A 54854-nucleotide genomic window follows, 5' to 3' on the forward strand; every position below is an offset into this window, starting at 1 on the left:
TTCAGCGGCTCCGCGCTCTGCTCCCGGGGGCGGCGCAAAGCGCCTGCCCGGGCTAAAGGTTAAGGGTCGTCTGCGGGCCGGTAGCCCGGACAGATGCGCCGCATCGCCTCCGGGGAAGTTCAGCGGCTCCGCGCTCTGCTCCCGGGGGCGGCGCAAAGCGCCTGCCCGGGCTACAGGTTAAGGGTCGTCTGCGGGCCGGTAGCCCGGACAGATGCGTCAGCATCGCCTCCGGGGAAGCGTGCGCAATGGCGTTAGTTTTTACTCAAATCACTCAGCAGAAAGGCAATACTTTGCCCGGCCACCGTCTGTTCGAGGGCGATTTTGACGATAATCGTCAACGGTACCGAGAGTAGCATACCCACCGGGCCCAGCAGCCAGCCCCAGAAGATCAATGACAGGAAGACCACCAGCGTCGACAGCCCCAGCCCGCGGCCCATAATGCGCGGTTCAAGAATATTGCCGAACACCAGGTTAATCACCAGATAGCCTGCCAGGACCACCAGCGCTTCGTACAGACCGCCAAACACCAGCACCTGCAGGATCGGCGGGATCGCCGCGAGCACCGAACCAATGTTGGGAATGTAGTTGAGCGCAAAGGCCAGCAGTCCCCACATAAAAGCAAAGCGGACGTCCAGCAGCACCAGCATTCCCCAGACCACCAGGCCGGTCACCAGGCTGATGGCGGTTTTTAACACCAGGTAGTGGGAGACGCTATCCAGCGCGCGCTGAATCGCGCCCATTCCCTCCACCGGCCGCGACATCAGCTGCTGCAGCTTCGCGGGAAGCTGCGGCACTTCCAGCAGCATAAAGACCACCGTCAGCAGCAGCAGGAAGATAGAGGACATCGCGTTGGAAAGCTGGGTGAGCAGGCCGGTCACCAGCGTCATCACCGCGTTGGGGTCAATATACTTGTTCAGCTCCACCACCGACACGGTAAAGCCGAAGCGCTGTAGCCAGGGCGCAACGGTCTGCATCGGTTCATAGAGATAATTACGGTACTGCGGCAGGGTGCGCGCAAGCTCGTTAAGCGACGTGCCGAGCGAGGCCAGCAGCACAACGGCCAGCAGGACAATCACGCCGACCAGGAGCGAAATAGCCAGCACCCGCGGTACCCGGCAGCGCACCATGAGCTGAACCAGCGGGTTTATCACCACCGCCAGAAAGATCGCCAGAACAAAAGGAACGATAATATCCGCCGCGAAGCGAATGCCTGTCAGGATGATAACCAGCATGCCGAGCATGATGACTATTTTTAAGCCGTTAAGCGTGATGATGGGTTTGGCCATACCGCTCCCTGCGAGAGAAAAAATGGGGTCTAATGTGAGTCATTGTAGACGTTGGCAAAGTCGGCGTCTCAGCGCGTCGCGTCCGCTAAAATGAAAAAAAACGACCAATTAATCAATAATGGCCGGAACGATATCATAATGGTGATTGCGATCGGAAAAAACTAATCCAAATCAAATACCAGAGGTAAAGAACTGCAAAGACTTTGAGTTAAATGTGGCGTTATGGTACAAATCTGCGTGTGTATAACTACAGAGGACAATTTTGATCCGCAAATGACGAGAAGCAATACCGCGGATAATTGTAATTTTATGGACAATCAGTTCAGGATGTATATTTCTTTTCACCCTGCAGTATCCCTCTCTCACTCCCGCTTTCTCGGCGAGCAGCACTGGCGCTCGGCGCTTTAGTCTTCTTCTCTCTGCCTGAGCTGGCGCGCTGCGCACGGCTAATTTAACGTCAGAATTTTTCCGGTTTACTTCTCTGTAAGCCGCCATGGATTATATTCTCAAGCAGGAGAAGGGATCATGTTTTATTGGATTTTATTAGCTTTAGCTATCGTTGCTGAAATTACCGGCACGTTGTCGATGAAATGGGCAAGCGTAAGCGGCGGCCATACTGGTTTTATTTTAATGCTGGTCATGATCGCGCTTTCTTATATTTTTCTGGCTTTCGCGGTGAAAAAAATCGCCCTCGGCGTGGCCTATGCCCTCTGGGAGGGGATCGGCATTTTACTGATCACTATCTTCAGCGTCCTGCTGTTTGATGAGACGCTGTCGACGATAAAAATCGCCGGCCTGGTGACCCTGGTCGCCGGGATTGTTTTGATTAAATCGGGGACGCAGAAAGCGGTGAAGCCGGGCAAGGAGAAAGCGCATGCAACAGTTTGAGTGGGTCCACGCCGCCTGGCTGGCGCTGGCGATTGCGCTGGAAATTTTGGCCAACGTTTTTCTGAAATTTTCCGACGGCTTTCGACGTAAATTCTACGGCATTATGTCGCTGGCGGCGGTCCTGGGCGCCTTTAGCGCGCTTTCGCAGGCGGTCAAAGGAATTGACCTGTCGGTGGCCTATGCGCTGTGGGGCGGTTTCGGTATCGCGGCGACCATTGCCGCCGGCTGGGTACTGTTTGGCCAGCGGCTGAATCATAAAGGCTGGGCCGGTCTGCTTCTGCTGGTGGTCGGCATGGTGTTAATTAAACTCGCCTGATATGATGCCGCCTGTGAATGCGGGCGGCAAATTCTGCTCTCTGTATTACGCTTAAAAAAGAGCCAGTTCGGCGTATTTTGCTGCCGGCCGATATGAGGGCAGAACATGATTCATTTGCCAGGCTGGCGCAATATTCCCTCCGCCAGAACGCTGTCCATCATGATTGTCCTTGCCGGGATCGGCTTAATCGTGTCCATTGTTTCGCTCCTTTATCTCACCCAACACCTGATCGGCCTGAAAGCAAACGAAATTGATAAGCATCGTTCCGTGCTATCGGTGGATGGGGCGGTGCAGACCTCGGTGAACCGCGTGCTGTCGCTGGTGATGGATAACGCTATCTGGGATGATGCGGTGCATCAGACCTATGCCGACAGGCTCGATCCGCAATGGCTCTACAACTCATGGGGATCGGGTTTTAAAATCAATAATCTCTATGACGGCACTTTCATACTCGACCAGCACTATCGGGTGCTGTGGGGATCGTTTCGCAGTGAGAGCTTTACCGAGCAGGATACCCAATTCCTCGGCAACGGTTTTCGTGCGCTTATCTCGCAGCATGCCGCCGCGCTGCGCAGCGGTAAAAGCGCTTATGCCGGCATCACGCGAACCCGCGCCGGTATTGCGTTTATTGGTATTGGCCTGATTCGCCCGACGGCAGGGCGGCTACAGGTGCATGATGATACGCGTCGCTATCTGGTGATCACCCGCCATATCAACTCGCAAATGCTTGAGCGCCTGGGCGACACGTTTCAGATTCGCAACCTGCACGTCACGCCAGGCGGCGGTGAATACAGTATTCCGCTGCGCACCCAGGCCGGGGAGATCGTGGGTTACCTGAGCTGGCAGCCGGGGCTTCCCGGCGCGGAAGCCGCGCGGGCGGCCTCCGACAGTATGCGGCTGATTGCCGCCGTGGCGGCTGGGCTGATCCTGCTGTTTATTCTCTTCAGCTACCTCGGGCTTTACAAGCTGGCGCGCGGCGAAAAGCTGGCGCGCGACAGTGCCATGACCGACTGGCTGAGCCGCCTGCCAAACCGACGGGCGCTGATCGAACGCCTTAACCAGGTGTGCGAAACCTCCCAACACCAAATGCAAAGCGTGGTATTTATCGATCTCGACGGCTTTAAGGATGTTAATGATAACTACGGCCATGACGTTGGCGATGCGCTGATTATTCATATCGCTAAAGAACTTCGGGAGCGCGTTCCGCCTGAAGGGATGCTGGCGCGTATGGGCGGCGATGAGTTCGCGATGACGGTAAGCGGCGAACAGGCGGTAAATCAGGCGCTGGCTTTTGCCTGGGCGGTACTGGAACTGTTAAAAGCGCCCGTTATCCTCAACGAGCGAAAAATTTATATCAGCGCCAGTATCGGTATCGCCAGCGGCCTCCCGGCAAGCTGCTCCAGCACCGAGCTTTTTCGCCGCGCTGATATTGCCATGTACCATTCGAAGAAAACCGGCAAAGGGCGCACGACCTGGTATGACGAAGCGCTCAGCGACGCGCGGCAGTATCAGCTGAATATCGAAAATGGCATTCGTCAGGGACTGGAGAACGAAGAGTTTGATGTCTGGTATCAGCCGATTGTCAACGCCGATACGCTGGTTATGGAAGGCGTGGAAGCGCTGCTGCGCTGGCCGCGGCGTCCTCAGGGGGCGCTGCCGCCGGATGCGTTTATCGGTATCGCCGAAAGTAGTGGTTTGATCTACGCGCTTGGCCAGTTTGTGCTTGAACGCGCCTGTAGCGAACTGCAGCCACTGGACGATCTGCTGCTGTCGGTGAATATCTCCCCGGCGCAGTTCCGCGATCCGGAGTTTGAGTCGCGGGTGGTGCAGGTGCTGGGCCGCTGTCATTTCCCGGCCCGTCGGTTACAGCTCGAAGTCACGGAGAGCTACGTTCTGGAGAATCCCGAGCGGGCGAAGACGGCCATTGAGAATTTAAGGGCGCTTGGCATCGCGGTGGCGCTCGATGATTTTGGCACCGGCTATTCCAGCATCGGCTATTTACGCAGCTTCAGCTTCGACAGTCTTAAAATCGACAAGTCCCTGGCCGGGCTGGTGGATGTGGATACCCAGGCGGCGGAGCTGGTGCGCGGGACCGTCCGTATTGCCGGAGCGTTAGGCATCACGGTAGTGGCGGAGGGCGTTGAGAATCAGCAACAGCTGGCGCTGCTGCGGCGGGCGGGATGCGACAGATTGCAGGGTTTCTTCTTCAGCGAGCCGATGCCCGTCGCGTCGTTATTGCAGCTGCGCCAGCAGCAAGGCTGACCGCTTACTGGGCAGCCAGCGCTTCAAGCTTATCGCGAAAGCCAGTGACGGAGATGGCGCGGTTGTCCGCCCGCCAGCGATCTTTTGGTCCAGGCGCCGAACTCTGCACCGCAATCACCTGCCAGCCGTCGTCGGTTTTCAGCAGCAGCGGCGAGCCGCTATCCCCCGGCAGCGTATCGCACTGATGAGAGAGCACCGATGTCTGCGCCCAGCCGGTGACTACGCAATCCTGGTGGGTATAGAGATTATCCAGATGATCTTCCGGATAGCCAGCCTGAGTCACTTTTCGTTCTGCGGTTTTTAGCGCGGCGGTCAGATCGGCTTTGCTGCCGCTAAAAATCGGCACCGGCGTAATGCCGGAAGGGGCGTAGCGCAGCACGATAAGGCCAAAATCCCACGGCGCCGCGGCGCTGGGAACTATCCAGCCATCGCCGTCCGCCTTAAGCCGTTTCCCCAGCGAAGGATCTACGCGGCCTTCAATACCGTGAATTTCGTACACCCAGCCGCCTTTACGCGAGATAAAACGCAGCGCGACGGGTTTATCCGGTTTGCCTTTGGGCGGCGTGAGCAGGCAGTGCCCGGCGGTGAGCGCCAGATTGGGGGCGATAAGCGTGGCGGTACAGAGATTACCGCTGGCGGTTTCCAGTTGCCCAATCGCATCCCAGGGATCGTCCGTGGGGTTGCTGACCGGTTTTCGGTCGTCGTGACCAAAAAACAGCGTCTTAATATCTTTTGCACTCATGCCATCATCGTCGGCCTGGACCAGCGCTGGAAACAGGGAAATTGAACACAGTAATAACAGGACGTCTCTACGCATATCACTCTCTGGGGAGATAATTATGTATATTGAAAGTAGCAGCAGATTTAAGTTTATGAAAGTTAAGAATAATTTTAATTAAGCCAGGCGGCAGGCGAAATCAGCAAAAAACGCCAGTCGCTTACGGATGAATGGCGTGAATTCAATATGTTAACGCCATTTTCCTGCGGCGTTATTTCCGCAGAAAAGGGCAGCGGAAGCAACATAAATCGTGTATCCGAACGTACAACAGGCGGGTGCCGAATAAAGGATTTGCGGTTCAGCTTTTTCTCAAGGCAGTTAATGGCGAAAACGGCCAATATCACGCAAAAAAAGAGATATCTTCACAGGAAAATCGGACTTCTTTACCTGTTTATCACTTACTTTCAAAGCGAAACATTTTCTCACCGAAAACGTTGTTATTGCTATCACCTTGTTGAGCAAACAGAGATGTTATCCCGGCGATGATATCTGCAATGTCAAACACCCGATGTACGGGAGGATTTATGTCTAAACAAGGTATTCGCGCATTGGTTTACGTTTCGCTGGTATCAGCAATGATTTGGGGCGCGACGGGCTATCTGCTGGTGACGGCGGTTCACGTTCTTTAATCCGCGGCCTCACCGTGGTGGAACCAGGCAGGTTTAAGCGGCGGGCTGAGCGCGTTTTGCGGCCAGCGCCGCCCGTTCCGGCGTTTGATTGATAGATAAATCCCCGGGCAGGCCGCCGGTGTTCTCGTCAGCAAAATCTTCGTCCCTTACATTTTCTCTTCCGGGCGCTAACGCTGCCGGTAATGTTGCGTGAAGGTGCCGTTGCGCAGCAGGTGACAACAAAGCGTAGCGGGGTGATGGCAGGTTTGGCGACCGCATTAAGCGACCCCAACGATATTCTCTTTTTTTCGCAGTCTATTCATATCGCCGACGGTATCGGCTGCTGTCTGGGGCTGTTGACGGCGGTGTGGGTGCGTATCGACCGGAGCGTGCTTTCGCTTGATATTCTGGCGGTTCGTCGTTGGCTAACGGCGCGTTACGTCAAACGTTTGACGACGGTCTCGGCGACAACCTGTGGCAGCAATAGGTTTAGTAAAGAAAAAAACGGCTGGCGACCAGCGCGCAGATAATCAGCAGGATCAGGATGAGCTCAAAACGATAGCGCCGCAGCATGGTGCTCTCCAGAAAAAAACGGCGCTGAAGCCAGCGCCGATATCATATCACATCGCTTAACCCGGGAGATTAAGCAGCCGGTTGTGCAGCTGGTTTAGCGGTATGATGTTTGGTGGTTTTGTGGTGTTTTTTCGCTGCCTGTGCTTTCTGAGCTACTGGTTTAGCAGCGGCTTTTTTGTGTTTCTTAGCGGCCTGAGCTTTCTGGGTGGCAGCCGGTTTAGCTTCTGCTTTTTTGTGCTTTTTAGCGGCCTGCGCTTTCTGGGTGGCAGCGGGTTTAGCGGCTGCTTTTTTGTGCTTTTTCGCAGCCTGTGCTTTCTGCTCAGCAGCCGGTTTCGCAGCGGCGGTATGGTGTTTCTTGTGGTGGGTCGCTTTAGCGGTGGTGCTGTGAGTTGCAGCAGCCGGCGCCGGAGTCGTGGTGGTGGCAGCATCGGCAGCGAAAGCAACAGAAGACAGACCCATTGCAGCGGCAACGACCAGAGCTAATACTTTTTTCATTCTGATATCCTCGAAAAGGTTTCTTGTTTCAACCCCACTGCGGGGCCGTTGAAAGAACTATATGCCTGTCTTATCGAGGTTTCCGTGAGTGTTTGGTATCGGCGTGTAACCATATGTACAACGCGCTGCTACAACGATGGGACACGGCGTCGGGCGCGGCCCGACGCCGGTGATTTACAGATAACGCGAGGTAAGGTGCTGGCGGAAATAGTCGCTGTTAAGGTCTTCTCCGGTTGCATGCTGAATCAGCTGCGAGGTGGTAAAACGGCTACCGTGCTGCCAGATATTTTGCCGCAGCCAGTCAAACAGGGCGCTGAAGTTACCGTTGGCGATATCGCTTTCCAACTGCGGCAGCGCCCGTCTGGCGGAAGCCATCAGCTGAGCGGCGTACATCGCGCCAAGCGTGTAGGAAGGGAAATAGCCAAAACCGCCGTCGGTCCAGTGGATATCCTGCATACAGCCGTCGCGATAGTTGCCGAGGGTGGAAAGTCCCAGCCAGTGCTGCATTTTTTCATCCCACAGCGCCGGAATATCCTCGACCTCAATATCGCCATCAATCAGCGCGCGTTCAATTTCGTAGCGCAGAATAACGTGTGCCGGATAGCTCACTTCGTCAGCGTCGACGCGGATAAAACCTGGCTTGACGCGCTGATTCCATGCGATGAAGTTTTCGTGGCTAAAGGCCGGCTGTTCACCAAAGTACTGGCGTACCGTTGGCAGCAGGCGCTGCAGGAAGGCGTCGCTACGGCCAAGCTGCATCTCGAAAAACAGGCTTTGCGATTCATGGATCGCCGTGGAGCGGGCGAGGGCAATGGGCTGATCGAGCCAGTTGCGCGGCAGGTTTTGTTCATAGCGCGCGTGGCCGGTTTCGTGAATGACGCCAAACAGCGCGCTGAGCAGGTCGTTTTCGTTGTAGCGCGTGGTGATACGGACGTCCTGGGGCACGCCGCCACAGAACGGGTGGGCGCTGATATCCAGGCGTCCGCCGTCAAAATCAAATCCCAGCACGCGCATCGCCTCCAGCCCCAGCTCGCGCTGGTCGGCAATCGGAAACGGCCCTTGAGGTTCGATGAGCGGCGTTTGCGCCTGCTTCTCAACCACCTTCTCCAGCAGCGAAGGAAGCCAGGATTTCAGGTCCGCGAACAGTACGTCAAGACGGGCGCTGGTCATATCGGGTTCAAAAATATCCAGCAGCGCGTCGTAGCGGGAACCGCCTTTTGCCGCAGCCCGAATCTGCGCCTCTTCGCGACTCAGTTTGACGACGTCACGCAGGTTCTCGGCAAAACCCTGCCAGTCGTTCGCCGGACGCTGGCTACGCCAGGCGTGCTCGCAGCGGCTACCCGCCAGCGATTTCGCTTCCACCAGGCTTTCCGGCAGCAGCGCCGCCTGTTCGTACTGGCGGGTCATTTCGCGCAGGTTGGCCTGTTCCACATCATTTAGCTCTTCCTGAAGCGCATTCTGCAGCCATTCACCCACTTTTTTATCGGTCAGGATCTGATGCTGCAAAACGCCAAGCTCGGCCAGCGCTTCGCCGCGGGCCGCGCTGCCGCCGGGGGGCATCATGGCGAACATATCCCAGCCGGCGATGGCGGAAAGATGCGAGAAGCGGGAGAGTCGCTGGAAGGTTCGGGTAAGCTGATGATAATTTTTATTTTCGGTCATGTTTACACTCTGACGGTGGCAAGTGAACAAAAGCTTTTTCGTGGGCCTACACTATCGCGATCCGCCGGTGGGGTCGAGGGATGCGGGCGCTTTCGACATAAATCACCCCGACGTTAATGGGAAATTGCCCACAGCGTCGGCTTGCCCGCTCGACGCAAGCATCAGCATAATGTAGTGATTAATCGATTGCGTATTTTATGTTTGGCTCGAAATAATCCAGATGTGCGTAAAGTAGCAGACGCTTTCTCTGAACTACGGCTAAACTTAATGCAGGCACAGGCCGCCGATGCGAGGTGGATTATGAATCCGTTTACCTGGCTGTTTATAGCACTGCTTTCCGTCGATGCCGTTAGAGAACTGTTGGGAATGTCGTCGGTACTGGGGATGTGGTGAAGAGCGTGGCCCGTTTCAGGCCACGTTAATCTGCGTTATTTCAGTCGCTTGTGTAAACACGCGCCGGTGAGCAGCGCCGCCAGCAGCATCAGCGCGATAAACCCACCTACGCCGTTCCAGCCGTAGTTATGCCAGAATACGCCGCCTAACGTCCCCGCCATGCTAGAACCCAGATAGTAGCTGAATAAATAGAGCGATGACGCCTGGCCGCGGGCACGACGCGCGCGCGGGCCAATCCAGCTGCTGGCCACCGAGTGGGCCGCGAAGAAACCCGCGGAAAACAGCAGCATGCCGATAAAAATCAGCCACAGCGACGAGAACAGGGTCAGCAGCAGGCCACCGAGCATCACCGCAGTCGAGAACAGCAGCACCGGGCCGCGACCGTAGCGAACGGTCATGGCCCCGGCTTTCGGCGAACTCCAGGTACCGGTCAAATAGGCCACCGATAGCAGGCCAACGACCGTCTGGCTGAGGGACCACGGCGAAAGCATCAGGCGGTAGCCGATATAGTTAAACAGCGTCACGAATGACCCCATTAACAAGAAACCCTCAAGAAACAGCAGCGGCAGCCCGCGATCGCGCCAGTGCAGGCGGAAGTTGATCAGCAGCGATTTTGGCCGCAGCGAGGTTGGACGGAAGTGGCGCGATTCCGGCAGGATGCGCCAGAACATCAGCGCGGCCGCCAGCGCGAAGCCGCTAATGACCGCCAGCGCTATCCGCCAGCCGAAGAAATCGGTAAATACCCCCGTCAGCAGACGGCCGCTCATGCCGCCAATGGAGTTTCCGCTGATATAAAGACCCATTGAGAACGCCACCACGCTGGGGTGAATCTCTTCGCTCAGATAGGTCATGCCGACCGCCGCCACGCCGCTCAGCGACAGGCCGATCAGGGCGCGCATCATCAGGATCCCATGCCAGCTGGACATCATCGTCGACAGCAGTGAGCAGCAGGAGGCCAGCACCAGCGCGGTAACCATCACCTGTTTGCGGCCAATAGCGTCGGACAGCGGACCGGTAAACAGCAGGCCGACCGCCAGCATCGCCGTGGAAATCGACAGCGAGATACTACTGCTGGCCGGCGAGACGCCAAATTCACTGGAGAGCACCGGGAGGATCGGCTGGACGCAATAAAGCAGCGCGAACGTCGCCAGTCCGGCAGAAAAGAGGGCGAGAGTGACGCGAATAAATTGCGGAGTACCGCGTTTGATAAACTGGTTTGGCTGAGGAGCGATGATGTCGCTGACGTCGTTTGCCGGGGCGGTGTCAACGGTAGTTGTACGACTCACGGAAAAATCCTTGCTGATATACAGAGAGTTAAGTGACCGCAATGGCCACTTATTCAGGGTATGAAAATGTAAATATTCTGTCTAATATATTAATAATCTCAAATAAGACGTTTTAAATATGAATATTGAACTGCGCCATCTGCGCTATTTTATTGCCGTGGCGGAAGAGCTCCATTTTGGCCATGCGGCGGCGCGGTTAAATATCTCTCAGCCGCCGCTTAGCCAGCAGATTCAAATCCTTGAACAGCAAATTGGCGCGCGTCTGTTTGCTCGTACTAATCGCAGCGTCAGCCTGACCGAAGCCGGGAGGCAGTTTCTCGCCGATAGCCGGCAGATCCTCTCGCAGGTCGATGATGCTGCCGCGCGCGCGGCTCGGCTTCACCACGGCGAAACCGGCGAGCTGCGCATTGGATTTACCTCATCGGCCCCCTTTATCAAGGCGGTTTCCGACACGCTGTCGACCTTTCGCCGCCGCTATCCCGATGTGCATATTCAGACGCGGGAAACCAACACGCGCGAGCAGATTGTGCCGCTGAACGAGGGCGCGCTGGATCTGGGACTGATGCGTAATACCCAGCTGCCGGATACCCTGGTCTGGGAAAGAGTGCTGCGCGAACCGCTGCTGGCGATGGTGCCCCGCGATCATCCGCTGGCCAGCAAGCCGCGCGTAAGCCTGCGGGAACTGGCGCGGGAGCCGTTCGTGTTTTTCGATCCCCATGTGGGTACCGGGCTGTATGACGACATTCTGGGCTTGATGCGCCGCTACGACCTGACGCCAGCCATCACCCAGGAGGTGGGGGAGGCAATGACGATTATCGGCCTGGTGGCCGCCGGTCTTGGCGTGTCGATTTTACCGGCGTCCTTCAGGCGGGTCCAGCTGTTGGAAATGTGCTGGCTGCCGATCGAAGAGCAGGACGCGGTGTCGGAAATGTGGCTGGTGTGGTCGAAGCATCACGAACAGGGGCAAGCGGCCCGGCGTTTTCGTGAATCGCTGCTTGCCAGCGCCACATGAGACATTTAGGACAAATAACGGCTAAAAATGTGCGGTAAATCACAAGGCTAAGCAAAAATTTGACGAGTACCGTTGAAGTGCTTCACCATAGCCATCAGTTTATTTCGAAGCGCGAAAATAAAGGGAGTCAACGGTGGTAGCGGACAGTCAGCCAGGCCATATCGATCAAATTAAGCAGACCAACGCGGGCGCGGTTTATCGCCTGATTGATCAGCTTGGCCCGGTGTCGCGCATCGACCTCTCGCGCTTCGCGCAGCTGGCCCCTGCCAGCATCACCAAAATCGTCCGCGAAATGCTGGAAGCGCATCTGGTCCAGGAGACGGAAATCCAGGAGCCAGGGAGCCGGGGAAGGCCTGCCGTTGGCTTGATGGTGGAAACCGAAGCCTGGCACTACCTCTCTATCCGCATCAGCCGCGGCGAGATCCACCTCGCGCTACGGGATTTAAGCAGCGCGCTGGTTGTGGAAGAGCAGCTGGAACTGGCGTTACAGCACGTTCAGCCCTTCGCGAGCCGGCTGCTCGATCAGGTTGACCAGTTCTTTATTCGTCACCAAAAGAAGCTGGAGCGTTTAACCGCCATCGCCGTCACCATGCCGGGGATCATCGATACCGAGCACGGTATCATCCACCGGATGCCGTTTTATGAAGACGTTAAGGACATGCCGCTGGGCGAAATCTTAGCCAATCATACCGGCGTATCGGTTTACATTCAGCACGATATCAGCGCCTGGACCATGGCCGAATCGCTGTTTGGCGCCTCCCGGGGAGCGCGAGATGTGATTCAGGTGGTGATTGACCATAACGTTGGCGCGGGCGTGATCACCGACGGTCGTCTGCTGCACGCGGGCAGCAGCAGTCTGGTCGAAATCGGCCACACCCAGGTCGACCCGTATGGTAAACGCTGCTATTGCGGTAACCATGGCTGTCTGGAAACCATTGCCAGCGTGGAGAGCGTGCTGGAACTGGCGCAGATCCGCATGGCGAAGTCGATGAGCTCAATGCTGCATCAGCAGCCGCTGAGCGTTGAATGGCTATGTCAGGCCGCGCTGCAGGGGGATTTACTGGCGCGGGACATTATCAGCGGCGTCGGGAACCACGTTGGACGGATTCTGGCGATTATGGTTAACCTCTTTAACCCGCAGAAAATCCTTATCGGCTCTCCCTTCAATCTCGCCGCGGATATTCTGTTTCCGGCAATATCTGATTGTATTCGACAACAATCGTTACCAGCCTACAGCCGACATATTGCCGTGGAAAGCACCCAGTTTTCTAACCGGGGAACGATGGCTGGCGCGGCCCTGGTAAAGGATGCCCTCTATAACGGATCGCTGCTGATACGACTGTTACAGGGTTAACATTTTTTCATATTCACACCAAAAATTGCGCTATCTCAAGCTGGCTTCCGGCAGCATCGCGTAGACTTTTTCCACAGTTGATTATTTCTCTCCCGTATATTTCATCAACATAACTGTGGGGTTAGTGATGTTTAAGCGTTTCTTCATAACAGGTACTGACACCGCTGTCGGCAAGACGGTGGTTTCCCGTGCGCTGTTGCAGGCACTGGCTGCCAGCGGCAAAAGCGTCGCCGGGTACAAGCCTGTGGCGAAGGGCAGTAAAGAGACGCCGGACGGACTGCGGAACAAAGATGCGCTGGTCTTACAGAGCGTGTCATCGCTGGTGTTACCGTATGAAGCTGTCAATCCCATCGCGTTAAGCGAAGATGAAAGCAGCGTGGCGCACAGTTGCCCGATCAACTACGGACTGCTGTCGGATGGTCTCCAGCGCCTCAGCGGCCAGGTTGAACATGTGGTGGTTGAAGGTACCGGCGGCTGGCGCAGCCTGATGAACGACCTGCGTCCGCTTTCGGAATGGGTGGTGCAGGAACAGCTGCCGGTGTTAATGGTCGTCGGCATTCAGGAAGGCTGTATCAATCATGCTCTGCTGACCGCGCAGGCGATTGCCAACGACGGCCTGCCGCTGATCGGCTGGGTGGCCAACCGGATTAACCCAGGCCTGGCGCATTATGCTGAAATCATCGAGGTGCTGAGCAAAAAGCTGCCGGCGCCGCTGATCGGTGAACTGCCTTACTTACCGCGCGCGGAGCAGCGTGAACTGAGCCAGTATATCGACTTATCGATACTCGGCGAGGTGATGGCGGTAGATAGAATCCCGGCGTAACGTCCGCGACAGCACCGACGCCAGTACGCTGGCAATCAGTAAACCGGGCAGTAAAACGTATTGTCCGGTCATTTCACAAATCATCAGCGTGGACATAATCGGCGCGTGGGTGGTGGCTGCCAGAAACGCCGCCATGCCGGTTAAGCCAACCACTATCGCGATAGCCTGGTAATCAGGTAGCCACAGCCCGGCCAGGCTGGCGAACAGCATGCCGATCCCCAGCCCAACAAACAGCGTTGGTGTAAAAACGCCGCCCGGCGCGCCGGAACCGCTGCTGGCCAGCACGGCGAGCAGCTTGCAGACAAACACCACAATCATGGCGCTGAAGAGCGGCGGCGAAAGAAGATAGCTTTGCACAACGCTATAGCCATTTCCCCAGACGGCCGGCGCGAGCAGCGACAGCAGACCGACGATAAGGCCGCCCAATGCCAGCTGCCACGGAGGCGACAGGCGCAGCCGGACAAAGCACCGGTGGCTATAGCTCATCAGCCAGATAAACAGCGGCCCGCAAAGCCCGGCCAGCAGCGCCATCGCCAGCATCAGCGCATAGTGCGTCGCGCTCAGGGTTTCGTGGAATTCAACGTGATACAGCGGAGCCGAATCGCCGTTCAGCAGATTGGTCAGCAGCAGGGCCACCACCGCGGCAATCACCACCGGGCCAAGCGACGCCAGCATCAGGGTACCGAATAAGATCTCGGCGATAAACAGGCTCCCGGCCAGCGGAGCGTGGTAAGCGCTGGCCATCCCGGCGGCGGCGCCGCAGGCTACCCATAGCTTCCACTCTTCTTTTGGCGTAAAGCGGCGGGCGAACAGCGACGCGGCCAGCGCCGCCAGCAGGATCATCGCCCCCTCGCGACCGATGGCGCTGCCGGTCGTCACCACCAGCAGAGAGGCCAGCGATTTTACCAGGCTGGCTGGCGTATCAAACACGCCGTCGCCGGTCTCGAGCGCTTCCATATAGTCGGTTGGCGCACGGGGCCGCGCAAGGGTGCGGCGCTGCCAGAGCCAGAGCAGGGCGCCAGCCGCAAGGCCGCCAAGCGCGGGCGTCAGCAACCGACGCCATGGTGGCAACGACTCGGCGGCGTTCACCAGGCTTCCGCTGTCATTGCTCAGAAACAGGCTTTCCAGACCGGTCATCGCATGGCGAAACAGGGCAACCGCGAGCGCGGCGAGGACGCCGACCAGCATGGCGATAACCATGCGGCGAAACATAACCTGAACATCAGGATAAGCGTGAAGACGATGCATCAGCGAATTCGGTTAACGGGGAATGGGGCTTATTTTTACCGGGAATAAGCATAGACGCAAAAGCGATAAGTGCGAAAGAGGCTAAAGGTGACGTTGTCACGAAATGCGTTATGCCCGGCGGGCGGGCATAACGTCAGGGCATTAGCGGTAGAGCGGCTTATCCGCGACCGCGCAGGGCAGCCGTGCCTGCCATCGCGTCAGCGTTTCTTGCGCCAGCTGACCAAGAGCCTGATAAAAAGGGTTTCCCGCCCCGGCAATAAACACGCTCAGAAAGCGGCTCGACCACGGGAGAAGATGCCAGGCCAGAAGCTGGTTAAATGCCTCATCCTGACCGGATTCACAAAGCCAGGCCGCCAGCAGTAGCAGCGTACCGAAGTGGTCTTCCGGTTCAGCGCGTTGCTCAGACAAACCGATGCCGTTAGCCCGCATCCACTCGCGCAGCGCCAGCGTAGAGTCGCCAAACAGCACGCTTTCTTTATCCAGCCAGACGGAGCCCCACGGCGGCGCAGGCAGCGCCCACGGGCCGATGAACAGCCGCTGCCAGGCGTCCGCCAGCGGTTCATCGTCTTCGAGAGCGAACTGCGCCGCCAGGCCGTTCGCGACCGGCCTGGGCCACTGACTTTGCCAGCTGCCGTCGCGCAGGGCGGCAACCAGCGGAGCAGCCTGCTCGCTGCCCGGAGCATAAGAGAACAACGCCCCCAGCGTACGGGCGCTGAGTGCGACGGTATCGCGGTCTTGCGATTGCATCATATCTATTCCTTACTGCAGAGGGTGCCGCGGCACCCATTCATTAACCGGCAATCGCCGTACCGACGGTCATATGTAGGCCATAAAACAGGCCGCGACCGATAAACTCGCCGAGTAATACCAGTATCAGTCCGAGCAGCAGGCTGGCGATGCGCGGGTTTTTCTTTCTTGCCAGCGGGCAGATCCAGCAGCCAAGGCCCAGCGCCAAAAATGCTAAACGCAGGATTTGTAGCCAGCCGTAGTTTGGCAGCAGGGCGCTGGCCTGCTGCACGGAACTGCGGATCTCCGCCAGTTCGCTGTTCTGCAAAATGACCACGGCCAGGCTTGCCAGCAGCGCGAGGACGCTCATCGACGCGAAGACCGTGCCGTTAAAAGGCACGTTGGCTACCCGCAGCAGCAGGGCGGCGAAAAGCGGCCCGCACAGCACCATCGTCAGGAAGAAGGCGGCGGTGGTGTAGGCATTATACCAGGTCGGCACGGTATTAATTTGATAGACCAGGGTCATCTCCAGGACGAACAGGCAGCCGAGCAGCATGGTGAGCAGAAGCCAGGCCTTGGCCAGGATTGCCGGCATTTTGCCGAGAAACGTCAGCAGCCACCAGACTCCTCCGACGGCGAAAAACAACGCGCCGCTGGCGATTTCATTACTTAACGCCGATGCGCCGACCCGGGTAAGAGAGTTAAATGCCCGCAGCGGCGAGCCGAGGTGGATAATCGACGCCAGAAAGCCAATCCCCATGACCAGCCAGATAAAAAACATGCAGCGCACCAGGCGCTGCCGGGCTTCGGAGTTATTATTCAGCGAAAGCCAGCCGAGCCCGCTGACGATTATCGCCCCTGCAACGCTTTGCCCCAGCACCGTAAACAGCACCAGCGGCCATTCATGCCATCCATTTCCCATTTTACACCTCCTTCGGATTGGCCAGATAGCCGGTGGTATCACCGCACGGACGCGCGTTGGCGTTCGGTTTGATCGCGATACTCGGCCTGGTGAAGTGCGCGGACGGCAGCGGGGCGACGGCGGCAAGCTGACCGTGCTTTTCGCGCAGTTCTTCGATGGGACCAAAGTCGAGCGCCCGCAGCGGGCAGGACTCGACGCAAATCGGCTTTTTACCCTCGGCGACCCGGTCATAGCAGCCGTCGCATTTGGTCATATGGCCCTTTGCCGCGTTGTACTGCGGCGCGCCGTACGGGCAGGCCATATGGCAGTAGCGACAGCCGATGCATACCTCTTCGTTCACCACCACAAAGCCGTCATCGCGCTTGTGCATGGCGCCGCTGGGGCACACTTTCGTGCAGGCCGGGTCTTCGCAGTGGTTGCAGGCGATGGACAGGTAATAGGCGAAGACGTTTTGCTGCCACACGCCGTTGTCCTTCTGCCAGTCGCCGCCCGCGTATTCGTAGATGCGGCGAAAGCTCACGTCAGGCGTGAGGTTTTTATAATCCTTGCAGGCCAGCTCGCAGGTTTTACAGCCGGTGCAGCGGGCGGAATCGATAAAAAATCCATACTGAGCGCTCATGGTTTACTCCTTAAACCTTCTCGATTTCGACCAGATTGGTGTGCTGCGGATTGCCTTTAGCCAGCGGCGAAGGGCGGTGCGTCGTCAGCGTATTAATACAGGATCCGCGATCGATACGATCGCCATTCATGTTGGCGTCATGCCAGGCGCCCTGGCCCATCGCCGACACGCCGGGCATGATGCGCGGGGTCACCTTAGCCGGAATGTGCAGCTCGCCGCGGGCGTTGAATACGCGCACCATATCGCCGTTCTTAATCCCGCGCTTTTCGGCGTCCAGCGGATTTAGCCACACCTCCTGACGACAGGCCGCCTGCAGGACATCCACGTTGCCGTAGCTGGAGTGGGTACGCGCTTTATAGTGGAAGCCGAACATTTGCAGCGGGAATTTCTCGCGCAGAGGATCGTCCCAGCCTTCGAAAGTAGACGCGTATACCGGTAATGGACTGATGGTTTCGTCTTTTTCCAGCTGCCATTTGGCGGCGATATCCGCCAGACGGCTGGAGTAGATCTCGATTTTACCCGACGGTGTTTTTAGCGGATTGGCGACCGGGTCTTTGCGGAAGTCGCGGTAGGCCACAAAGTGGCCGTTGGGGTCTTTACGCTTGTAAATCCCCATCTTTTTCAGTTCATCGTAGCTCGGGAGCGCCGGGTCTTTCGCCAGCATCTTCGCGTACAAATGCTGCAGCCACTGCTCCTGGGTACGGCCTTCGGTAAACTTCTGGTGGACATCCTCGCCAAGCCGTTTTGCCACTTCGCTGAGGATCCAGTAGATAGGTTTGCGCTCGAATTTAGCGGAGGTAACTGGCTGAATAAAGATGAGATAGCCCATATTGCCGGCGTAGTCGTTGGGAATAATGTCTTCCTGCTCGACGGTCATCAGGTCCGGCAGCAGGATATCGGCGTATTTGGCCGAGGAGGTCATAAAGTTTTCGATAACCACGATCGTCTCGCACTTGCTTTCGTCCTGCAGGATCTCGTGGGTCTTATTGATATCGGAGTGCTGGTTAATGATGGTATTGCCGGCGTAGTTCCAGATGAATTTAATCGGCACGTCCAGCTTCTCTTTCCCTCGAACGCCGTCGCGGGTGGCGGTCATCTCCGGGCCGCGGTCGATGGCGTCGGTCCAGCTAAAGCAGGAGATGGCGGTTTTAACCGGGTTGGTCAGTACCGGCAGGCGTTCAATGGTGATGGTATAGGTGGATTCGCGGGCGCCGCTGTTGCCGCCGTTAATGCCGACGTTGCCGGTCAAAATAGGCAGCATGGCGATCGCCCGGGAGGTCAGCTCGCCGTTAGCCTGGCGCTGCGGACCCCATCCCTGGCAAATGTAAGCCGGCCTGGTGCTGCCAATTTCCCTGGCCAGCTTGATGATGCGGTCGACGGGAATGCCGGTGATCCGCGAGGCCCATTGCGGCGTTTTCGCCACGCCGTCATCGCCCTGTCCGAGAATATACGCTTTGTAATGCCCGTTCTTCGGGGCATCTGCCGGCAGCGTTTTTTCATCGTAGCCGACGCAGTACGTATCAAGGAACGCCTGATCGACCAGATTTTCATTAATCAGCACCCAGGCGATGCCCGCCACCAGCGCGGCGTCGGTGCCGGGGCGAATCGGGATCCACTCATCCTCCCGCCCGGCGGCGGTGTCCGTGTAGCGCGGGTCTATAACGATCATCCGCGCACTGGAGCGCTCGCGCGCCTGTTCTAAATAATAAGTGATACCGCCGCCGCTCATGCGGGTTTCCGCCGGGTTATTGCCGAACATCACCACCAGCTTGCTGTTTTCGATATCGGAGGTGCTGTTGCCGTCGTTGCTGCCGTAGGTGTAGGGCATGGCGCAGGAAATCTGCGCGGTACTGTAGGTCCCGTACTGGTTTAACGAACCGCCGTAGCAGTTCATCAGGCGCATAACCGGTGAGGCGGTGGGCGACGATCGCGTCATATTGCCGCCGACAATCCCGGAGGAGTAGTTAATATAAACCGCTTCGTTGCCATACTCTTTGACGATGCGTTTGAGATTGTCGGCGATCGTATCCAGCGCCTCCTCCCAGCTAATGCGGACAAACTTGCCTTCGCCGCGTTTGCCGACGCGCTTCATCGGGTAGTTGAGGCGGTCAGGGTGGTTAATACGACGACGAATGGAACGGTCGCGCAGGCAGGCGCGCACCTGGTGATCGCCATAAATATCCGCGCCGGTATTGTCGGTTTCGACCCAGACGACTTCATCGTCACGCACGTGTGAACGCAGGGCGCAGCGGCTGCCGCAGTTGACCGAACAGGCGCCCCAGACGATACGCTCCTCGCCGTGAGCGGCGTCTTGCACCGCGGCAGCGGCGTGACTCAGGCTGAAAGGCAGCGATAAACCGCCGGCGGCGAGAGCCAGCGAACCAAGGGCGGTTGATTTGATTAGCGTTCGACGGGTAAGGCCGTCGGTATGTTCCTGGTTAGACATTGCTCACTCCATGATTTTGTTATAATGGCGTAATGCCAACGCCTTCGTAAGGTCGGCGTGGAGAGTGAGGAATGATACTTAAAATGGAGTAGAGAGATCTTATCCCTGGTCAACCGAGGGATAAGACTTCTCCAGACATTCGGCGAGGTTACTGCGCACCGCTGTCGCGGGTATAGATGATTTTAAAGGTGTCGTTGGCGCAGTGGCCGACAACCTGTGCGCCAGGCTGATCGGGCTGGTCGTTCGGGACTATCGTCAGGCTGAAGCCCGATTCCGGGACGCCGTTGTTGATGATTTTCTGCTGAATATCGCTTTTTACCCGCTCGCAGGAATCCGGCGCCGCGAAAGCAGCTGTCGAACCCAGCAGCAGAGCCGCACATAGCCAGGGTGATAGTTTCATCATAAACTCCTTATTAACGTTATCCAGATTTAAGCATAGCAGAAGTGGTGTAAACAATTGTATTTGCTAATATGATTGAACTATGCACAAAAGGAATCGCGCGTGAAAAAACGGTTGTTGCTGTTACTGGCTGTCGGGGCGCTTAGCGCCTGCGATGAAAAGGGCGCGCCGCAGGCCTTCACCCCGGAAATGGCCAGCTTTTCTAACGAATTTGAGTTCGATCCGCTGCGCGGGCCGGTGAAAGCGTTTAGCCAGACGCTGTATGACGAACACGATCAGGTGGTGAAGTGGGTTAAAGGGCGTTTATCCAGCGAAGGGTGCTTTGACCTGCTGGCATTTGAGGATCGGGAGAATAAAACCGGTGCGGCGTTGGTGCTGGACGCTAACTACTACCTGGATGCGCAAAGCCACGAAAAGCGCCTGCGTTTACAAGGCAAATGTCAGCTGGCGGAAATGCCCTCGGCAGGGGTCTCCTGGGAAACCGATGATAACGGGTTTGTCGTCACCGCTCGCGGCAAGGAGAGTACAGCGACGTACCGCTACGATAGAGAAGGCTATCCGCTGGGCAAAACCACCATAGCCAAAGGTGAACAATTTACGGTGGCCTCAACGCCGTCATCCGATCCGCGCAAAAAAATGGACTACACCGCAGTGAGCACCTTCAATGACCGCGCGCTGGGCAACGTAAGCCAGACCTGCGATTACGACAGTCACGACAACCCGGTAAGCTGCGAGCTTAAGGTTGTCGACGACAGCGTGCAGCCTGCGTTAACCCGCCACTACACCATCAAAAGCACTATTGACTATTACTGAGCCGTCGGTTTCAGCAGCGTCTGGCCCTGCGGTTTATGCTCGGCCAGATACTGGTGCTGGAACAGGCACATGCGGATGGTATTGCGGTATTCGCCGTTAATAAAGAATTCATGAATCAGCTCGCCTTCCACCATAAATCCGAGTTTGCGGTAGATGTGGATCGCTTTTTCATTTTCTTTATCGACGATGAGGTAGAGCTTATACAGGTTGAGCACCATAAAGCCGTAATCCATCGCGAGCTTAGCGGCGCGGGTGGCCAGACCTTTCCCCTGATAATCGGGAGAGATAATGATCTGAAACTCGGCGCGGCGGTGCACGTGGTTGATTTCAACCAGCTCAACCAGTCCGGCCTTTTCGCCGTCGCATTCAATGACAAAGCGGCGTTCGCTCTGATCGTGAATGTGTTTGTCGTACAGGTCGGAAAGCTCAACAAAGGCTTCATAGGGCTCTTCAAACCAGTAGCGCATAACGCTGGCGTTGTTGTCGAGCTGGTGGACAAAGCGAAGATCTTCGCGCTCAAGCGGGCGGAGTTTGACGTGATAAGCGTCAGTCATGGGAGTACCTGTGTGTTATAGCGAAGTTTTGGTGATTGTGGCGCCCGTGCGGGCGCCATTCATTACGGGGTAATGGTGCGACCGGTGCGGCGGTCAAGGCAGCGCAGGGTGTTAGGCTCCCAGTACGCGTTGACGTTCGCGCTCTTCTGGCAGTTGTCCTGGGCGTCAAAAGCCACGTCGGCTTTATCCCACTCTTTTTCGGCGCGCTTGTTGACCTTCTGGCGTAAAGTGCGGGTGTCATTCCACTGCTCTTTTTCCATGGCGGCCTGCTGGCGGCTCTGGGCGCTGTCGCCGGATTCGATGACCAGCTTGTCCGTTTTGGCGAATGACGATGCGGTAAAGACCACCGCGCTCAGCGCCAGCAGGGCAGTCAGGCACCAGCGTTTGTTCAGTGTTGTGTTCATCACGATTTCCTTTAAGCGATTCCCTTGGATTGAGTTTACTACATCTCCTTTCGACGGCATACCCGACAAAACAGAGTAAACGACGGCCATTATTGCGTAGAATGCGTTAACGCTTGTTCAACTTACGACGCTTTGCATGTTAAAAACCACGCTGCTTTTCTTTGCTACCGCCCTGTGCGAAATCATTGGCTGCTATTTACCCTGGCTCTGGTTAAAACGCGGGGCGACGCCCTGGCTGCTGATGCCGACGGCCCTGGCGCTGGCGCTTTTTGTCTGGCTTCTGACGCTGCACCCCGAGGCCAGCGGACGGGTTTATGCCGCTTACGGTGGGGTGTACGTGTGTACTGCGCTGCTGTGGCTGCGCTTTATCGATGGCGTCAGACTCAGCCACTATGACTGGGCCGGCGCGCTGGTTGCGCTGTGCGGCATGCTGATTATTGTGGCCGGCTGGGGACGCGCATAGCCTCTTTTACCGAGTGAGCCGGGCCAGGTGATGCTGTCCCGGCCCATCTCTTCCTGCCTTCTCGCTCGCTTTCTCTGTTCACGCCGCTTTTATCCCCGATGAGATACTGTGATCTGCCGCGTCTTTTTCGATCGTTATACTTGTATGGTAGTAGGTCTGGTGGTTTACTTTTACCCACTAACCGCACAGAAGTAAGGAATGAGAAATGAAGATCGTTGCCGCTGAAGTTTTCGTCACCTGTCCGGAGCGCAACTTCGTCACCCTTAAAGTCACCACCGATGACGGGATCGTCGGGTTAGGTGACGCGACGCTAAACGGTCGCGAGCTGTCCGTTGCGTCCTATCTGCGGGATCATCTCTGTCCGCAGCTGATTGGCCGCGACGCGCATCGCATCGAAGATATCTGGCAGTTTTTCTACAAGGGCGCCTACTGGCGTCGTGGTCCGGTCACGATGTCGGCGATTTCCGCTATCGATATGGCGCTCTGGGATATCAAGGCGAAAGCCGCAGGCATGCCGCTCTACCAGCTGCTGGGCGGGGCTTCGCGCGAAGGCGTGATGGTCTACTGCCACACTACGGGTCACTCCATCGATGAAGTGCTGGATGACTACGCGCGCCACAAAGAGATGGGGTTTAAAGCGATTCGCGTGCAGTGCGGCGTGCCGGGGATGAAAACCACCTACGGGATGGCGAAAGGTAAAGGGCAGGCCTACGAACCGGCAACCAAAGGCCAGTGGCCGGAAGAGCAGCTGTGGTCTACCGAGAAGTATCTCGATTTTACGCCACAGCTGTTTGCCGCCGTACGCGAAAAATTTGGCTTTAACGAGCATCTGCTGCACGACATGCATCATCGCCTGACGCCGATTGAAGCGGCGCGTTTTGGTAAGAGTATTGAAGATTACCGCCTGTTCTGGATGGAGGATCCGACCCCAGCGGAGAATCAGGCGTGTTTCCGTTTAATTCGTCAGCATACCGTCACGCCGATTGCCGTCGGAGAGGTGTTCAACAGCATCTGGGATTGTAAACAGCTGATTGAAGAGCAGCTGATTGACTATATCCGCACCACCATTACCCACGCAGGCGGGATTACGGGGATGCGTCGGATCGCCGATTTTGCCTCGCTTTATCAGGTACGCACCGGTTCACACGGGCCGTCCGATCTTTCTCCGGTCTGCATGGCGGCCGCGCTGCACTTCGACCTGTGGGTGCCGAATTTTGGCGTCCAGGAATATATGGGCTATTCCGAACAGATGCTGGAAGTCTTCCCGCACAGCTGGACGTTTGATAACGGCTATATGCATCCGGGTGAAAAACCGGGGCTGGGAATTGAGTTCGATGAAAAACTGGCCGCGAAATACCCCTATGAACCGGCCTATTTGCCTGTAGCGCGTCTGGAAGACGGCACGTTGTGGAACTGGTAAAGAAGGAAGTCAAAATGAAAAGTATCGTGATTCGCCAGCCCAACGAACTGGTGATTGAAGAGCGTCCGATCCCGCAGCCTGCCGCGGGCGAAGTGCGGGTAAAAATTAAGCTGGCGGGGATATGCGGTTCCGATAGCCATATTTATCGCGGCCACAATCCGTTTGCCAAATACCCGCGCGTTATTGGTCATGAATTTTTTGGCGTTATCGACGCCATCGGAGAAGGGGTTACCGACAAAGCCATCGGCCAGCGGGTCAGCGTTGATCCGGTCATCAGCTGCGGCCATTGCTATCCTTGCTCGGTGGGCAAACCAAACGTCTGCACCTCTTTGGTGGTGCTCGGCGTGCATCGGGATGGCGGCTTTAGCGAGTACGCGGTGGTGCCGGCGAAAAATGCCTGGCAGGTTCCGGACAACGTGACGGACAGACATGCGGTGATGATTGAGCCTTTCACTATCGCGGCCAACGTTACCGGGCACGTTTCGCCAACCGACCAGGATATCGCGCTGGTCTACGGCGCCGGGCCAATGGGCCTGACGACCATTCAAGTGCTGAAGCGGGTGTATCGCGTTAAGCAGGTCATCGTGGTCGATCGCATTGATGAACGCCTGGAGATGGCCCAGCGTAACGGCGCGGATTGGGTGATTAACAACAGCGTCGTGCCTCTGGCGGATACGCTGAAGGCGGAGGGGGTACTACCGACGCTGATTATCGATGCGGCCTGTCATCCCTCGATTCTACAAGAGGCGGTCACCCTGGCTTCTCCGGCGGCGAGAATTGTTTTAATGGGATTCTCGACGGAGCCTTCGCAGGTTGCACAGCAGGGTATCACCGGCAAAGAGCTCTCTATTTTCTCGTCGCGTCTTAACGCCAATAAATTCCCGGTGGTCATAAAGTGGCTGGAACAAGGCTTAATTAACCCGGAGGAGCTGATTACTCATCAATTTGCTTATCAACATGTTATCGATGCACTGGAGCTTTTTGAAAATGACAGGAAACGTTGCTGTAAGGTTTTATTAACCTTCAGCCAATAACAACAGGTGCGGACTCTGTATTCTACAATTAGAGATAATCATTATGACTACCGTAAAAAATGAGAGAACCACTTCCGATCTCATTCGTGCAGCCGTATCTGGTTGGTTAGGCACGGCACTGGAGTTTATGGATTTCCAACTCTATTCCCTTGGCGCAGCGCTGGTTTTCCATGAGATTTTTTTCCCGGAGCAATCCGCCGCCATGGCGCTGATTCTGGCAATGGGAACCTACGGCGCGGGCTATATTGCGCGGATCGTCGGCGCCTTTATTTTTGGTAAAATGGGCGACAGTATTGGGCGCAAGAAGGTTCTGTTTATTACCATCACCATGATGGGGATCTGTACCACGCTTATTGGCGTGCTGCCAACCTATGCCCAGGTCGGTATTTTAGCGCCGGTGTTGCTTGTGACTTTACGTATTATTCAGGGGTTGGGCGCCGGGGCTGAAATATCAGGTGCGGGTACCATGCTGGCGGAATATGCGCCGAAAGGTAAGCGTGGAATTATCTCTTCGCTGGTGGCTATGGGCACCAACTGCGGTACGTTAAGCGCCACTGCTATCTGGGCGGTGATGTTCTTCGTGCTGGACCGTGAACAGCTCGTCGCGTGGGGATGGCGTGTGCCGTTCCTGGCAAGCGTAGTGGTGATGATCTTTGCCATCTGGCTGCGTCTCAATCTGAAAGAGAGCCCGGTTTTTGAGAAAGTGAGCGAAGACAGCGTCCTGCAGAAAGAGATAGCAACCCAGGAAGGTACCTTTAGCGCCATGCTGAAAAGTAAGTCCTTCTGGCTGGCGACGGGTCTGCGCTTCGGACAGGCGGGAAATTCAGGATTGTTGCAAACTTTCCTAGCGGGCTATCTGGTACAAACATTACTGTTTGATAAAGCTATCCCTACCGATGCGTTAATGATTAGCTCTGTTATCGGCTTTATTACCATCCCATTTCTTGGGTGGCTGTCAGATAAAGTGGGGCGTCGCTTACCCTATATTATCATTAATATTTCAGCCATTATTCTGGCGTACCCCATGCTGTCGATTATTGTGGATAAGAGCTATAGCGCGAGCACCATCATGGCGTCACTGATCGTCATTCATAATATCGCGGTATTGGGTCTGTTTGCGCTGGAAAACATCACCATGGCGGAAATGTTCGGTTCACGTAATCGCTTTACCCGCATGGCAATTTCAAAAGAGGCGGGGGGATTAGTCGCCGTAGGCTTTGGCCCGGTGCTGGCCGGTATTTTCTGCAATATGACCGGTTCCTGGATGCCCATTGTTGTGATGCTGGTGTGCTACTCCATCATTGGCTTAATTTCCGCCATTCTGATGCCTGAAGTGCGCGACCGCGATCTGAGCTTGCTGAATGACGCCGCAGACTGCGCGCCGCAAAATAAAGCGGTGGGTAACGGGCAATATATTTAAAAAACACAAACTCCGCACCGAATGATGAATCGCCGTAAATAACACTCTGCCGGGCCATTAGCCCGGCATTTTCACTCTTTTATTCCCAGAAATACCGAAAGTATAACTCGTCCGTCTTCTTGTATGGTAGTTGATAAAAGTCAAAGATATCATACCAATTGCATGAGATGGTTTATTTCACCAGCCGGTTCCCACTTACCGTGGGGATCCAGAAATCATAAGTATGAGAGCCACCATGGAACATATGCTATTAACAGCGAACGCCACGCTGCCAGCTTACGATCGCAACCGTCTTATTCCACGCATCGTTCATTTGGGCTTTGGCGCATTTCATCGCGCTCACCAGGCGGTATATGCCGATATTCTGGCGACAGAACACGGCAGCGACTGGGGCTATACCGAAGTGAACCTGATCGGTGGCGAGCAGCAAATCGCCGATCTGCAACAGCAGGATTTACTTTACACCGTCGCCGAAATGTCGGCGGATGCCTGGACCGCCCGCATTGTTGGCGTGGTCAAAGAGGCGATGCATGCCCAGGTCGATGGTCTGGAAAGCGTGCTGGCAAAAATGTGCGAGCCTCAGGTCGCTATTGTGTCATTGACCATTACCGAAAAAGGCTACTGCCACTCGCCGGCCAGCGGTGAACTGCAGTTAGATCACCCGTTGATTGTTGCCGATTTGCAAAACCCTCATCAACCGAAATCCGCGCCGGGCGTGGTGGTAGAAGCGCTGGCACGCCGCAAGGCGGCAGGTCTGCCGGCCTTCAGCGTGATGTCCTGCGACAATATGCCGGAAAACGGTCACGTCATGCGTAATGTCGTCTGCGCCTATGCTCGCGCCGTCGATGCCGAATTAGCCGAGTGGATTGCGCGCAGTGTCACTTTCCCTTCTACCATGGTTGACCGCATCGTACCGGCGGTGACGGCCGAAACGCTGGAGAAAATTGAACAGCTCACCGGCGTTCGCGACCCGGCCGGCGTCGCCTGCGAACCGTTTCGTCAGTGGGTCATTGAAGACAACTTTGTCGCCGGTCGTCCGCAGTGGGAAAAAGCCGGCGCTGAGCTGGTGTCGGACGTGCTGCCCTTTGAAGAGATGAAGCTGCGCATGCTGAACGGCAGCCACTCGTTTCTTGCCTGGCTGGGCTATCTGGCGGGATACCAGCATATTAATGACTGTATGCAGGACGAAAACTACCGTCGCGCCGCGCGTGCGCTGATGCTGGAGGAGCAGGCGCCGACGCTGAACGTGCAGGGTGTGGATCTGGCACGCTATGCCGGTCTGCTGATCGAGCGCTATAGCAACCCGGCGCTGAAGCACCGCACCTGGCAGATAGCGATGGACGGCAGTCAGAAACTGCCGCAGCGGATGCTGGATTCGATTCGCTGGCACCTGGCGCATGGCGGCGACTTTACGCTGTTGGCAATGGGCGTCGCGGCCTGGATGCGCTATGTCAGCGGGGTGGATGACCAGGGGCAGGCGATTGAAATCTCCGATCCTTTACTGCCGGTAATTGCGCAAACCGTACAGAATAGCGCAGACGGCGAAGAACGCGTGCGCGCGCTGCTGGGTATTGAGGCTATTTTCGGTGCCAGCCTGCCCCAGGAGAGCCGTTTCGTGAACGCGGTGGTTCGCGCTTATTTATCCCTGCAGCAGCACGGCGCAAAAGCGACCGTAGCGGCCTGGGCTCAGGCAAACTAATTTATTTCACCCGCGTGCCGCCGGTCCCGGCGGCATTGCCCTCATGCTTTATCCCTGAACGCTTTTCCCGCCAGAAATATATTTCGCGTCAGGCGCAATCTTTGATCCAGATCGTTGAATATACATAACTTTATCTAACAACAGTTAAGTATAAATAATTGATGTTTATTTTAATGAATTAAATATTTATCTGGGTGATTATTCATTCTCCTGGTGAAGTAAATATGGCATGATGAGTTAACTTACTAAGTTTCCTCAGAAAAAAGGAGAACGGACTATGTACAAAAAAATTTTGCTGCCCGTAGACGTTTTTGAAATGGATTTAAGTGACAAAGCGGTTCGCCATGCTGAGTTTTTAGCATCAGCGGATGAAGGGGAGATTACGCTGCTCAACGTTCTGCCGAACAGCAGCAGCTCAATTTTACGCGGTTTTGCGGCCGATATACGTAAGTTTGAGGCCTATATGCGTGAGGAATCGGAGAAAAAGATGAAGACAATATCCCGTCTGTTCTCCATTCCCGCCGAGCGGATTCATTCCAGAGTGGTCTTTGGCAACGTGCGCGATGAAATTCTGGCGGTGAGCGGCAATGAGGATTTTGACGTTATCGTTATTGGTTCCCGCAAGCCGGGTATATCCACTCATCTTCTTGGTTCAAACGCTGAGTCGATTTTACGTCACGCTAAAATACCGGTTCTGGTTGTCAGGTAAGTCAATTTCTCGCGGCAGATAACCTGTTCTGCCGCAACTCGTTTTATTCCTCGCTGAACCAGTCGCTGTTTTCCTGACGAACAAGCAGCACGGACTCGCTAATTTCTTGCAGATGCAGGCGCATGGCTTTTTCAACCGCATCCGGATTGCGGGCGACCAGCGGCTGGAAAATATCATAGTGCTGACGCAGCATCATATCGGGTGGGGTCACATGATCGAGGCTCATATAGCGCACCCGGTCAATGGTGGCTTTAATATTCTCGACGGTATCCCAGGCGAGCTGGCAGTCGGCGATTTGCGAGAGCTTCTGGTGAAATTCGTCATCCAGCTGGAAAAAATCCGTTAACTGCTGCCGCTCCACCGCCGTACGCTGCTGATTGAGATTTTGCTCAAGCTGGTAGAGCTGTTCATCATTCACCATTCCTGCGGCGCGTCGCACCACGGCGCATTCGATGGCCTGGCGGACAAAACAGCCGTTACGCACCTGCGAGAGCGAGATTTTATTCACATAGCTGCCGCGCTGCGGACGGATCTGAATTAAGCCATTTTCAGCCAGTTTGATAAAAGCTTCGCGTACCGGTTGCCGGGAAACGTCAAAGCGCACGGAGACTTCTTTTTCCGAAAGAGGGGTGCCTGGCGGGATCAGACAATGGACGATATCCCGACGCAGGATACGATAAATTTGCTGATTAACGGGCTGTGTCGGATTCAGTTGTGCTTCTGCGGCCATGGATGATTACTTTTATATGAGGTATTTGCGCTATTTTACGCGTTTTTTGTCTTCCAGCCCAGACCCGGCCCGCGGGCCGGGTTACAGAGCTTAGCCCTGGCGGTGCACGTTCAGTCCGGCAAAACTTTGGCTGACCGGCATGATTTCCAGGGTATTAATGTTGACATGTTTTGGCAGGGTTGCGACCCACCAGACCGCTTCGGTGACGTCTTCCGGAGTCAGAGCCTGGGTATTTTCGTAAGCTTTCTCGGCTTTAGCGTCATCACCTTTAAAGCGCACGTTAGAGAATTCGGTGCCACCGACCAGACCGGGCTCAATATCGGTCACGCGAAGGGCGGTACCGTGAAGATCGGTACGAAGATTGAGGCTGAACTGACGCACAAACGCTTTGGTCGCGCCGTAGACGTTACCGCCAGCATAAGGCCAGGCACCGGCGACCGAACCGATATTGATTACGTGGCCGCGATTACGCTCAACCATTCCCGGCAGAACGGCGCGGGTCATATACACCAGCCCTTTGTTATTGGTGTCAATCATGTCTTCCCAGTCTTCAATGTTGGCTTTATGCGCGGGCTCCAGTCCCAGCGCCAGCCCGGCATTATTGACGAGAACATCAATCGCCTGCCAGTCTGCCGGCAGTCCGGCAATCAGCTCTTCAATGGCTGCACGGTTGCGCACGTCCAGCTGGGCGGTATAAAGGTTCTCGCCCAGCTCATCTTTAAGCGTTTTCAGGCGTTCTTCGCGACGCCCGGTGGCAATCACTTTGTGACCGTTAGCGATAAAACGGCGAGTTATGCTTTCACCAAAACCCGCTGTTGCTCCGGTAACCAGGATAATCATCTTACTGTTCCTCAACGATTTTTGTGTCTTCATACCATAGCACGCGATCCCGGCGACGGGTAATGGAAATCACCAGACCTCCCCGCCGAACGCGGCGGTGAACAGAGTAATCATTGCGGTCAATCAATGAGTTGCCTAATCTTACAGAATAATCGTGTTCAGGAGATGAAGATGTCGGAGAACAATCCTTTTTTTAGCGTCAGTCTGCTGCCTTATCAGGCGCCGCGTTTCGATTTGATTGACGTGAGTCATTACCGTCCGGCCTTCGACGAGGGCGTTCGTCGCCAGCGCGCAGAGATTGCCGCTATCGCGAATAACCCGCAGCCGGCTGATTTTGCCAACACGCTGGAAGCCCTGGAGCAGAGCGGCCAGCTGCTGGCTCGGGTAACCAACGTCTTCTTCGCTATGGCGGGCGCGGAGACCAATCCGGCCATTCAGGCGCTTGATGAGCAGTTTTCCTCTGAGCTGGCGGAACTGGCGAATGATATCTGGCTCAACGATGCCCTTTTTCAACGCGTGAAGCAGGTGTGGGAGCGGCGAGAGTCGCTCTCCCTTGAGGCCGAATCCCGACGTCTGCTGGAGGTGACCTGGCAACGCTTTACCCTTGCGGGAGCCACGCTTGCGGACGATCAAAAAGCGGCGCTTCGCGCGCTGAATACCGAAGCGGCAGCGCTGCAAAGCCAGTTTCAGCAGCGCCTGCTGGCGGCGGTAAAATCTGGTGGTCTGGTGGTGGATTACGCTCATCAGCTCGCAGGGCTTAGCGACGATGAGATAAGCGCAGCGGCAGAAGCCGCGCAGGAGAAGGGATTAGGTGGTCGCTGGCTGCTGCCTTTACTCAATACGACCCAGCAGCCCGCGCTGGTTTCGCTGCAGGACCGGCAGACGCGAGAGAATTTGTTTGCAGCAGGCTGGACGCGAAATCAGAAGGGTGATGCGAATGACACTCGCGAGCTGGTACTGCGGCTAGCGGAGCTCGGCGCGCGCAAAGCGCAGCTGCTGGGCGCTGATGACTTCGCCAGCTGGTCAATGGCCGATCAGATGGCGGGCGATCCGGCAGAGGCGTTTGCCTTTATGCGGCGAATCGCCCCAGCGGCGAAGGCGCGGGCCGAGCAGGAGCTGGCGGATATTCAGCAAGTTATTGATAATGAAGGCGGTGATTTCCGCGCGGCGGCGTGGGACTGGCTCTATTACGCCGAGCAGGTGCGCAGGGCGAAATTTGCCATCGATGAAGCGCAGCTCAAGCCCTATTTTGCCCTCGACCGCGTCCTGCGCGACGGCGTGTTCTGGACGGCGACACAGCTGTTCGGTATTCGCTTTGTCGAGCGATTCGATATTCCGGTTTATCATCCGGACGTGCAGGTATGGGAAATTATCGACGCTAACGGAGAGGGAATTGCGCTGTTCTACGGCGACTACTTCTCTCGGGACAGCAAAAGCGGCGGGGCGTGGATGGGCGTATTTGTTGAACAATCCACCCTGCGTGCTCAGCATCCGGTAATTTATAACGTCTGTAACTACCAGAAACCCAAAGCCGGACATAGCGCGCTGCTTTCCTGGGATGAGGTCATCACCTTATTTCACGAATTTGGGCATACCCTGCACGGCCTGTTTGCCAGCCAGAAGTATGCCAGCCTGTCGGGAACCAATACGCCGCGCGATTTTGTTGAGTTTCCTTCACAGATTTATGAACACTGGGCCAGCGAGCCGCAGGTATTTGCCCACTATGCGCGGCATCATCAAACCGGGGAAATCATGCCGGCCGCGCTGCGCGACAGCATGTTCCGCGCGGCGAAGTTTAATAAAGGCTACGACATGAGCGAACTGCTCGCAGCGGCGCTGCTGGATATGCACTGGCATAGCGTGAGGGAGGATAAACTCCCGGACGATGTCGATGCGTTTGAAGCCGCGTCCCTGCGTGCGGAGAATATGGATCTGGCCGCCGTGCCGCCGCGCTATCGCAGCAGCTACTTTTCGCATATTTTCGGCGGCGGATACGCCGCGGGCTATTACGCTTACCTGTGGACCCAAATGCTGGCGGATGACGGCTACCAGTGGTTTGTTGAGCAGGGTGGTTTAAGCCGTGAAAACGGCCAGCGCTTCCGCGAAGCGATTTTGTCTCGCGGCAATAGTACTGATTTAGCAGAACTTTATCGCCAGTGGCGCGGACACGATCCGCAGATTGAGCCGATGCTGGAAAACCGCGGGCTGAGCTAGCCGAGCGTTTTGACGAGTAGAAGAAGACCAGGCGCAGCGCCCGGTTTTTTATCCAATTTTTGCTTCCCCAAAATCTCTGCAAAACGTCTCCGCCCAATTTAGCGCCCTCGGAATGGTTTGTCCTGTTATGGTAATCCCGTGCATCGACGCGCTGGCCACTTTTGCTTAAAAACATGAAGCCCGGCATGAAGTGTTTTTTAGTGAAAAATAATATTAATATATTAAATATAGCTTCCTTGCAATATTAGGAGTTTACTTACATTGTTGCATGGATTTCTTAAATTTAATAAGCGAACTTGCTCTGTGAATGTTCTTCACTCTATCATCTGTCTTATCTCTTGCATATCTTTTATTGAACGGATTAAGTATGGCTAATATATTGCTTCTGGTATTCGCGGTTTTTTTATTGCTGGTTTCACTGATTTCTGGATTTTCGTATTTTAAAGACAGAAAAAAGCAAAAGTTGAGTTTTAAAAGCAAGCGTATGAAATTCAATTAAAATAGAGAGATGTCCTTCTCATAACGATGGAAGAGAATCTGATAAGCTCCTGATTGTTTTCTAACTGGAATTTCTTCATTATTCGCAATTTATGGGAGTATACGGTTCTGTGATCGATGCCCAGGTTTTTTGCTGTTTCATTATTGTTAAGGCCAAGATTTATGGCATTAATGATTTTTAGTTGCGAACGACTCAATGACTGATGCGGGCATTTTAAACAGCGATTCTTCTCTATCGTTATACGTTTCTTATCGCCCGCGATAAATTCATCAAAGAGAATAGACAGGTTTTTTTTGATTGTTTCAAGGCTGTTTTTATGAAATAAAATGACAGCATTTTGAACGCATAAAGGCAGCAGGCAAGGATTAAACGTTATTTCTTTTTTGGTGAAAATTACCACCGCTGGACACTCTGATTTGTATTTTTTCATTTCCTGACATAATAAATACTCGCCAACTTCCATCTCAGTAAAAATTATGTCTGGTTTTGTGAGGTGATCTTGTATGTTGTTTCTTTGGAAACAAAGGTCGCTTATGCCTTTGGTGCTGGAAATTTCTTGGGTAAGTTCCTCTATGGCCTTTTCTAAATAAATGTTTTTGGTAATGATGGCGATTTTTAGCATGATTTTCTTATTTTTAAAAAGACGGAGGAAAAATTTCGACCGCCGTATGATGTTTTATTTAAGTAACGCCTGATGAGATTAGGATATTTCTTATTTAATATAATGGCAATAGGTTTAAAGAAAGAACAGATTTACTTTTTAATAAAAATTCGCAGCTAAATCAGTACTTTGTGTAGGTGATTTGTTTGTTTTTCAGCATTTTTAATCGCACTAAATGCCAAGATTTGTTATGCCACTATTAATTTGCATTCACAGTTTTTATTAATTAATGGCAATCATTCAGAAAATCATTATGAATATAGCATCCAAAGCTAATCTTTAGCGGCGTCCATTGAATCATAGGGCAAGACGCTATTCGTCATTTAACGGCATGCATGCCGTTGATTTGATACTTCCACCGCGTAGCTATCCGGGACGCGTTGAGCAGGGCGGTTTAACCCTCGAACAGGGCCAGCGCTTCCGCGAGGCCATTTTGTCTCGCGGCACGGGTTTTGATTTAACTGCGCTTTATCGCCAGTGGCGCGAGCGCGCTGTTAAGAGTGAGCTGATGCTGGAAAACCGCGGTGCCAGGGCATGGCTAAAATGCATTCGCATTCGATTTGACCTTAGCGATAAACCTTTCTGTAAGGGACAAGCCTTCGATGATTTCCTTATCGACTACGGTAATTCCGTATTGGGCAATTAACTCCAGCAGTCCGTCATAGGTCTGTATGAGCTCCAGAAGGCTGTAGATTGTTTTGCGATCGGAAACGGAGGGCATCTCAGAGTTTGCTGAAGATTGATTAACAATCCACTCAAGATTGGCTTTGATTTTTTCTATATCAAGATAACTATACATATTTCATGGGCTTAAATCCTCATTTCAAGATTTTTTTGAGAAAACGCGTTTCTGACTTCACAGGAAAAAGCTATTGAATAACATCCAAAAACTCTGTTCTGAGAGATGTCGATGATCAAGCCGGATGGGGGCTAGCTGCAGAAGCGGTCATGTCCAAAAGCGCTGCTACTGGCGTATCCCCTAAAGAAGGGCGCGATGTGCGTAGACTTCATTATGGAACGGATCGCCGATATATCAAGAAATCAGCGGATAAAATGTGAATAAGTAAATTTTACTGCGGATAAGGCTGCTCACCTGCAAACCGTATGCAAGAGCTGCAGGTGAGCAATGTGCTATGGAGGCAGTACCATAGCGGCAAAATTTTAGCCTCGCGCTGTGGGCAAAACCAACAAAGCGTTTACCGCCGGGAACATTTTAGGACTTACCTCACTCATCACCGTGCGCAAGACAAATGAAAATAGGGTATCAGCAGGGCTCAATATGATGTCTGCCTGCGGCCTCACCCCTTCGGGGCCAGCGTAAGCGCTGTTCAAGGCACGAGTACCTTGTCCTGCAACTCGAATTATTTAGGGTAATAATAACTTTTTTAACAGCTAATGCGGATTAGCGTATTTTGCGTCATGTTTTTACGGGCATAACGCGCGCGCGACTGGAATAAACCGAGAGGCAGGCGGATATTGGCTGAGGGAGGAGAAAAATTATCTGGTTAATAAAGGACGAAGAGCCCGGCGTCCCATTGCGGATAAAGAACAGAACGGCGGGAATTACCTAACGGCGCTTCGCTTGCACGAGTCCGAAGAAATTGCGCGGCAGGTTGTGACTCTGGTATTGGCAGGCCGGGTAAGGCGTCAATCGCCACCCGGTGAAGATCCGGGGAAGATGTTTAAACAGATTTGTCATCACTCCCAAACCGGGCGCAGAGCCCGGTTTGTTAAGCCGTACGCTTTCACACCTTAAGCAGTTTTACCGTGGCCTCAATGTCTATCTCATCTTCCGAAAAGATGAGGGTGGTTCCCTGGAAGGTGGTAATGGCCAGCTTTTTCACCGAGCGCATTTCGCCAGGCTTAGCGGTGGATTTTGGCCTGATGTTTCCCATCAACAGGCCTACGGAAAGGACCGCATTCTCTTTGTCGATGCGGGCATCGGCGGGCTCTTCCTCGCTGTACACCAGGAAAGATTTGATCGATGTAAGCTTAATCCGCTCGCCTGCAATATAGATATATTTGCTTTCCGGCAGGACTTTTACCGCATAGGCTGACAAACCCTTGTTATTGGTGGTGGGTTCGAAAGTGACTGCTGCATCTTTTTTAATGAGTTCAGGGTTGGCAACCTTAATCACATGAAAATAGCGATTATCGCCGTTTTCATCTTTGATAAATCCAAAACCTTTATCTTTAAACCACGTTGTGATCGTTCCGTTCATCGCCGTTACCGCCTGGTTAATCGTTTATCTACTCAATTTTTGCCGCGCGCAGTGTAAAGCACAACGCCTGCGCAGACCAGGCCTGAATCGCCGGTCTGCGCAGGCCCGCATTGCTTACCACATTAAATCATCGGGAACTTTAAAATCAGCATACGGATCGTCTTCGTCCTGCTCTTCCGCACTTAGCGCGCTGTTTAAGACAATGCTGCTGGCGTCGCGCTGGGCAATTTTATCGGCGACGCTCGCCGGGATAATCGCGTATTTGCTCTCGCCGTCGTTATCGCCGGCCAGACGCGCAATGGCGAGACGGCCGCTAATCAGCTGTGCCTGGGTGAGTTTATCCACGGCGATTTTTTTAATGAAGTTGTTATCCGTGAAGTTAAAATCAATATTGCCTTTTGAAATATCGATTTTATTCATTTCAATAAGCTGCTTAACCTGCGCTTTATACTCTTTCGAGAGCGCCGCCTGCTTTTGCTGCTCGCTAAGCTGCTTATCTCGCTCAAGCTGCGCTTTTTTATTCTCTTCCACTGCTTCTCTGGCTTCGCGAGCCTGAACGCGGGACTTTTTCGCCGTTCTCTGAACTTTGGCCATTTTTTTGCTGGTCACTAACCCGGCTTTAAGCATTTGTTCTTGTAAGGTGAGTTTTGTCATCTTCGTGTCTGAATCCGCTGAATAATGAGTGAGATTATACCTGCAAATGTCCGGGATGTACCAGGCGGTATGATTCGCACAAAGAAATTGCATAAAAAATCACTATTATCGCCATTTATTTGCTATAAATGCATATTTATTGATTTTTTATGAGGTGTAAAGATGATTGTCAGAACCTGGCATGGTTGTGTTCCCGTTGAGTTTGGCGATGCGTTTGCGGTTCATTTGCAGGCGACAGGCGTACAGCATTCCCAGGGCATCAGCGGCAACGCGGGGGCATTTGTCAGACGGGAAACGCAGGGGGAGTGGGAACACTTCTTCCTGGCAACGTACTGGCACAATCTGGATGCGGTCATCGCCTTTGCCGGTGAAGCGTATCATGTCGCAGTGACCTATGCGGATGATGAGGAATTCCACCTGTTGTCCGACCCTTACGTTTTTCAGTTTGACGTAGCTGAAGTCGTGGCGATTTGAGTCAGCGTTAGCATAAGCGCGCCGGAGGCAAAAAATTAAGGCCCGAAGGGCCTTATAATGGGTTATTTCCGTCCCGCCAGTAAACCAATCACCAGCCCGATAGCGCCGGCCGCCAGCAGCCCGGTCAGCGGATTTTCCCTTACGCGCTCGGAGACCTCTGAGACGGCATCCGACGCCTGAGCGGCATACTTACGGGCCGCGCCTTTTAGCTGATGTTTAGGCGAATCAACCGCATCACCAAATTGCTGCTGGGCTTCCCCGGCGAATTCATTGACTTTGTTGCTCACTTTGTCCGCCAGATTCTGCGCGTCGTTTTCATACTCTTGTGATGACATGGGAGTCTCCTTTCGTTTGACTTATTTAAGTCTAGTGGCTAACAAGCGAAGTACAAATGCTCAGCCGTCGGTGAGCCTCACTCCAGGAATTTTCCACAACGTCCGGGATATAAACCAGGTCGCTGTTTCTGCCACAAAAGCGCTACACTCTGGCGAAAAGAAACGTCGCCAGAATGGGGGGATTGCCGTCATTTCAATTGATTAAGGTAATTCCTGGATATAAGATCCGTCGGGCGCGGGGGCAGGAAAGGCGGCAATTCATAAATAAGAACTATTGATGTTCACAATTCCTCTTTTTTCCTTCATCATTTGTCAGCTTTTACTCCTAATAATCAGCGCTTAGCTCAGCATAAGAAAGAAATTTTTTTACTCAAGGCCGGTATGAACTATAAGAAAGTACTGAAGAACACGTTGCTGCTTGCTCCCGTGGCGATCCTGAGTCTGCAAACCCCTGTCTGGGGCGCAGAGGCCACGAAAACGGCGACCTGCCAGAAGGCGTCGCCTGCGGTGGACAAAGAAGGCGTGCCGTTACCGCCCGTTGTTGGTAAAGAGGGCGCTCAGCTGGCCTCCGCTAAAGACAAGTCCGGCCACGGCGGCGCAACGGCCAACTGTCAGCCTGCGGCCATCGAAAATTAATCATTGACCTCAACCCGGGAGGGACATGGTGCACCCGTTAATTAAGGTGATGCTGGTTGGAGGGAAGGGCGACGGCCTGATGGTTAGCGTTGCCGATAACGCGACGGAGATTTCCGTGACGCCTGCGCAGTACGGCGCGAAATCCGGCCAGCCGCTGAGCTACAGAATCGTATCGCAGACCATTGACGATGAACGCTATTTTTTCGGCGTTTTCAACGAGAGCCATGAGGATACGGACAAACTCAAAAGAGTCGCGCTGACCCGCGGCATGAAAAAACTCTTCAGCTAAGCCGGAGCCGGGCGGCAAGCCGTCGTCCGGTCCGCGCCTGTTTTGTTTTCCTTTCGCCTCCGATACAGTAGCGCCAAACGCTTTTATCAGTTTCGGGAATCTATGATTAACCATATCCGGATAAAAAATTTCAGATCGGTCAGGGATATTGAGCTGGAACTCGGTGCGCTGAATATCGTCTTTGGCCCCAACGGCTGCGGTAAATCCAATATCTATAAAGCCATCCACCTGTTAACCGCCTGCGCCGACGGGAAGTTTTCCGGCTATATCAGCGATGAGGGCGGGCTGGAAAACATTATGTGGTCCGGGCCAGGCGCGCCGACCGACCGCTTTCCGCGGCGGCTGCAGATTGGCTGTCTGACCGACGAGTTTGACTACCAGCTGCAGGTGGGTTTTCCGGAAAAGCTGCCTTATCCTACCCAGTTTCAGCTGGATCCGATCGTTAAAGAGGAGTCGATCTGGCTGGCGGGATTTTCCCGACGTCCTTCATCGCGCGTGCTGGAGCGTAAAAACCAGGCGGCGTTCCTGGTGGATGTGAATGGCGAAAAGAGTACCTTTACCGACGCCATTTACGAGAATGAATCGATTTTTGGCCAACTGGGCGAGCCGCACCGTTTTCCGGAGGTCTCGCGGGTCAGGGAAACCATGCGCCACTGGCGCTTTTATCACGAATTCAATATTGGCAGACTCTCACCGCTGCGACACCCGACGGTAGGCTACCGCTCGCCGGTGCTCGACAGCGATGGGCATAACCTCGCCGCCGCCTTTCAGACGATCGTGGAAATCGGCGCCGAAGAGCTGCTGCATGAGATCCTCGGCGAAGCGTTCCCGGCGTGTACCTTTTATTGTGAAAACGAAAACTCGCGTTTCTCGATGAAGATGCGCCGTAACGGCGTCTGGCGGCCTTTACTGGCGGCGGAAATGTCCGACGGCACGCTGCGCTTCCTGTGCCTGGCGGTGGCGCTATTAAGCCCGCGCCCTCCGGCATTTCTGGCCATTAACGAGCCGGAAAACAGCCTGCATCGCCAGATGTTCCCGGCGCTGGCCCGGCTGATTGTCGAAGCGTCCCGCTATAGCCAAATCTGGTTAACCAGCCACTCCGCCGAGCTGGCTGAGCTGATTTCATCGATGGCGGAAGCGCGCCTTTACGGGCTGGAAAATAGCGACGGGGAAACGCGGATCGCCGGCTAGCGGCAACTGCCTTACCCGGCGTCTTAACGGTGTATTGCCGACGCGCCGCCGGAGGGTTTCCGGCGGCCTGGCGTTATGCTGCGGCCGGGAGCAGGGTTTTGCTGCCTTTCAGGGTAAACAGCGAAATGACGGTAAAGCTCAGGGTAATACAGCCCAGGATCAGATAAGCCTGATGGAAGCCGACGGTATCATACATCCGTCCTACCCACGCCGAGAGCACAACGCCCGACAGCTGTTTCGATAAATTAAAGCCGATCAGGAACAGCGTCGCCGAAAGTTTTGGGTTAAATGCCGACGAGATATATTTAAAGGTGCCAACCAGCAGGAAGGGGATCTCAAACATATGCAGCATTTTTAATATAATCACTTCCACCGCCGAGGTCGCGAAAGACGAGCCTAAAATTCGGACTGACATAATTACCCCGGCAATTAACAGGGCATTCTTGGCGCCAATTCGGTTAATAATTGCCGGCGCGCAGAACATGATCAGCGCATTGAGTAATTCTCCACCGGTGGTCACGAAGCCAAACACTTCGGTGCCGCGCTGCGGGCTGGCGAAGAAGCCTTTAAAAAAGTTGGCGAACTGCTGGTCAAAAACGTCATAGACGCTGGCGACGCCAACGACATAAATAATAAAGCCCCAGAAGCGCGGCATTCGCAGGAGCTCGGCGGCGGTGCGCATGGAGAAAGCCTGACGGTTGGCGCCCAGGGCGTCGATAACCTCGGCGCTATTGCTGCTTTCCGGCTTCGAGACCCACAGCAGCACGCCGAGGATCAGCGCGAAGCCGGAGGCGATCCAGAAGGTGATATTGGGGTCGATACTAAACAGAATGCCGGTGATTGAGGCGCACAGCGCCCAGCCGACGCAGCCGGAGACGCGCACTTTACCGTATTCAAAACGGTTGGCGCGGCTGACGCGTTCAATATAGGCTTCTACCGCCCCGGAGCCGCTGGAGAAGACGATCCCCAGATAGATCCCGCCCACCAGCGCGCCCGCGATGATATTCATCTGCAGCAGCGGAGAGAAAACAAAAATAAAGAACGGGGCAAACAGGATTAATAAAATCGTAATCGTCCACAGCAGATGTTTGCGCAGGCCGAGCTTATCGGAAATCAGGCCAAACACCGGCTGGAAAATTATCGCGAATAGCGAAATGGAGGAGAAGACGATCCCCGTTTCGGTTTTGGTTAAATGGTTTATTTCCGCCAGCCACACCGGGAAGAAGGGGAAGTAGGCTGACATAATGAAATAGTAGAAGAAAAAGAACAGCATGAAATATATAAAATTATGCCGTTCTCGTGGCGCGAGTTCAGAGAGTTTCATTGTGAATATTCCATATTATTATGCCTGTAAGGTTGGGGGCTGGTGCCCCCGATTATTATTGGAAATGAATCGTTAACTGATATTGCCATTGTGTCTCAAGCAGCAGCCATTGCTGTAGTACGCTGGGTGTCCAGGAGTCATCGCCGCCGATGCCCATGTGTTGAGCATCGAGCGCGATCCAGACGCCGTTTTCCGGCTTCATCCTGTGCCAGTGATCGGTCTCCATTAACTGCGCGGTGCTGTAGGGCTGTACGGAGAAGTGGAAATCGCCCGCGACGTGCCAGCGCCCCCAGTCCAGCGCTTTGTTATCGCAGCGCAGGCCGTTTTCCGTCGGGAAAATGTACGGTGTGGTCATCTCTTCCAGCGGCAGCTGCCAGCGGGAGAAACAGGCGCTGGTGCGGCGGTCCGGATAGTTTTCATGCGGGCCGTAGCCGAGCCAGGAAACCGGTTGATGCTGGTCCGGAACCTGGAAATTCAGCCCGATGCGCGGCAGCGGCGGCAGGGTGCCGGCGCGTTCGCCATTGACCGCCAGATGCAGCTTGCCTTCGCCATCAAACGTCATCCGCCAGTGGCTGACAATCACCACTTCGTCGCCGCGCAGATAGTGCCAGCGGCTATCGATAACCACTTCATGGGCCAGGCGCTGGGCGTCGCACTGTACGCAGCGGGCGCTGAGGCCGTAGAGCCCGGCGCTCTTCCAGCGTTCAACCCAGGCGTTGGGGTCGATGCGCTCCACTTCGCTGACGCCGATATCGTTATCCAGCGGGGCGCGCACAAACTGGTCGCGCAGCGGCGTCAGCAGCTGTTCCACACCCTCTACCTGCCAGTGGGTCAGCAGGCCGCTCTCCCGGTCGATAGTCCATTGCTGCGAGCCGCTGCGTACGGTCCAGGCCGCGTCGCTGCTCTCCAGCGCTGGCGCCGTGCCGACGGGGGAAGGCAGGCGCAGCACCAGCGGGGCGGCGAGCGGGAACTGCTGCCAGGCGACGCGATGCCCGGCGTCGGACCAGGCGGTGGCCTGCGGCTGGACAACCTCCAGCGTCAGCCACACCGCTTCGGCGCCCACGGGCAGCGTCAGCGCATCGCACAGCGTCAGCTCGCCCTGGCCTTCAGGGCTCAGCTCAAGCTTCACTTGACCCTCGGCAAAGGTTTCTCCGGCGGCCTGGACCTGCCAGCGCAGCGCTTCGTTATCGGTGGCGCGGAACAGATATTCGCTGCTGATGCTGATACGCAGCGGGGATTGCGCAAGCAGGGTAAACTGGAAGTACTGCTGCGCGTGTTTCGCTTCAATTAATGAAGGGTGCGGGCGGCGGTCGGGGAAGACCAGGCCGTTCATACAGAACTGGCGATCGTTCGGCGTATCGCCAAAATCACCGCCGTAGGCCCAGCCGACGCTGCCGTCGTCGAAGGTTTTGCTGATGGCCTGATCGGCCCAGTCCCAGATAAACCCGCCCTGCAGGCGCGGATAGTCGCGGAAGGCCTGCCAGTAATCAGCAAAGTTGCCGAGGCTGTTGCCCATCGCGTGGGCGTATTCGCAGAGGATCAGCGGGCGCTGCTCGCCCGGCAGACTGATCCACTTTTTGATCCCCCATTTCGGCACCGTCGGAATCCGCTGATCGCGCTCAACGCGGGCGTACATCGGGCAGATAATATCGGTGGTGGTGCTGTCGGCGCCTCCACCCTCGTACTGCACCGGGCGGGAGGGATCGTTGCGCTTCAGCCAGTGATACATCGCTTCATGGTTGCCGCCGCCGCCGGATTCGTTCCCCAGCGACCAGATAATAATCGACGGGTGGTTGCGATTGCTTTGCAACATCCGGCTGACGCGGGCGCTGAAGGCCGGCAGCCAGGCTGGATCGTCGGAAAGACGATTCATCGGCACCATGCCGTGGGTTTCAATATTGGCTTCGTCAACGACGTACAGGCCATAGCGATTGCACAGCTCATACCAGCGCGGGGTGTTTGGATAATGCGAGCAGCGCACGGCGTTAAAGTTGTTCTGCTTCATCAGCAGGATGTCCTGCACCATATCCTCTTCGGTCACCACCTGGCCGCGCTGGTGATGGTGCTCGTGACGGTTGACGCCGCGGATCAGCAGCGGTTTGCCGTTTAACAGCAGCAGGCCATTTTTGATTTCAACCCGGCGAAAGCCGATATCCCAGGCTTCAGCCTCGATCGTTTCATCGCCGCGGCACAGGGACACCACCGCCCGATAGCAGTTTGGCGTTTCCGCGCTCCACAGCGCCGGTCGCTCTACCGGCAGACGAATCGCCGCGCGTTCGGCATAGCTTCCGCGCTCATCGATAATCGGCGAACCCGGCGACTGCTGGTGGCTGGCGACCAGACGATCGTCATCCCACAGTTCGATCTTCACCGTCAGCGCCTCCAGCAGCGCGACCGGCGCGGCGACGCTTAAGTTCACCAGCAGCTCGGCATCCCGATAGAGCGCATCGAGCTGCGGCGTAAGCTGAACGTCGCAGAGGTGGAGGGTCGGTTTGTTCAGCAGCCAGACCGAACGGAAGATGCCGCTCATGCGCCACATATCCTGGTCTTCAAGCCAGGTACCCGCGCTCCAGCGCATCACCATCACGCAGATGCGGTTATCGCCCGGCTGAAGGTAGGGCGAGAGATCGAAGGCCGCGGGCAGGCGACTGTCCTGCGAATAACCGACCCATTCGCCGTTGCACCACAGATGAAAAGCCGAATTAACGCCGTCGAAGATAATCTGCGTCTGGCCGTCGGCTCGCCAGCTCTCATCGACGCTGAACGTCAGCGAGTAGCAGCCGGTCGGATTCTCCTCAGGTACGCGCGGCGGCGTAGTGTCGATCGGGTAGCGGACGTTGGTATAGATCGGAGCGTCGTAGCCTTCCATTTGCCAGTTTGACGGCACCGGCGTACTGCGGCTGTCCGGCAGATCGTCTTCCAGCCAGCGGGCATCCACGTCAAACGGGCTGCGGGCCCAGGAGAACTGCCACTGGCCATCAAGCCGGCGGCGGAACGCCGAGGGCTTGTTTTTCCGCGCCGCGTCGGTATCGCGCCAGCTGGCGAAAGTCGGGTGGGCAGGTAAACGGTTGAGATGGGTAATGGTCTGGTTCTGCCAGTCTTCGCGGGCGAGAATCTGATGGAACGTTGCTCCTGCGGCGGAATGAGAGTCGTGTTGTTGCATACGTATTCCTGACGGATAAGTGATAAAAATGTCATTCGCTAGACAATATAATTTTGTTATCAGTTATTTTCGCTATAGCCGCAATATTGGCGAAAATGAAACCCACTGGCGATCACGAAAAGCTGGAAAAACAGCTGATTTTTGTCGTCTTTTAAACATAAAATGTTAGCGGACGACATTGAGGTTTTAATTCAGAAGGAGTGCACTATGCAGCGTCGCCTGGCAACGCTTGACGATGTGGCCCGCGAGGCCGGCGTGTCTCAGCAGACGGTCTCCCGGGTGCTGAATAATCCGGACGTGGTGTCTGAACGAACCCGCGATAAGGTCATTCGCGCGATGCAGGCGCTGCGCTACGTACCGAACCGTTCCGCTCAGCTGCTGGCGGGGAAATCCGCGCCGTCGATTGGGCTGATAACCGCTTCGCTGACGCTGCACGCGCCTTCACAAATCGCCGCGGCGGTGAAAAGCTACGCCGGTCTGCACCAGCTTGAGGTCTCGATTGCGATGCCGGTGCAGGTCGACTATTCGTCGCTGCAGGCGCGGCTTAATGAGTTTCGCGCCCAGCATATTCGCGGCGCGATTATCAGCCTGCCGCTCGAAAGCAGCCTCGCGGAGCGGCTGGTGGTGGAAAACCCCGATATCGCCTGCATGTTTCTTGATGTTTCGCCGGAGACCGACGTGTGCTGCGTGCGTTTCGATCATCGCGACGGCTGCGGCGCGTGCGTGCGGCATCTCTGGGACGCCGGGCACCGGGAATTCGGCCTGCTGGCCGGGCCGGAGAGCTCGGTCTCCGCGCGCATGCGATTGAGCAGCTGGCGCGAGGCGCTGCATCGGCTGGGCGTCAGTAATGCGGTGACGGTGTTTGGCGACTGGAGCGCCGCCAGCGGCTGGAACAAAACGTTTGAGCTCCTGCATCATCATCCGCGCATTAGCGCCATCGTGGTGGCTAACGATCAGATGGCGCTCGGGGTACTGAGCGCGCTGGCGCAGTTGAATCGCACCGGCAGCCAGGCGATCTCGGTCACCGGTTATGACGATACCGCGGACAGCCTCTACTTCCAGCCGCCGCTGACCACCGTCGCCCAGGATTTTAACGTTCTGGGAAAAAGGGCGGTTGAGCTGCTCATCCAGCTAATGGCTGCCCCGCAGATGAAGATCCGCGAGCTGCTGCCGACGCGCCTGATTATCCGCCAATCCACCTGGCCCTGCGCGGGCGCCAGGCAGGAGGAGCAAGAGGGTCTTGTCGCGCAGATCAAAGCGCTGGTGGAAAAGCTGTAAGCAACGGTCCGTTTAGCTTTCATTGATGTTGCGCGTGATAGCTTATCGGACAAGCGTACTCAGGGGGTTATGCCCTGAACGTAAAAATGCAAAACACAATCTATCCATGCAAGCATTCATTCACCGCCAGTCACATGGCGGTTTTTTTTTGCCCGTTTTCGGTCGTTAGAATATGGCGTTATTTTATTTAATTCTGCCTCCTGGTCGATTACTCGCCGCTGTTAAGCATAAATGCGCTGTTTTCACACCGCGGTGTCAGAAAATTTCCCCGGCTTATACTTTTTTATCCAGCATAAAATGCTGTTGACCGGGGGCGGCAGGGCGCGCTTTTTTTAGCGCCATTCGGCTATGCTGAAAGCCAAAGCAGGCGAGTGAAAGGCAACGTCATGATGATATTAAAAGATAAAGAGCACGTGGACTCGGTTGACTGGCAGACGGTGGCGGAGATTATCGCCGCCGCAGGTCTCAATCAGCGGGACGTCGCGCTGGTGGAGCGCGCGTTTCGCCATAGTACCTTTTGCTGGTTTGGCTATGAAAACGGGCAGCTTATTGCCGTTGCCCGGGCGATTAGCGACCTGACCTGGTGCAGCTATCTGGCGGATGTCGCGGTGCACCCGCGCTGTCAGGGAAAGGGGTACGGGCAGCAGCTGATGCAATTGGTTAGCGATCGGCTGCGGCCGTTCGGCAAAACCTTCATCTACTCGGTGGTGGATAAAGTCGGCTTTTATCGCCGCTTTGGTTTTGAAACGCTGACCACGGGCATGGTCTGCGCCAGCGAAGAGGCGATAGCGCGCATGCGCGAGCAGGGATTTGTTGGCTAGTAAATACCGCTTAAAAAAACGCATTTACCAAACGGTTTAAATGGCTGCTGAATGAATCACTGCCATTACCCGCGCCGCTAAGGATTATTTCGCTGGCCCTTGCCGGTTGCTGCCGTAAATAATCGGATAAACTTAGTCGGCTACAGCCGGTCCAGTTAATTATGACAGATAGCCTGGGTTAAAAGGGTAAACTGTGTTACACAGTCCCATTCTCCTGGCAAACATCTGGATGGGATTATGCTGACAACTCTGATTTACAGAAGTCAGATGCATTTAACACAAGAAACCGATCTCATACTGCTGGTTGAAAAAGCGAATGCTGAGAACGCAGCACGCGGGATTACGGGCATACTTCTTTTAAAAGATAATGTTTACCTTCAGATACTTGAGGGGGATGAGTGCGTGCTTGAGCAGCTATTCAGCACGATCAAGCAAGACGATCGCCACCATCAGGTTGTCGAGCTGATGCGTGATTACGCGCCGCGCCGGCGCTTTGAAGACGTAGGGATGATGTTTTTTGACCTGAATAAACTGCAAACCGCTGACGTCCTGACAAAGGTTCGCCAGCTTAGCCAACTGAAAGGTTATCTTTCCACCGAAGAGCGCGTCTATAAATTTATCCATACTTTTATCAGTCAAAAAAGCGCTGTCGCGCCGTCACCCTTTTTACGGCCTGACAAATGGTCGCTTCATTCGCGTAAACATGCATTTCATGCGCCGCAAGAATCGTTTTTTACCGGTCAATGTTGTCAGTTTGCTTTCCAGCCCATTATCGAACCGTTGGCCGGGAATATCACTTCGCTTGAAGCGCTTATTCGTGATAAAGACGGCGGTAGTCCCGCCAATTTCTTTGCCTCGATTCCGCCAGAGCAACGTTATGAAGTTGATCTCAAAGCGAAATCAGTTGCCTTTGCCCTGGCGAAAGAAATCAATATTGGCGACCATAAAATATCCATTAATATCCTTCCGATGTCTCTGGTTGTTATTCCTGATGCCATTGAATACCTGTTGCAGGAAATAAAAAAACAGGGTCTTGAACCCGAACAGGTGATCGTGGAGGTGACGGAAGATGAAATGATCTCCGGTTTTAGCCAGTTCAGCAGCGCGATAAAAAAACTGCGCGTCTCTGGTATGGGGCTGGCAATTGATGACTTTGGCGCCGGTTATGCTGGACTCTCGTTGTTGACAAAAATTCAGCCTGATAAAGTTAAAATCGACCGCGAGATTATTACCGATATCCATCAGAGCGGCCCTAAACAAGCGGTGGTAAGATCGATTATCAACTGCTGCCGTGAACTTGAGATTGCGGTGGTTGCCGAAGGCATAGAGCGGATAGAGGAGTGGTGCTGGCTCGAATCTGCGGGTATTAAACGTTTCCAGGGATTTTTATTTGCCATGCCGAAAGTCAACGGCGTCGGTGACATACGCTGGCCTGGGGAAAAGTGAAGCCTGATTTGCCTTAATGTACCGCGCGGTTTGCCTCCAACAGCAGCGCAGGCGAGTAGACATTGCGTATTCCGCCTGGAGTATCCCTATTTTCTGAAGCTGAACCGGCCAATAGTCGCTGATGGCCGGTAAGCTCATGACTAACCGCAAGCCCTGCATATTCCCAATCTATAACAGACTGACCCTTGTTAATCATCGAGCCTGTCATGACTGATTTCATCTTCGTGGGTGCTTATCAACTGCGTGAGCGCTATTTGTTCCTGAAACTTGGTCAGAAGCAGTTCTGCGTCCGTCTTCAGAACGTCTTCAGATGATTCCAGTACCGAATTTATCGCTTTCGTTACGCTGCTAACTAATTCCGCGACGCCGCCTTCCTTGCCGATAGCGAGCATCAGCGCGCTAATGAGCAAAGACTGCGCCTCGACCTGGGCAGCAAGCTGCTTACTTTCGGCATCCATGGCGGAAATTTTAGCAATTATGCTGAGAATGACATTATTCATTGTATCCCTCAAATCAATAAGTTAGAGCGGGTTGTTGATGGCTATACTCGCTGTTGATAATCCGAATTAACCATAGAACATAAATATGCCAGAAAAAATATCGGTAGCGTTAGTCAGGTTTTGGGCATCACCAAAGTAAAGCATGAAAACGCGCCGGTCCCACTTCCATATCCCTCCAACGATCGCGCCCGACAGAGCGCAAAGGAGCATGAAGAGTGCGGTTGTTGAAAAGAAAGACGCCAGGCTTGAGGTCGTGTTTAGCCTGGCCGACCTCTGATATTTCTTGCTTCAGCATCAACTCATACAGGCGACAGGAAAATGTGCGGATGTTTAACCGGGAGGACAAGCTCGTTGGCAAGAGCGGCTGGCTCTGTCCAACGAGGTACAGCATGGGCTGACGCCAGACCATGAATATGGCTCATGTTGTAATGAAATTAACTCGCTTTCACTCATCTAATGGCTCTGGCATAACATGCTGTATTCGATATAGATAATATGAAGATGAAGACTGCTTATGGAAGCCTGAGCCAGCCTGCAACCATCAGAAAGGACTGCAGTTTTTATCTCAGAACTTAGGATGCACATCTGCGATGAATCAACAATTTACCTTTACTATTAAACGCACTCTCTTTGATGAAAACTATAACCCCTCAGAAAATACGCGTATTACAACCAACTTTGCTAATTTAGCAAGAGGGGAAAATCGCCAGGAGAATCTGCGCAATACCTTAGTCATGATTGACAATCGTTTCAATACGCTGGCGCACTGGGATAACCCCAAAGGCGATCGCTATGCCGTTGTGCTGGAAATTATTTCAGCCGAAATGAATATCAGCGCCACCGGCGATACCTTTCCGGTGATTGAAATATTGCAAACCAGCATTATTGATAAAAAGACCGATGAACGTATTGAGGGTATCGTTGGCAATAATTTCTCTTCGTACGTTCGCGATTACGACTTTAGCGTATTGCTGTTAGACCATAATAAAGGACGCGCAGGTTTTAGCCTTCCGGAAGGATTCGGCGATTTGCACGGCAACATATTTAAACATTTCGTCAATTCAGCGGAGTACAAGGCCAATTTCAAAAAATCACCGGTCATTTGCCTTAGCGTCTCCAGCAAAGACACCTATCACCAGACCGGAAATCAACATCCTGTTCTGGGGCTCGAATACCGGCCAGAGGGTTCATCGTTGACTGAGCAATATTTTGGCAAAATGGGCCTGAAGGTTCGCTACTTTATGCCGAAAAACAGCGTTGCGCCTTTGGCCTTTTATTTCTCAGGGGATTTGCTGAGCGATTACACGAGCCTTGAGCTGATTAGCACCATCAGCACGATGGAGACGTTCCAGAAGATATACCGCCCGGAGATCTACAACGCCAACTCTGCCGCAGGACTCTGCTATCAGCCCGATCTGCATCATCAGGACCATTCATTAACCAAAATTGTTTACGATCGTGAAGAGCGCAGCCAGCTGGCGGTAGAGCAGGGGAAGTTTACCGAAGAGCACTTTATTAAACCGTATAAAAATATTCTGCAGCAATGGTCTGCTCATTACGCTCTTTAAGACATCGCATATATAAGGCTATCGATAATGACAAAATTATTACCCACTTCAACAGCCGGCAGCTTACCGAAACCGTCCTGGCTTGCAGAGCCTGAGAAACTGTGGTCCCCATGGAAACTGCAGAATGAAGAGTTAATTGCCGGGAAAAAAGACGCGCTGAGCCTGTCCTTATTTGACCAACTGCGCGCCGGCATCGACATCGTCAGCGATGGCGAGCAAACCCGTCAGCACTTTGTTACTACGTTTATTGAGCACCTCAGCGGCGTCGATTTTGAAAAACGCGAAGTCGTTAAAATCCGTAATCGCTATGATGCGAGCGTTCCGACCGTCGTGGGCGCCGTCGAGCGTCAAAAACCCGTTTTTGTCGAAGATGCGCGTTTTTTACGTCAGCTCACCAGCCAGCCGATTAAGTGGGCGCTGCCGGGGCCCATGACCATGATTGATACGCTCTATGACAATCACTATAAGAGCCGCGAAAAACTGGCCTGGGAGTTTGCGAAGATACTTAATCAGGAAGCCAGGGAACTGGAGGCCGCCGGCGTCGACATTATTCAGTTTGATGAGCCAGCCTTTAATGTGTTTTTTGATGAGGTTAATGATTGGGGCATCGCGGCCTTAGAAAGAGCCGTTGAAGGGCTAAAATGCGAAACTGCGGTACATATCTGCTATGGATACGGCATCAAAGCGAATACCGACTGGAAAAAGACCCTGGGAACAGAGTGGCGACAATATGAAGAAGCGTTTCCTAAGCTGCAAACCTCCAGCATCGATATCATCTCGCTGGAATGTCATAACTCACGTGTTCCCATGGATCTGCTTGAACTGATTCGCGGAAAAAAAGTGATGGTTGGAGCCATCGACGTGGCGACCAATGCGATCGAAACGCCGGAGGAAGTCGCCGCGACCTTACGTAAAGCGCTGCAGTTTGTGGATGCCGATAAGCTTTATCCTTCAACCAACTGCGGCATGGCGCCGCTATCGCGTCCGGTGGCGAGCGGCAAGCTCAATGCGCTAAGCGCCGGGACGGAAATTATCCGCAGGGAGCTGCAGGCTAAATAGAACCCTGGCAAAGGGCTGGAAGCCTCGCCGCAGCTGACGGATATTCAGCGAATGGTATGTAAGGTAAGCGAAATGCTTCTGGCTCAGATTTCATCATTCGCTGACCGGGCATAATCAGTACGTCGTGCCGGGCGCTCGGGCGCTACTTAAAATATTTATCGAGGGGATCGTGATGGCGGTATTTTCGGAAGAAAAACAGCCAGTAGACAAAAACCAGAGTAGCGCCCAGCCCGGCAAACTGCAGATAAAGTATTTTACGTCGGGCAAGCAGGTCCATAAATGAATACGCGCCTTTCCACATATCAATAATGCCACCGTTTATCACCAGGTCTGTAAACAGCGCAAGCCCCGGCAGAGCAACCGCGTACGCCGCCATTAGGTATAAAAGCGCCGCAAGCCTCATTTTGGTATTGATATGCATATTCTGCCTCCTTGCTCATGATGACAAAGCATAACATAGCCTATCAACGATCAGCATCGAGTGGGCTGTTGAGGGATGTTCGGACGGAGTTTCTCCTGGTGACTGATACGATAAATTATCGTGTATAAGGTGGTTCATCGATCGGCAAACCAAAAGCAGAACGCCCCCTGGTGCATCGGCAGCAGGGGGCGTTTACGGGTGGGGATTATCGTCGTTCATCAGTCATCCCATTTGTGGCTCAGGTATGCGGCAAGAAATCCAAAGAACAGAATGGTTCCCAGAACTGCCATAAATACATGCATATTATCCAGCTTAACCGCATCTTATTGAACTACTTGAAATTAATTTTCTTAATTTTTTCTTTGGGGCACCCATGGGGCACCGCGGTTGGCAAAGTGCTGTTCAGCAGCTCTACCTGGTTGCGGTCCATCCCTCCGATCCATTTTGAGTAAATCTCATAAACCATCTTGGCATTTTCGTGCCCGAGCTGGCTGGCAATGAATGACGGGTTCGCACCCGCAGTTAATAACCAGCAGGCGAATGTATGCCTCGACTGATAAGGCCGGCGAGCTCTTATGCCGGCTTTCTTTAAACCGGCGTCCCAACTGTAACCCAGGGAGGACTTGCTGAAACTAGTGGCCTTTGTCCGGGAACGAGCGTCCGGGATAAAGACAAACCGTAAATTCTGCTGCTCAGTTAAACCATATTCCCGGTGGTTGAACGTGATTTCTGTTTTGCGGAGTGCCCCCGTTTTCTGGAACTGAAGCCGAAGCGCATCCACTGCAGGCTGCAAAAGGGTGACCGTCCGATTACCAGCATCAGTTTTAGGTGGGACGAATAGCCCTTCGTTGGTTTTGTTTCTACAAACGTGGATCTCTCCTCGTTCGAGATCTACATCTTCCCATGCAAGTGCTGACAGTTCGCCGTGACGAAGTCCCGTGTGGATTGCTACTGTCCATAACAATGCTGCAGGAGGTGGCAGCGCTTGAATGAAGGCGTAGTATTCGTCATGCAGTAGCGGATCCGGTTCTTTACGCGACCGCTTCAGCATTTTTAAACCTTCATGTGGTGTGTGGCTTATGAAGTTACTGCGTTGAGCCAGCTTAAGCATCTCCGTTAGCGTGTTCATCAGCCCGTTAACAGTGGATACTGCCCGCCCTGTTTTATTAAGCCAGGGGGAGTGTGGTGATACTGAATCGCCGGTCAGTAGCTGATTCCGATAATTCAGCAGGTCACTATGCTGAATGTCTGCAATATGGGTATTGCTTCCGACCACGGTCTTCAGGGTTTCTAATCTGGAGGCTATACCGCGATATGACGCTAAGGATACTTCAAGCTTCTTTGCTTTAAGGTATGTATCGCACAGCTCGCCATACGTGCGGATCATTTGCGTAGTTGTGAATTTTTGTATGGCTTTAGAGTCAGGGAAGTGCTTGGCATAATTAAAATTCCCTGACTGTATTTCACTGACAATTAATGCACGAAGATTACCTGCTTTTCGGATATTACTATTTGATGGAGCCCATCCCCTCAAAACCTCTCTGCAACGCACTCCGCGATACAAAAAGCTAATTCTGATTCCTTTCCCATGAACTTCCACGCCAACAGGCATATCCATCACGCATCTCCAACAAGCCTGTTAATTTTTGTATAGTTGTAGAGAAGTATTGCCCTTCCTTCAGTGGCTTGAGGGTTAGGGGAGTGCTTCTTGTAATGAACACCTTCTACCCACCTTCCTTCCCGGTAGGATTTAATTTGCCGAGGAGTCATATACATCTTCGCTACAATTCCTTTTTCCATTACCCATTCATCTTCTTGAGCAATATCGGCCATAAATAACCTCATGGCCGGGAAACTATAATCAGTGTCCCGGCTTAATGTTGATTATTGGAAATCATGCAGTGTGCTGTCGCATTGTTTGAACTGAATTAACCTGCTTGTGAATTATTAAGCGCACTTCTGAGTGTTTCTTTCGCGGTTTCCCAGTCCTGATCTAAGGCTTCCTTGATGGACTGGTACAGCCATTCCGCATCCTGCTGCCAGTCGTCTGCGCGTCCTTCTGCCTCACTGGCTTCATCCTCCGCGGTTGCAACACGGTCCATCAGTTCGGACTCGACCTCATTCTGAACCTGCTGATGGATCCGTAGCCGCATCAGTTCGGCAACCTCTTCCAGAGGGATGACGCCAAGCAGCTGCTCAGGGTCGGCGTTTGAGTATTTAAGAATTAGCGCCTGGCACATGGCGCGCCTCCAGTTTTATGCGTAACTCGTGTGCTTGCTGCTGGCTTGCAACTTCAAAATGAGGGTGTTTCTTTTCGTCCGGGGTGATCACGGTCAGCTTGTGGATCTGAAATAAACCGCCGCACGTCCAGTTACAGCCTTTACCTTCAATACGGCCACTACCAGCACCCGTGAAGCGACCAACGCAGGAAAATCCCAGTACACCCTGCACCTCTTCAAAGTCTTTCCCGGCTCCAGCGGTAATCAACCACCGTGCACTTTGAACGGTGTTACATGCGGGACAGATAAACGCGTAATCCAGTGGATCAACGTCCTGAGCTTTAATCTCTGCACGAAACGCCTCTAGGGTTAATTCTCTGTTTTGGTTGCTCATCGTATAGCCTCCGCCTGAAGCGTTTTGTACGCACGTAGTACATGAATGACTTTGCCAGATATCACCGTTTTCAAGATAAAGAAGCCGCTCCTGCTGGCACGAACGCCAGGAGAAAGGAATAACGTTGTTTCGACTGCGCGATTATGACGTCGGAACTCGAATACCGTACTGGTGATAGTGGCGGTCGCGGTTGCTCCCTGATCGTTGAACTCAACTTTCATGATGGTTATCTCCTGTCTTTAATTTGGTTATATTTTTCATGGCTCATTACCTCCCAGCAATTTCCATTATTTCTGGATAACAAGCGCCATTTCCTGCCGAGCTTTAAACTTAAATTCCCGCATTTGATTCGACATGGCTTTATATTTCCGCTGTCATACAAGCCCAGAACCTGTGAGGCCCTTTCATTGATATGTAGAGGGATGCGGTTAGATGTTATTATCAATTGCCACCTACCAGCGTTTATGGCTCATGTAGCCCGGTTGTGAAGGCAAAGATTTACGAAACGTAGATATAGAGTTAGCCAGAATTTTTTTCTGCTTCTCTTTCTCGTTGCATGCTGGACAGAAATATCTTTCTTTCCGATATGCACCTTTACCAGAAGGGCGGTATTGAAGTTCTTGGCGTGCGAAGGAGCCGCCGCAGCCATAGCAGTTATGAGTTTCGGTTTCCATATTTATTCCTGTGTTAAGGTGTGTGGATGCCTGCCGTTTAAGGCATTAATTAAATTAGTTGGTATTAAAACGTAACTTCGGTATTAACTTTATATTGAGCGGTAAGCGAATCAGCATTGACGAAAATTAAATCTCCGTACATGTCATAATTTAAAGCGACATCACGAAAATTAAGGTCTGATAGCATATCTACACGACCGCAAAACGTCCGGTCTTCTTCGTGCTTTGCTATCTCGTGAATATCTTTCATTGACGCCATGGCTTGAGCCCACATTCCGCCGTTACCAATATATTGCGCAATAGCGAGCTTACTTTGAGCTGCCAGCACCTGAGGATTGTGTTTCGGTAAACTAGCCATTGAACACCCCTTTGATATACATAATTTCGACAGCCAGCCCGCCCCAGAAAACCAATCCGATGGCCAGCGCGATAACCAGGGAACGAATGCCATTTTTGCTCATGAGGCACCCCAGCAAAATTTGAAGCTAACCCATGCGACTGTAACCACAAGCAGAGCAACCTTTATGCAGAACCGGTGCCATGCAGATACTTCATGTTCACGGATCATTTGCTACCCCTCACTGTCATGTGAATTTGAGTACCAACAGACCTTGCAATGCAGTGCCGGG

The 54854-nt window shown here is 54.1% G+C and carries 59 protein-coding genes; 27 read left to right on the plus strand and 32 right to left on the minus strand.

Annotation, left to right across the window (positions count from 1 at the left end):
- Positions 1–251: 251 nt before the first annotated feature.
- Complete coding sequence (locus SIK97_RS16330; protein WP_004119683.1) at positions 252–1286, minus strand: AI-2E family transporter; 1035 nt, start codon at positions 1284–1286, stop codon at positions 252–254.
- A 525-nt stretch (positions 1287–1811) separates the two neighbouring features.
- Between SIK97_RS16330 and mdtJ the strand changes: the two genes are divergently transcribed.
- The 3 genes from mdtJ (at position 1812) to SIK97_RS16345 (ending at position 4752) form a co-directional block, all read left to right on the plus strand.
- The gene (gene mdtJ / locus SIK97_RS16335) at positions 1812–2174 is read left to right on the plus strand and encodes a multidrug/spermidine efflux SMR transporter subunit MdtJ (protein ID WP_004851286.1); all 363 of its coding nucleotides are present in this window, start codon (positions 1812–1814) and stop codon (positions 2172–2174) included.
- Entirely contained in the window at positions 2161–2490 is a 330-nt protein-coding gene (mdtI, locus tag SIK97_RS16340; RefSeq protein WP_004851284.1) for a multidrug/spermidine efflux SMR transporter subunit MdtI, read from the plus strand. Before mdtJ ends, mdtI begins: the two co-directional genes overlap by 14 nt.
- Before the next feature lie 105 nt (positions 2491–2595).
- Positions 2596–4752, plus strand: a complete 2157-nt coding sequence (locus SIK97_RS16345; protein WP_032748985.1) for a putative bifunctional diguanylate cyclase/phosphodiesterase — start codon at positions 2596–2598, stop codon at positions 4750–4752.
- Positions 4753–4756: 4 nt separating this feature from the next.
- Here the strand turns inward: SIK97_RS16345 and SIK97_RS16350 are convergent, their stop codons facing one another.
- Positions 4757–5569 carry a trypsin-like serine peptidase gene (locus SIK97_RS16350; protein WP_032748986.1) on the minus strand — a complete coding sequence of 271 codons (813 nt, stop codon included), beginning with the start codon at positions 5567–5569 and terminating at the stop codon, positions 4757–4759.
- Between the two features lie 772 nt (positions 5570–6341).
- On the opposite strand from SIK97_RS16350, the gene SIK97_RS16355 reads away from it, so the two are divergent.
- Entirely contained in the window at positions 6342–6668 is a 327-nt protein-coding gene (locus SIK97_RS16355; protein ID WP_223852501.1) for a hypothetical protein, read from the plus strand.
- Between the two features lie 112 nt (positions 6669–6780).
- On the opposite strand, the gene asr is transcribed toward SIK97_RS16355, so the two are convergent.
- Both asr and SIK97_RS16365 read right to left on the minus strand, forming a co-directional pair.
- The gene (asr, locus tag SIK97_RS16360) at positions 6781–7206 is read right to left on the minus strand and encodes an acid resistance repetitive basic protein Asr (protein WP_009654716.1); all 426 of its coding nucleotides are present in this window, start codon (positions 7204–7206) and stop codon (positions 6781–6783) included.
- A 174-nt stretch (positions 7207–7380) separates the two neighbouring features.
- Complete coding sequence (locus SIK97_RS16365) at positions 7381–8868, minus strand: carboxypeptidase M32 (protein WP_032748987.1); 1488 nt, start codon at positions 8866–8868, stop codon at positions 7381–7383.
- Between the two features lie 300 nt (positions 8869–9168).
- Between SIK97_RS16365 and SIK97_RS16370 the strand changes: the two genes are divergently transcribed.
- Positions 9169–9261, plus strand: coding sequence for a KPN_01571 family protein (locus SIK97_RS16370; RefSeq protein ID WP_004851273.1), 93 nt, complete (start codon positions 9169–9171; stop codon positions 9259–9261).
- Positions 9262–9296: 35 nt separating this feature from the next.
- On the opposite strand, the gene SIK97_RS16375 is transcribed toward SIK97_RS16370, so the two are convergent.
- On the minus strand, positions 9297–10547 hold the full coding sequence (locus SIK97_RS16375; RefSeq protein ID WP_032748989.1) for an MFS transporter: 1251 nt from the start codon (positions 10545–10547) through the stop codon (positions 9297–9299).
- 118 nt (positions 10548–10665) lie between these two features.
- Here SIK97_RS16375 and SIK97_RS16380 point away from each other — a divergent pair, with 118 nt between their 5' ends.
- The 3 genes from SIK97_RS16380 (at position 10666) to bioD (ending at position 13736) form a co-directional block, all read left to right on the plus strand.
- On the plus strand, positions 10666–11559 hold the full coding sequence (locus SIK97_RS16380; protein ID WP_025105786.1) for a LysR family transcriptional regulator: 894 nt from the start codon (positions 10666–10668) through the stop codon (positions 11557–11559).
- Positions 11560–11692: 133 nt separating this feature from the next.
- Complete coding sequence (gene mlc, locus SIK97_RS16385; RefSeq protein ID WP_014229533.1) at positions 11693–12913, plus strand: sugar metabolism global transcriptional regulator Mlc; 1221 nt, start codon at positions 11693–11695, stop codon at positions 12911–12913.
- A 127-nt stretch (positions 12914–13040) separates the two neighbouring features.
- The gene (gene bioD, locus SIK97_RS16390) at positions 13041–13736 is read left to right on the plus strand and encodes a dethiobiotin synthase (RefSeq protein WP_004851267.1); all 696 of its coding nucleotides are present in this window, start codon (positions 13041–13043) and stop codon (positions 13734–13736) included.
- On the opposite strand, the gene clcB is transcribed toward bioD, so the two are convergent.
- The 6 genes from clcB to SIK97_RS16420 form a co-directional block, all read right to left on the minus strand.
- A complete protein-coding gene (gene clcB / locus SIK97_RS16395; RefSeq protein WP_047723739.1) occupies positions 13689–14984 on the minus strand; it encodes a voltage-gated ClC-type chloride channel ClcB in 1296 nt (431 codons plus the stop codon). The genes bioD and clcB overlap by 48 nt on opposite strands.
- 141 nt (positions 14985–15125) lie before the next feature.
- Complete coding sequence (gene dmsD / locus SIK97_RS16400; protein ID WP_057173487.1) at positions 15126–15734, minus strand: Tat proofreading chaperone DmsD; 609 nt, start codon at positions 15732–15734, stop codon at positions 15126–15128.
- A gap of 40 nt (positions 15735–15774) precedes the next feature.
- The gene (locus SIK97_RS16405; RefSeq protein ID WP_025105783.1) at positions 15775–16632 is read right to left on the minus strand and encodes a DmsC/YnfH family molybdoenzyme membrane anchor subunit; all 858 of its coding nucleotides are present in this window, start codon (positions 16630–16632) and stop codon (positions 15775–15777) included.
- Between the two features lies 1 nt (position 16633).
- A complete protein-coding gene (locus SIK97_RS16410; protein WP_057173488.1) occupies positions 16634–17251 on the minus strand; it encodes a DMSO/selenate family reductase complex B subunit in 618 nt (205 codons plus the stop codon).
- Positions 17252–17261: 10 nt separating this feature from the next.
- Positions 17262–19697: a selenate/tellurate reductase subunit YnfE gene (gene ynfE, locus SIK97_RS16415; RefSeq protein ID WP_057173489.1), complete on the minus strand. Its 2436-nt coding sequence runs from the start codon at positions 19695–19697 to the stop codon at positions 17262–17264.
- Positions 19698–19845: 148 nt separating this feature from the next.
- Positions 19846–20097: a DUF1161 domain-containing protein gene (locus SIK97_RS16420; RefSeq protein ID WP_004119709.1), complete on the minus strand. Its 252-nt coding sequence runs from the start codon at positions 20095–20097 to the stop codon at positions 19846–19848.
- A 102-nt stretch (positions 20098–20199) separates the two neighbouring features.
- On the opposite strand from SIK97_RS16420, the gene SIK97_RS16425 reads away from it, so the two are divergent.
- The gene (locus SIK97_RS16425; RefSeq protein ID WP_014229527.1) at positions 20200–20910 is read left to right on the plus strand and encodes a YnfC family lipoprotein; all 711 of its coding nucleotides are present in this window, start codon (positions 20200–20202) and stop codon (positions 20908–20910) included.
- Here the strand turns inward: SIK97_RS16425 and speG are convergent.
- Together speG and SIK97_RS16435 are read right to left on the minus strand one after the other, a co-directional pair.
- Entirely contained in the window at positions 20904–21464 is a 561-nt protein-coding gene (speG, locus tag SIK97_RS16430; RefSeq protein WP_004102449.1) for a spermidine N1-acetyltransferase, read from the minus strand. The two genes, SIK97_RS16425 and speG, sit on opposite strands and share 7 nt — an antisense overlap.
- 62 nt (positions 21465–21526) lie before the next feature.
- Entirely contained in the window at positions 21527–21868 is a 342-nt protein-coding gene (locus SIK97_RS16435; protein ID WP_004851259.1) for a DUF1283 family protein, read from the minus strand.
- Positions 21869–22004: 136 nt separating this feature from the next.
- On the opposite strand from SIK97_RS16435, the gene SIK97_RS16440 reads away from it, so the two are divergent.
- From SIK97_RS16440 to SIK97_RS16465, 6 genes are all read left to right on the plus strand, one after another.
- Complete coding sequence (locus tag SIK97_RS16440; RefSeq protein ID WP_014229526.1) at positions 22005–22331, plus strand: YnfA family protein; 327 nt, start codon at positions 22005–22007, stop codon at positions 22329–22331.
- A 205-nt stretch (positions 22332–22536) separates the two neighbouring features.
- Positions 22537–23751, plus strand: coding sequence for a starvation-sensing protein RspA (rspA, locus tag SIK97_RS16445; RefSeq protein WP_057173490.1), 1215 nt, complete (start codon positions 22537–22539; stop codon positions 23749–23751).
- Positions 23752–23765: 14 nt separating this feature from the next.
- Positions 23766–24785, plus strand: coding sequence for a Zn-dependent oxidoreductase (locus tag SIK97_RS16450; protein ID WP_025105779.1), 1020 nt, complete (start codon positions 23766–23768; stop codon positions 24783–24785).
- A gap of 43 nt (positions 24786–24828) precedes the next feature.
- Positions 24829–26205, plus strand: a complete 1377-nt coding sequence (locus SIK97_RS16455; protein ID WP_029946863.1) for an MFS transporter — start codon at positions 24829–24831, stop codon at positions 26203–26205.
- Between the two features lie 235 nt (positions 26206–26440).
- On the plus strand, positions 26441–27904 hold the full coding sequence (locus SIK97_RS16460; protein WP_004851251.1) for a mannitol dehydrogenase family protein: 1464 nt from the start codon (positions 26441–26443) through the stop codon (positions 27902–27904).
- A gap of 277 nt (positions 27905–28181) precedes the next feature.
- The gene (locus tag SIK97_RS16465) at positions 28182–28613 is read left to right on the plus strand and encodes a universal stress protein (RefSeq protein WP_025105778.1); all 432 of its coding nucleotides are present in this window, start codon (positions 28182–28184) and stop codon (positions 28611–28613) included.
- Positions 28614–28656: 43 nt separating this feature from the next.
- Here the strand turns inward: SIK97_RS16465 and SIK97_RS16470 are convergent, their stop codons facing one another.
- Both SIK97_RS16470 and ydfG read right to left on the minus strand, forming a co-directional pair.
- Positions 28657–29343: a GntR family transcriptional regulator gene (locus SIK97_RS16470; protein WP_004851246.1), complete on the minus strand. Its 687-nt coding sequence runs from the start codon at positions 29341–29343 to the stop codon at positions 28657–28659.
- A 90-nt stretch (positions 29344–29433) separates the two neighbouring features.
- Positions 29434–30183 (minus strand): bifunctional NADP-dependent 3-hydroxy acid dehydrogenase/3-hydroxypropionate dehydrogenase YdfG, encoded by a 750-nt coding sequence (gene ydfG, locus SIK97_RS16475; RefSeq protein ID WP_004851244.1) that lies wholly within the window; start codon positions 30181–30183, stop codon positions 29434–29436.
- Between the two features lie 171 nt (positions 30184–30354).
- Here ydfG and dcp point away from each other — a divergent pair, with 171 nt between their 5' ends.
- On the plus strand, positions 30355–32397 hold the full coding sequence (gene dcp, locus SIK97_RS16480; RefSeq protein ID WP_319610946.1) for a peptidyl-dipeptidase Dcp: 2043 nt from the start codon (positions 30355–30357) through the stop codon (positions 32395–32397).
- 367 nt (positions 32398–32764) lie between these two features.
- Entirely contained in the window at positions 32765–32896 is a 132-nt protein-coding gene (locus SIK97_RS29725; protein ID WP_014229520.1) for a small membrane protein, read from the plus strand.
- Here the strand turns inward: SIK97_RS29725 and SIK97_RS16485 are convergent.
- Positions 32889–33518 carry a helix-turn-helix transcriptional regulator gene (locus SIK97_RS16485; RefSeq protein WP_032719188.1) on the minus strand — a complete coding sequence of 210 codons (630 nt, stop codon included), beginning with the start codon at positions 33516–33518 and terminating at the stop codon, positions 32889–32891. The two genes, SIK97_RS29725 and SIK97_RS16485, sit on opposite strands and share 8 nt — an antisense overlap.
- A gap of 385 nt (positions 33519–33903) precedes the next feature.
- On the opposite strand from SIK97_RS16485, the gene SIK97_RS16490 reads away from it, so the two are divergent.
- Positions 33904–34203: a hypothetical protein gene (locus tag SIK97_RS16490; RefSeq protein WP_134897322.1), complete on the plus strand. Its 300-nt coding sequence runs from the start codon at positions 33904–33906 to the stop codon at positions 34201–34203.
- 1099 nt (positions 34204–35302) lie between these two features.
- On the opposite strand, the gene SIK97_RS16500 is transcribed toward SIK97_RS16490, so the two are convergent.
- Together SIK97_RS16500 and SIK97_RS16505 are read right to left on the minus strand one after the other, a co-directional pair.
- Entirely contained in the window at positions 35303–35779 is a 477-nt protein-coding gene (locus SIK97_RS16500; RefSeq protein WP_004851238.1) for a cold-shock protein, read from the minus strand.
- A gap of 114 nt (positions 35780–35893) precedes the next feature.
- Positions 35894–36433, minus strand: coding sequence for a DUF2058 domain-containing protein (locus SIK97_RS16505; RefSeq protein ID WP_025105772.1), 540 nt, complete (start codon positions 36431–36433; stop codon positions 35894–35896).
- A gap of 162 nt (positions 36434–36595) precedes the next feature.
- Here SIK97_RS16505 and SIK97_RS16510 point away from each other — a divergent pair, with 162 nt between their 5' ends.
- On the plus strand, positions 36596–36907 hold the full coding sequence (locus tag SIK97_RS16510; RefSeq protein WP_049080861.1) for a hypothetical protein: 312 nt from the start codon (positions 36596–36598) through the stop codon (positions 36905–36907).
- Between the two features lie 62 nt (positions 36908–36969).
- On the opposite strand, the gene SIK97_RS16515 is transcribed toward SIK97_RS16510, so the two are convergent.
- Complete coding sequence (locus SIK97_RS16515; RefSeq protein ID WP_004851233.1) at positions 36970–37242, minus strand: DUF883 family protein; 273 nt, start codon at positions 37240–37242, stop codon at positions 36970–36972.
- A 381-nt stretch (positions 37243–37623) separates the two neighbouring features.
- On the opposite strand from SIK97_RS16515, the gene SIK97_RS16520 reads away from it, so the two are divergent.
- The 3 genes from SIK97_RS16520 (at position 37624) to SIK97_RS16530 (ending at position 39358) form a co-directional block, all read left to right on the plus strand.
- Positions 37624–37878: a hypothetical protein gene (locus SIK97_RS16520; RefSeq protein ID WP_057173491.1), complete on the plus strand. Its 255-nt coding sequence runs from the start codon at positions 37624–37626 to the stop codon at positions 37876–37878.
- Positions 37879–37906: 28 nt separating this feature from the next.
- Positions 37907–38167, plus strand: a complete 261-nt coding sequence (locus SIK97_RS16525) for a hypothetical protein (protein WP_014229513.1) — start codon at positions 37907–37909, stop codon at positions 38165–38167.
- A 102-nt stretch (positions 38168–38269) separates the two neighbouring features.
- Positions 38270–39358, plus strand: a complete 1089-nt coding sequence (locus SIK97_RS16530; RefSeq protein WP_014838607.1) for an AAA family ATPase — start codon at positions 38270–38272, stop codon at positions 39356–39358.
- A 73-nt stretch (positions 39359–39431) separates the two neighbouring features.
- Here SIK97_RS16530 and SIK97_RS16535 read toward each other — a convergent pair whose 3' ends face one another.
- Positions 39432–40682, minus strand: coding sequence for an MFS transporter (locus tag SIK97_RS16535; protein WP_057173492.1), 1251 nt, complete (start codon positions 40680–40682; stop codon positions 39432–39434).
- A gap of 55 nt (positions 40683–40737) precedes the next feature.
- Complete coding sequence (locus tag SIK97_RS16540) at positions 40738–43845, minus strand: beta-galactosidase (RefSeq protein WP_057173493.1); 3108 nt, start codon at positions 43843–43845, stop codon at positions 40738–40740.
- 207 nt (positions 43846–44052) lie between these two features.
- Between SIK97_RS16540 and SIK97_RS16545 the strand changes: the two genes are divergently transcribed.
- From SIK97_RS16545 to SIK97_RS16555, 3 genes are all read left to right on the plus strand, one after another.
- The gene (locus tag SIK97_RS16545) at positions 44053–45123 is read left to right on the plus strand and encodes a LacI family DNA-binding transcriptional regulator (protein WP_057173494.1); all 1071 of its coding nucleotides are present in this window, start codon (positions 44053–44055) and stop codon (positions 45121–45123) included.
- Positions 45124–45509: 386 nt separating this feature from the next.
- The gene (locus tag SIK97_RS16550) at positions 45510–45944 is read left to right on the plus strand and encodes a GNAT family N-acetyltransferase (RefSeq protein ID WP_057173495.1); all 435 of its coding nucleotides are present in this window, start codon (positions 45510–45512) and stop codon (positions 45942–45944) included.
- A 237-nt stretch (positions 45945–46181) separates the two neighbouring features.
- Positions 46182–47390 carry a diguanylate phosphodiesterase gene (locus tag SIK97_RS16555; RefSeq protein WP_057173496.1) on the plus strand — a complete coding sequence of 403 codons (1209 nt, stop codon included), beginning with the start codon at positions 46182–46184 and terminating at the stop codon, positions 47388–47390.
- A gap of 188 nt (positions 47391–47578) precedes the next feature.
- Here SIK97_RS16555 and iraP read toward each other — a convergent pair whose 3' ends face one another.
- On the minus strand, positions 47579–47890 hold the full coding sequence (iraP, locus tag SIK97_RS16560; RefSeq protein ID WP_004851215.1) for an anti-adapter protein IraP: 312 nt from the start codon (positions 47888–47890) through the stop codon (positions 47579–47581).
- Positions 47891–48017: 127 nt separating this feature from the next.
- Positions 48018–48299: a hypothetical protein gene (locus SIK97_RS16565; RefSeq protein WP_047723746.1), complete on the minus strand. Its 282-nt coding sequence runs from the start codon at positions 48297–48299 to the stop codon at positions 48018–48020.
- A gap of 181 nt (positions 48300–48480) precedes the next feature.
- Here SIK97_RS16565 and SIK97_RS16570 point away from each other — a divergent pair, with 181 nt between their 5' ends.
- Both SIK97_RS16570 and SIK97_RS16575 read left to right on the plus strand, forming a co-directional pair.
- On the plus strand, positions 48481–49458 hold the full coding sequence (locus SIK97_RS16570; RefSeq protein ID WP_046876489.1) for a DUF1852 domain-containing protein: 978 nt from the start codon (positions 48481–48483) through the stop codon (positions 49456–49458).
- Between the two features lie 27 nt (positions 49459–49485).
- Entirely contained in the window at positions 49486–50517 is a 1032-nt protein-coding gene (locus SIK97_RS16575) for a methionine synthase (RefSeq protein WP_057173497.1), read from the plus strand.
- Positions 50518–50659: 142 nt separating this feature from the next.
- Here SIK97_RS16575 and SIK97_RS16580 read toward each other — a convergent pair whose 3' ends face one another.
- From SIK97_RS16580 to SIK97_RS16620, 9 genes are all read right to left on the minus strand, one after another.
- The gene (locus SIK97_RS16580; RefSeq protein ID WP_057173498.1) at positions 50660–50938 is read right to left on the minus strand and encodes a hypothetical protein; all 279 of its coding nucleotides are present in this window, start codon (positions 50936–50938) and stop codon (positions 50660–50662) included.
- Positions 50939–51156: 218 nt separating this feature from the next.
- Positions 51157–51240 carry a protein MgtS gene (mgtS, locus tag SIK97_RS16585; RefSeq protein ID WP_088402565.1) on the minus strand — a complete coding sequence of 28 codons (84 nt, stop codon included), beginning with the start codon at positions 51238–51240 and terminating at the stop codon, positions 51157–51159.
- 29 nt (positions 51241–51269) lie between these two features.
- Entirely contained in the window at positions 51270–52556 is a 1287-nt protein-coding gene (locus tag SIK97_RS16590) for an Arm DNA-binding domain-containing protein (protein WP_049267437.1), read from the minus strand.
- Entirely contained in the window at positions 52556–52771 is a 216-nt protein-coding gene (xisR, locus tag SIK97_RS16595; protein ID WP_049099373.1) for an excisionase family protein, read from the minus strand. Before xisR ends, SIK97_RS16590 begins: the two co-directional genes overlap by 1 nt.
- A gap of 95 nt (positions 52772–52866) precedes the next feature.
- Complete coding sequence (locus SIK97_RS16600) at positions 52867–53178, minus strand: hypothetical protein (protein WP_049267434.1); 312 nt, start codon at positions 53176–53178, stop codon at positions 52867–52869.
- A complete protein-coding gene (locus tag SIK97_RS16605) occupies positions 53156–53551 on the minus strand; it encodes a VVA0879 family protein (protein ID WP_049267433.1) in 396 nt (131 codons plus the stop codon). The genes SIK97_RS16600 and SIK97_RS16605 overlap by 23 nt, the downstream gene beginning before the upstream one ends.
- Complete coding sequence (locus SIK97_RS16610) at positions 53548–53772, minus strand: hypothetical protein (RefSeq protein ID WP_049099376.1); 225 nt, start codon at positions 53770–53772, stop codon at positions 53548–53550. Before SIK97_RS16610 ends, SIK97_RS16605 begins: the two co-directional genes overlap by 4 nt.
- A gap of 231 nt (positions 53773–54003) precedes the next feature.
- Positions 54004–54225: a hypothetical protein gene (locus tag SIK97_RS16615; protein WP_139134494.1), complete on the minus strand. Its 222-nt coding sequence runs from the start codon at positions 54223–54225 to the stop codon at positions 54004–54006.
- A gap of 64 nt (positions 54226–54289) precedes the next feature.
- Complete coding sequence (locus tag SIK97_RS16620) at positions 54290–54583, minus strand: host cell division inhibitory peptide Kil (RefSeq protein ID WP_057173499.1); 294 nt, start codon at positions 54581–54583, stop codon at positions 54290–54292.
- Between the last annotated feature and the right edge of the window lie 271 nt (positions 54584–54854).

It is taken from the genome of Klebsiella sp. JN_Kp126 (assembly GCF_033843325.1).
Taxonomy (GTDB): domain Bacteria; phylum Pseudomonadota; class Gammaproteobacteria; order Enterobacterales; family Enterobacteriaceae; genus Klebsiella; species Klebsiella michiganensis.

Coding starts and splice junctions, on each gene's coding strand:
- SIK97_RS16460 (WP_004851251.1), top strand. CDS start 26,441: ATGGAACATATGCTATTAACAGCGAACGCCACGCTGCCAGCTTACGAT.
- mdtI (WP_004851284.1), top strand. CDS start 2,161: ATGCAACAGTTTGAGTGGGTCCACGCCGCCTGGCTGGCGCTGGCGATT.
- SIK97_RS16510 (WP_049080861.1), top strand. CDS start 36,596: ATGATTGTCAGAACCTGGCATGGTTGTGTTCCCGTTGAGTTTGGCGAT.
- SIK97_RS16410 (WP_057173488.1), bottom strand. CDS start 17,251: ATGAGCGCTCAGTATGGATTTTTTATCGATTCCGCCCGCTGCACCGGC.
- SIK97_RS16435 (WP_004851259.1), bottom strand. CDS start 21,868: ATGAACACAACACTGAACAAACGCTGGTGCCTGACTGCCCTGCTGGCG.
- SIK97_RS16405 (WP_025105783.1), bottom strand. CDS start 16,632: ATGGGAAATGGATGGCATGAATGGCCGCTGGTGCTGTTTACGGTGCTG.
- bioD (WP_004851267.1), top strand. CDS start 13,041: ATGTTTAAGCGTTTCTTCATAACAGGTACTGACACCGCTGTCGGCAAG.
- mdtJ (WP_004851286.1), top strand. CDS start 1,812: ATGTTTTATTGGATTTTATTAGCTTTAGCTATCGTTGCTGAAATTACC.
- SIK97_RS29725 (WP_014229520.1), top strand. CDS start 32,765: ATGGCTAATATATTGCTTCTGGTATTCGCGGTTTTTTTATTGCTGGTT.
- SIK97_RS16545 (WP_057173494.1), top strand. CDS start 44,053: ATGCAGCGTCGCCTGGCAACGCTTGACGATGTGGCCCGCGAGGCCGGC.
- mgtS (WP_088402565.1), bottom strand. CDS start 51,240: ATGCATGTATTTATGGCAGTTCTGGGAACCATTCTGTTCTTTGGATTT.
- SIK97_RS16455 (WP_029946863.1), top strand. CDS start 24,829: ATGACTACCGTAAAAAATGAGAGAACCACTTCCGATCTCATTCGTGCA.
- SIK97_RS16565 (WP_047723746.1), bottom strand. CDS start 48,299: ATGGTCTGGCGTCAGCCCATGCTGTACCTCGTTGGACAGAGCCAGCCG.
- SIK97_RS16610 (WP_049099376.1), bottom strand. CDS start 53,772: ATGAAAGTTGAGTTCAACGATCAGGGAGCAACCGCGACCGCCACTATC.
- SIK97_RS16535 (WP_057173492.1), bottom strand. CDS start 40,682: ATGAAACTCTCTGAACTCGCGCCACGAGAACGGCATAATTTTATATAT.
- SIK97_RS16615 (WP_139134494.1), bottom strand. CDS start 54,225: ATGGAAACCGAAACTCATAACTGCTATGGCTGCGGCGGCTCCTTCGCA.
- SIK97_RS16350 (WP_032748986.1), bottom strand. CDS start 5,569: ATGCGTAGAGACGTCCTGTTATTACTGTGTTCAATTTCCCTGTTTCCA.
- SIK97_RS16420 (WP_004119709.1), bottom strand. CDS start 20,097: ATGAAACTATCACCCTGGCTATGTGCGGCTCTGCTGCTGGGTTCGACA.
- SIK97_RS16550 (WP_057173495.1), top strand. CDS start 45,510: ATGATGATATTAAAAGATAAAGAGCACGTGGACTCGGTTGACTGGCAG.
- rspA (WP_057173490.1), top strand. CDS start 22,537: ATGAAGATCGTTGCCGCTGAAGTTTTCGTCACCTGTCCGGAGCGCAAC.
- SIK97_RS16440 (WP_014229526.1), top strand. CDS start 22,005: ATGTTAAAAACCACGCTGCTTTTCTTTGCTACCGCCCTGTGCGAAATC.
- SIK97_RS16345 (WP_032748985.1), top strand. CDS start 2,596: ATGATTCATTTGCCAGGCTGGCGCAATATTCCCTCCGCCAGAACGCTG.
- speG (WP_004102449.1), bottom strand. CDS start 21,464: ATGACTGACGCTTATCACGTCAAACTCCGCCCGCTTGAGCGCGAAGAT.
- SIK97_RS16450 (WP_025105779.1), top strand. CDS start 23,766: ATGAAAAGTATCGTGATTCGCCAGCCCAACGAACTGGTGATTGAAGAG.
- SIK97_RS16470 (WP_004851246.1), bottom strand. CDS start 29,343: ATGGCCGCAGAAGCACAACTGAATCCGACACAGCCCGTTAATCAGCAA.
- ynfE (WP_057173489.1), bottom strand. CDS start 19,697: ATGTCTAACCAGGAACATACCGACGGCCTTACCCGTCGAACGCTAATC.
- SIK97_RS16540 (WP_057173493.1), bottom strand. CDS start 43,845: ATGCAACAACACGACTCTCATTCCGCCGCAGGAGCAACGTTCCATCAG.
- xisR (WP_049099373.1), bottom strand. CDS start 52,771: ATGGCCGATATTGCTCAAGAAGATGAATGGGTAATGGAAAAAGGAATT.
- dmsD (WP_057173487.1), bottom strand. CDS start 15,734: ATGATGCAATCGCAAGACCGCGATACCGTCGCACTCAGCGCCCGTACG.
- dcp (WP_319610946.1), top strand. CDS start 30,355: ATGTCGGAGAACAATCCTTTTTTTAGCGTCAGTCTGCTGCCTTATCAG.
- SIK97_RS16515 (WP_004851233.1), bottom strand. CDS start 37,242: ATGTCATCACAAGAGTATGAAAACGACGCGCAGAATCTGGCGGACAAA.
- SIK97_RS16365 (WP_032748987.1), bottom strand. CDS start 8,868: ATGACCGAAAATAAAAATTATCATCAGCTTACCCGAACCTTCCAGCGA.
- SIK97_RS16355 (WP_223852501.1), top strand. CDS start 6,342: ATGTTGCGTGAAGGTGCCGTTGCGCAGCAGGTGACAACAAAGCGTAGC.
- SIK97_RS16570 (WP_046876489.1), top strand. CDS start 48,481: ATGAATCAACAATTTACCTTTACTATTAAACGCACTCTCTTTGATGAA.
- SIK97_RS16500 (WP_004851238.1), bottom strand. CDS start 35,779: ATGAACGGAACGATCACAACGTGGTTTAAAGATAAAGGTTTTGGATTT.
- asr (WP_009654716.1), bottom strand. CDS start 7,206: ATGAAAAAAGTATTAGCTCTGGTCGTTGCCGCTGCAATGGGTCTGTCT.
- SIK97_RS16600 (WP_049267434.1), bottom strand. CDS start 53,178: ATGTGCCAGGCGCTAATTCTTAAATACTCAAACGCCGACCCTGAGCAG.
- SIK97_RS16555 (WP_057173496.1), top strand. CDS start 46,182: ATGCTGACAACTCTGATTTACAGAAGTCAGATGCATTTAACACAAGAA.
- clcB (WP_047723739.1), bottom strand. CDS start 14,984: ATGCATCGTCTTCACGCTTATCCTGATGTTCAGGTTATGTTTCGCCGC.
- SIK97_RS16590 (WP_049267437.1), bottom strand. CDS start 52,556: ATGGATATGCCTGTTGGCGTGGAAGTTCATGGGAAAGGAATCAGAATT.
- SIK97_RS16505 (WP_025105772.1), bottom strand. CDS start 36,433: ATGACAAAACTCACCTTACAAGAACAAATGCTTAAAGCCGGGTTAGTG.
- SIK97_RS16530 (WP_014838607.1), top strand. CDS start 38,270: ATGATTAACCATATCCGGATAAAAAATTTCAGATCGGTCAGGGATATT.
- SIK97_RS16330 (WP_004119683.1), bottom strand. CDS start 1,286: ATGGCCAAACCCATCATCACGCTTAACGGCTTAAAAATAGTCATCATG.
- SIK97_RS16605 (WP_049267433.1), bottom strand. CDS start 53,551: ATGAGCAACCAAAACAGAGAATTAACCCTAGAGGCGTTTCGTGCAGAG.
- ydfG (WP_004851244.1), bottom strand. CDS start 30,183: ATGATTATCCTGGTTACCGGAGCAACAGCGGGTTTTGGTGAAAGCATA.
- SIK97_RS16580 (WP_057173498.1), bottom strand. CDS start 50,938: ATGCATATCAATACCAAAATGAGGCTTGCGGCGCTTTTATACCTAATG.
- SIK97_RS16520 (WP_057173491.1), top strand. CDS start 37,624: ATGAACTATAAGAAAGTACTGAAGAACACGTTGCTGCTTGCTCCCGTG.
- iraP (WP_004851215.1), bottom strand. CDS start 47,890: ATGAATAATGTCATTCTCAGCATAATTGCTAAAATTTCCGCCATGGAT.
- SIK97_RS16575 (WP_057173497.1), top strand. CDS start 49,486: ATGACAAAATTATTACCCACTTCAACAGCCGGCAGCTTACCGAAACCG.
- SIK97_RS16380 (WP_025105786.1), top strand. CDS start 10,666: ATGAATATTGAACTGCGCCATCTGCGCTATTTTATTGCCGTGGCGGAA.
- SIK97_RS16620 (WP_057173499.1), bottom strand. CDS start 54,583: ATGGCTAGTTTACCGAAACACAATCCTCAGGTGCTGGCAGCTCAAAGT.
- SIK97_RS16465 (WP_025105778.1), top strand. CDS start 28,182: ATGTACAAAAAAATTTTGCTGCCCGTAGACGTTTTTGAAATGGATTTA.
- SIK97_RS16485 (WP_032719188.1), bottom strand. CDS start 33,518: ATGCTAAAAATCGCCATCATTACCAAAAACATTTATTTAGAAAAGGCC.
- SIK97_RS16370 (WP_004851273.1), top strand. CDS start 9,169: ATGAATCCGTTTACCTGGCTGTTTATAGCACTGCTTTCCGTCGATGCC.